Below are 56,757 nucleotides of genomic sequence, written 5' to 3' on the forward strand. Positions count from 1 at the left end.
GTCGGGCAGCCGCCCGGCCAGCCGGAGCAGCAGCTCGTGCGTGGACTGCTCGATGTCCGGGTCCATCACTGCACCTCCACGATCAATTCGACCTCCACCGGCGAGCCGATGGGCAGCTCCGCGACGCCGACCGCCGAGCGGGCGTGGATGCCCGCGTCGCCGAAGACCTCGCCGAGCAGCTCGGACGCGCCGTTGACGACCGCGGGCTGGCCGGTGAAGCCCTCCGCGGAAGCCACGAAGCCGACAACCTTGACGATCCGCGTGACGTTGTCAATGCCCACCAGCGAGTGCACGGCCGCGAGCGCGTTGAGCGCCGACGTGCGGGCGTGGCCCTTCGCCTCTTCGGGGCTGATCTCCGCGCCGACCTTGCCGGTCGCGGCGAGCACGCCGTCGACGAAGGGCAGCTGGCCGGAGGTGTAGACGTGGTGGCCGCTCTGGACGGCGGGCACGTAGGCGGCCAGCGGAGCGGCCACGCCGGGCAGCTCGATGCCGAGTTCCTTCAGCCGTTCGCTCCAGCTCACCGGGTCAGCCCTTCGGACGCTTGAGGTAGGCGACGTGCTGCTCGCCGCTCGGGTTCGGCAGCACGGTGACCAGCTCCCAGCCGTCCTCGCCCCACTGGTCGAGGATCTGCTTCGTCGCGTGGATCAGGAGGGGGACGGTCGCGTACTCCCACTTGGTGGCGCTCATGAACCGGGAGCGTAACCAAGCGGGCAAGGGCGGCGGGGGCCACCGCCGGGAAACGGGCCACGACGCGCCGGGGTGTGGTCCATCTCACGCCGGCCCGGTGCGCTTCGCGGCGGCACGGCGGGTGGTGCCCGGCTTGGGAAGCCGCGAATGACTCATTCGCGGCGCCGGAGGTCCCGAATGAGTCATTCGCGACACCGGAGGTCCCGAATGAGTCATTCGCGACACCGGAGGTCCCGAATGAGTCATTCGCGACACCGGCCGGGCGCTAGCGTGGGTGCCGTGGAGACGTGGCGCGTGATCGCGACGGCGCTGCTCGCGGCGGCCGGGCTGCCCCTGGTGCTCGTCGTGATGGCGAAGGTGCGGGACCGGACGCAGAGTTCCGGCCAGGTCGCCCTGGGCGGCGTGATCACCTTCACGCTGCTGGTCGTGCTCGGTGTGCTCACCCTCACGGTGCTGCCCGGGCTGGTCGCCTGGGTGCTGGTCGCGGCGGTCGCCGCTGCGGTCAGCGTCATGCTGCTGGCCAGCTGAGCGCTGATTTAGGGTGAAGAAGTGACCATTCCCCATGCCGGCTGGACCGACGAGCTTGCCCGCGCCCGGCTGCACTTCGTCACCGGCAAGGGCGGCACCGGCAAGACGACGCTCGCCGCCGCGCTCGGCCTCGCGCTCGCCCGCGAAGGCCGTCGCGTGCTGCTCATCGAGGTCGAGGGCCGCCAGGGCATCGCCCAGCTCTTCGACACCGAGCCGCTGCCGTACGCCGAGCAGCGCATCGCGTCCGTCCCCGGCGGGGGCGAGCTGCGCGCGCTGCACATCGACGTCGAAGCCGCGCTGCTCGAGTACTTCGAGATGTTCTACAACCTCGGCTTCGCCGGCCGGACGCTGCGGCGGATGGGCGCGATCGAGTTCGCCACCACGCTCGCGCCGGGCCTGCGGGACGTCCTGCTCACCGGGAAGATCAAGGAGTGCGTCGGCCGCACCGAGTCCGACGGGCGGCACACCTACGACGCCGTCGTCGTCGACTCGCCGCCGACCGGCCGGGTCGTCAAGTTCCTCGACGTCACCAAGGCGCTGACCGACCTGGCGAAGACCGGCCCGATCCGCGGCCAGGCCGAAGGCGTCGTGCGGCTGCTGCACTCCGGCGAGACCGCCGTGCACCTGGCGACGCTGCTGGAGGAGATGCCGGTCCGCGAGACCGTCGAGGCCGTGGCCGAGCTCGACGGCGCCGACCTGCGCCCGGGCGCGGTGCTGGTCAACCGGGTCCGGCCGCCGCGGCTGCCGGCCCGCTCGGTGACCGCCGCCGCGGACGGGCGCGTCGACGCCTCCCGCGTCCGCGACGGGCTGGCGTCGGCCGGGCTGAAGCTGCCGGAGGACACCCTGGAAGCGCTGGTCGAGGAGACCGTCGAGCACGCCGTGCGGGTCGCCGCCGAGCAGCGGGCGCGGGAACAGCTCGCCGAGGCCGACCTGCCGACCCTGGAGCTGCCGGACCTGACCGAGGGCGTCGACGTCGCGGCCCTCTACGACCTGGCGGAAGCCCTGACCGACCAGGGGGTGCGGTTGTGACCACCATCGACATCGACGCGCTGCTCGACGACCCGGAAAGCCGGGTGATCGTCTGCTGCGGCTCCGGCGGCGTCGGCAAGACGACGACGGCCGCGGCACTGGCCCTGCGCGCGGCCGAGCGCGGGCGGCAGACCGTGGTGCTGACGATCGACCCCGCCCGGCGGCTGGCGCAGGCGCTCGGCCTGCGCGAACTCGGCAACCACCCGCGGCAGGTGCAGGTCGACGGCTTCGAGCCCAAGGGCGAGCTGTGGGCGATGATGCTGGACATGCGCCGCACGTTCGACGACATGGTGCGCGTGCACGCCGGGCCCGAACGCGCCGAGCAGCTGCTGCAGAACCCTTTCTACCAAACGATTTCCACGTCGTTCTCCGGCACGCAGGAGTACATGGCGATGGAGAAGCTCGGCCAGCTCGCGGCCACCGGCGAGTGGGACCTGATCATCGTCGACACCCCGCCGAGCCGGTCCGCATTGGACTTCCTGGACGCGCCGACGCGGCTGTCGTCCGCTTTGGACGGCCGGATGATCCGGCTGCTGACGGCACCGGCGAAGGCCGGCGGCTGGGGCCTGCGCAAGGTGGTCAACGCCGGGTTCTCGATGTTCGCCAAGGCGGTGTCGACGATCATCGGCGGCCAGTTGCTGACCGACGCGTCGGCGTTCATGCAGGCGTTCGACAGCATGTTCGGCGGCTTCCGCGAGCGCGCCCGCAAGACGGCGGAGCTGCTGCGCTCGTCGGGGACGTCGTTCCTGGTGGTGGCGGCCCCGGAGCCGGACGCGCTGCGGGAGGCGTCCTACTTCGTCGAGCGCCTGTCGGCCGAGTCGATGCCGCTGGCCGGGCTGATCGCGAACCGGACGCACCCGGTGCTGGCCTCGCTGTCGGGCGCCGAAGCGCTGGCCGCCGCCGAGGCGCTGCAGAACGCGCCGCTGGCCGAGGCGGTGCTGCGGCTGCACGCGGACCGCGTCGAGCTGGCGGCCCGCGAGGAGCGGCTGCTGGCGCGGTTCACGCGGGCCCACCCGGAGGTGGCGCTGGCGAAGGTGCCCGCGCTGGCCGGCGACGTCCACGACCTCGACGGCCTGCGCAGCATCGGCGTGAAGCTCGCCGGCTGAGCGCCGCAGCCCGATGTCGCGAATGACTCATTCGGGACGTCGGAGGCCGCGAATGAGTCATTCGCGGCCTCGGGGGCCTGCGGCCGTGGGCTGAGGGGCGCGGGCGGCGCGGCAGCAGGTCCGCGCCGCCCGCGGCCGCTCAGCCCACCTTGACCCGCTCCAGCGCGTTGCGCTTGGCCGCTTCCAGCAGGTCGGCCCAGCTCTCCACGTCGGGGCGGCGGCGCAGCAGGGCCCGCCGCTCACGTTCGGTCATGCCACCCCAGACGCCGAAGTTGATCCGGCCGTCGAGCGCTTCGGCGAGGCATTCGGTGCGGACCGGGCAGCCCATGCAGACCGCTTTGGCCCGGTTCTGCTCCGCACCCCGGACGAACAGGCCGTCCGGATCGGCGTCCCGGCAGGACGCGTTGATTCGCCAGCTCGACTGGTTGGTTTCCATACCCCCAGCTCCCTACCCTGGTGATCGACGCACCAGCGGGGGAAAGGCACTGCGCGCCCTGCCCCCGCGAGCGTGTCTCCCTCAGCTCACGTCGGTTACCCGGGCACCTCCCCGGTGCCGGTGCCGCCGTTCGGACCAGGCGAGCTCCCACCCGCGTTGATCCATCCGTCGGCTTTTCTTCGTGAGACGTTGACGGACTGTAGGGGCCTTCGGTTCCCCCCGCCAAGACCCAGAATGCCTTCCGTTACCAGTTGTCACCGAAGGGGGGCTGTTTTGTCACGGATTTCACCCCCTCGGAGACACGGCGTCACCGGCGCCCGACTCACTCCGGGTAGCCTGGCCCTCGTGCGAAAAGCGGATGGTTTGTTCAAGCTCATCGGCCTCTGTCTGCTCGCGGGGGTGCTCGTCGCCGGCATGCTCTTCCCCGTCGTGGGGGCCGCCGGTGTCATGTCCAACCAGGCCAGCGAGACGGTGGAGAAGACCTCCTCCGACCTCGCCGACATCCCGCCCCCGCTGGTGACGACGGTCACCGACAGCACCGGGAAGCCGATCGCGACCCTCTACAGCCAGTACCGGCTGCCGATCACCGAGAACCAGATCAACGAGGCCATGAAGTGGGCCCTCGTCTCGGTCGAGGACAAGCGGTTCTACGAGCACCACGGCGTCGACTGGCAGGGCACGCTGCGCGCGGCCGTCAGCAACAGCACCGGCGCCGACACCCAGGGCGCCTCGACGCTGACCCAGCAGCTCACCAAGAACTACCTGATCAACGTCGTCTACCGGAACGACCCGATCGGCCAGAAGAAGGCCCAGGAGCAGTCGATCTCGCGCAAGCTGAAGGAAGCGCGGATCGCGATCAACCTCGAGACGAAGCTGAGCAAGCAGCAGATCCTGGCCAACTACCTCAACATCGTCGAGTTCTCCCGGCAGATCTTCGGCATCGGCGCGGCCGCACACGCGTACTTCGACACGACGCCGGAGAAGCTCACGGTCCCGCAGGCCGCGCTGCTGGCCGGGCTGGTGAACAACCCGATCAACAACGACCCGTGGAACCACCCGGACAAGGCCACCGCCCGCCGCAACCTGGTGCTCGACCGGATGGTGGACAACAAGAAGCTGGCGAAGGCCGACGCGGACCGCTTCAAGGCCGAGCCGCTCGGCGTGGTCGCCGACGGCCCGGCCAAGCCGCCCGCCAACTGCATCGGCGCGGGCCCGGAGGCCGGGTTCTTCTGCCAGTACGTCGAGGACTACCTGCTCAAGAGCAGCGGGATGACCAAGGACCAGCTCTACTCCGGCGGCTACACGATCAAGAGCACGCTGGACGAGCGGGCCAACCACGAGGCGAAGGTCTCGGCGGAGAACCAGGTCAAGAAGACCCAGCCGTACATCGCGAACACGTTGTCCCTGATCAAGCCGGGCAAGGACCGCCACGAGGTGGTCGCCTTGGCCGCGAACCGGGACTACGGGCAGAACCAGGACGCGGGCCAGACGACGTACACGCTGCCCGCAGGCGTTTACAACACCGGTGGCGCGGGGTCGACGTTCAAGATCTTCACCACCGCGGCGGCGATGGACAAGGGGATTGCCGGGATCTACTCGCCGATCGACATCCCGGACAAGTACACCTCGCACGTCTTCACCACCGGGCCCGGCGGGTGCGGTGGCCCGACCGGAAAACCGAGAACGTTCTGGTACTGCGTCGGCAACGCCGGTGACTACAGCAGGCTCGCCAGTGGTGCGAACATCCAGACGGCGCTGGCGACTTCGCCGAACACCGCGTTCGTCGAACTCGAAGACCGGATCGGCAGCACCGGCCCCGCCGTGGACATGGCGCACCGCCTCGGCCTGCGCGACACGATGGCCAGCAGCGCGGCGGGGCGCACGCCTGACCCGAACGCGAACCGGGCCGAGCTGCGGGATCCCCAGTCCAAGTACTACGGGCCCCAGGGCAACAGCCCCGGCCTCGGCTCGTTCACCCTCGGCGTGAGCCCGGTCAGCGGCCTCGAAATGGGCAATGTGGCCGCCACCATCCTGTCCGGCGGCGTCTGGTGCCCGCCGACGCCGATCGCCGGGGTGACCGACCGCAACGGGAAGCCGGTCCCGATCAAGGAAGCCCCGTGTGAGCAGGCGGTGCCGGAAGGGCTCGCGAACACGCTCGCGGTCGGCATGAGCAAGGACGACCAGCCGGGCGGCGGGACGTCGTTCCAGGCGGCGTCCGCGGCGGGCTGGACGCGTCCGCTGATCGGCAAGACCGGAACCACGCAGTCGAACGTCTCGGCGGCGTTCGTGGGCGGCACCCCCCAGATCGCCGGCGCGGCCATGACGTTCAAGTTCGGCGGCGGCCAAGGCGGTATCTGCGACGCCGGACCGGGCCGGGTCAGCCTGTGCCCCGGCGGCCGCGACGGCAACATCTTCGGTGGGCACGCCCCGGCGAGGACGTGGTTCGGGGCGGTGTCGAACATCCTGGCCGGCCAGCCGGAAGCGCCGCTACCGCAGCCGGACCCGCAGTACATGGGCGGCCCCGGCCGGTAGTCCCGGGAGCCGAGCGGGCCACGGCGTGAATCGCCGTGGCCCGCTTTTTCGTTCCTGCTCAGCAGTGCCGGATCCCCGCTGCAGGGTCGTGGCCGGTCGACAGTTCCGGCTCAGTGCCAGCCGGTGAGAACCTGCTGGCCGTTGTGGTAGCCGCCAGCTCGGAACACCCAGCTGGTGGTCAGGTTCGTCAGCTGGGCCGCCGAGGTGATGCTGGTCTTGTTCTCGGGGTTGCCGAAGGGGCCGCGCTGGAGCCAGGTCCGGCCGCCGTCGCGTGACCAGATGTCGACGAAACCGGTGGCGCCGACGCCTTTCCGGAAATTATGCGCATCAAGACCCTCTATTCACCTCGATCACCGTGAACGAGAGTCGAGAATGAGCCGACGGCTCGATATCCGGCACCCAGCACAGGGTCACCAGCCCCTCCTCCCCGAACGGAGCATAGCTGCGCGCGGCGGCTTCCCCTCAAGCCACCGTTCGAGTGACGTCAGTAGATCACCAAGACAGCATCGAGCCGGTCGGGCCGTCACCCGGTCAGCCCTTGATCACCAGCACCCGCTCGGTGTTTACTGCGATGACCTGCAGCAACGTTCTGCGGGTTCGAGCGTGGCCGCCAACCCTGGGGAGGGGGTGAGCATGCGGCGCCGCCGTGCGCCGATTCGGCCGTCGAACGTCGAACACCGGAGCGATCGCTCCTTTCCGTCGTCGCGCCGCACCGCAATTCGGTTGTCAGCCGTCGCCCTTTGCCGATGTTTCGGGCCACGCTGCGGTTTTCTCCGGAAACGGCTCGCCCGTCCCCTTTTCCCTCGTTCCGAGGTAGGTATCCCCATGCTTTCTGCCCACAGACCTGCGCACCGAAGACTGCGCCGGCTACCCGTGGCCGCGGCCGCGGCCGTGGCCTGCGCGATGATCACCGCTCCGGCCGCCAAGGCCGCAGCACCACCACCGACCGGGCCGGTGACCGGCGGCGAAGCACCGGCGGCTTCGTCCGTTCCGGTGGCGCAACGGTCCGAAGTGCTCGGAACCGGCTGGGCCGGCTCCCTCGACCGGGCCGTGACCAGCAACGGCGACGCCTCGGGCTTCCACGTCCTGGTCGCCGACGCCAAGGACGGCTACGCCTGGCGCACCGCCGCCACCCTGACCGAAACGGGCACGGAAACCGACCGGTGGATCGGCCGGACCTGCGTCACCTCGTCGGGGAAGCGAGCCGTGGTCGTCTACGCGCCGCGTCAGCTCGTGAACGACGAGGACCGCTACCACCGCGGTGCGCTGGCCGCGGTCGTCGACCTGGACACCGGTGCGGTCACCAAACTGCCGGAACCCGTGTCCATCGCGTACTACAACCCGGGCTGCGGCTCCGGCGAGCAGGCGGTGCTCACGCAGAACTTCTTCCGCAAGGGCCAGTACATCTCCCGGCTGTTCAACGTGGACACTGCGGCCGGCCGCATCACGTCGACTGTGGACACCGTCGGCCAGGTGACCTCCGCTGTCCCCACCGGCAAGGGCGTCATCGCGGCCAAGGGCGACAACCTCGTGTCCGTCGGTGCCGACGGCGCGGTCAAGCCGGTGGCCTACGCATCCGGTGGCGCCTTCCGGCTGACCGTGGACGCTTCGGGCGGCGTCGGCTACCAGACCCAGACGGCCGCCGAGACGGCTGTTCACCGGTACGCCGACGGGGTCGACAAGGTCGTCGCCAAGGCACCGCAGGGCTCGGTCCAGTTGCACGGCTCCGCCGGCCGGGTGTTCCTGCAGGGGCCGGACGCCGTGCTGCCGTCCGCGCCCGCGGGCTGGCAGGCCGCGAAGGTGCCCGCCGACTCGGAACTCTCGACCACCGGCGCGTTCAGCGTCGAGTCCGCGCTGTCCGGCAACCCCGCCGCGCCGGGATCCGCACCGCAGCCCGCCGGCGTCACGCCGGTGCGGATCACGGCACGGGTCCTGTCGACCGGCGCCGAGCCGGAGTTCGAGGTCGAGCCCGGCGCGCTGCAACCGGACCAGGGCCGGGCCGACTCGCCCGCCGTGGCCAAGACCGCGGGTACCGGTGGCGCCCAGCCGTCCGGCACGGGCGACGACACCACGGACCCGAACCGCAAGTGCGCGATCCCGCGCAACGACCCGCGCATCCAGTCACTGCAGGAAACGCCGCAGATGGCCGAGTGGGCCGCGGACCTCGCCGTCAAGGGCGCGCTCACGGTGTCCCGCCCGGCCGGGTACAACGGTTCCGCGCTCCCCGCCTACACGCCGCAGGGGCTCTTCCCGATGCACGCACTTCGCGGCGGCGGCCTGGTGCCGGCGCAGGTGCTGCTCGGCATCATGGCGCAGGAATCCAACATGTGGCAGGCGAGCCCGCACGCCGTGGACGGCGAGAGCGGGAACTTCGAGCAGGGCGGCTTCTACGGCCGCAACGTCGGCGTCGACTCGGTGAACTTCGCCAAGGCCGACTGCGGCTACGGCGCCACCCAGGTCACCACCGGCATGACCGTCGGCGACGGAAGCACGGTGTACAGCCACGACCAGCAGGTGGCGCTCACCGTCGACTACGCCGCCAACATCGCCGCGGGGCTGAACATCCTCATCGACAAGTGGAACCAGATGAAGGACCTCGGGGTGGTCGCGAACAACGCCGACCCGCGGTACGTCGAGAACTGGTGGTTCGCGCTCTGGGCGTACAACAGCGGCTGGCACAAGCTGAACGACCCGACCGACCCCAACAGCCATCCGGACGTGTACGGGCTCGGCTGGTCCAACAACATGGCCAACCAGGACCTGATCCAGGACCGCAAGGGCTTCCTGGACAACCTGACCAGCTGCAAGAAGGAACAGCAGGACAGCAACGGCAACTGCAACGACGCCAAGCACCCCGGGGACTGGACCTATCCGGAACGCGTCATCGGCTTCGCGAAGAACTCGCTGGTCCGCTACAACTGGTCGACGGGCCAGTACGGCGCCACCTTCGTGAAGGCGGCTTTCCCCGGCGGGAAACCGAGTCTGCCGGCCCTGCTGACGTTCTGCGCACCCGCGCAGAACGGCTGCGACCCGGCCCAGACCCACGTGCCGGGGAACTTCCCGGGCACCGTCGCCAGCCACTGCCTCCGCGACGACCTCGCGTGCTTCTGGCACACGTCGTCGACGTGGCAGCCCAGTGCGGCCCTGCTCGGCACGGAAGCCGTGATCCACGCGCCGGGCGAAGCCGAACCGCAGCCGGGGCAGTTCTACCGAGCGGACTGCTCGACCCCGCCGGGTTCGAGCGGCTTCCTGATCGTCGACGACGTCGCCCCGGGCACGCGCACCCGGAACGGCTGCGGCGCGGGTGCGGTCAGCCACGGGTCGCTGACGTTCAGCTTCACCCCCGACAACGCGGGCAACTACCCGTCGAAGATCGACTTCCACCAGCTCGACACCGGCTACCGCGGGCACTTCTGGTTCGCCCACACCTGGAAGGACAGCCTGGTCAACGCCAAGCACAAGGTCACCGGGACCTGGACGCTCGACCAGGCGATCAACGGCTGGGCCCGGGTACTGGTGTACGTCCCCGACCACGGCGCGACCACGCCACAGGCCTGGTACCGCGTCAACGGCTCGGACAGCACCTCACCCCTGCGCTCGGTGGCGGAAGGGGGTTACCTCGACGAGAACCGGCAGCCGCAGGCGGGCAGCTGGCGTTCGCTCGGGGCGTTCAAATTTTCCGGCGTGCCCAGCGTTTCCCTGGACAACATGACGCACGCGAACTACATCGGCGACCTGCCCGACGGCGTCGACGACGTCTCCTGGGACGCCGTCGCCTTCCAGCCGCTGCCCGGCAAGCCCGCGAACCAGATCGTCGCGATGGGCGACTCGTACTCGTCCGGCGAAGGGGTCACGCCCGACGATTCCTGGGCCTACTACCGGGAAACCGACCACGACGGCAACAACAAGGCCCTGCGCAACGCGTGCCACCGATCCAGGGACGCGTGGTCACGCATCGGCAAGTTGAGCGACAACCCGGGGCAGAGCATCGGCAGCCGGTCGGACACGTTCGACCCGTCACTCGACTACCACATGACCGCCTGCCAAGGCGCGCGCGCCCACAACCTCTGGCGGGGCGACCCCGGCGAATACGGTGAACCCGCACAGCTCGACCAGGGTTATCTCGACCAGTACACGAACCTGGTCACGCTGTCGATCGGCGGAAACGACGCGCGGTTCACGGACATCCTCAACAACTGCGTGCTCTACTTCCCGGGGCACGTGGGCGGTTCGTGCGCCGACATGTCACTCGACAACGACGGCAAACCGGTTTCCCAGACCATTCCCGCGTTGCTGACCAGCAACGTGATCCCGGACATGGAAAGAACCATCAGAGACGTGATGGGCGCCGCGCCGAACGCCGCCCTGCTGTTCATGGGTTATCCGCAACCGGTCGAAAACGCCGCGCCGTGCACCACGCTCTTCGGCAGCAATTCGATCACGTGGTTCCGCGGCATCGCAGGCCAGCTCCACGACCTCCAGTCCCAGTCGGTGACGAGAATGCGGGACGGCGGACGCAACATCAGATTCGCCGATCCCGTCCCCGCCTTCGACGGCAAGGGCGCCTGCGGTACCGGCGAAGCCATTCACGCCGCCGTCACCCGGTTCTCGCAGGGAGATGCCAAACAGGCGGTGAGCCAGCAGTCGTTCCACCCCAACGAATACGGTTCCACCCTTTATGCCCAGGTTCTTGAACGAACATTGCACGACTGGTAATCTCGGAATGTGAAATGGCGCCTGGCCGCGGGAGCGGGCACAGCGGCGATCGTCCTGTTCGCCGTTCCCGCGGCCTGCCAGGCGTGGCAGAGTCACGTCCGGAGCGATGCCCGCGAGCACGCCATCGGCAACGTCCGCGGCCAGGCGGCCAAGGACCTGGCCGACATCGTGGCGGATCCGGCGACCCGGGGTGCCGACCCGCGTCAGGCCGCACAGCGGGTCGCGGCCTACCTCAGCCCGCCGAACCCCGCCGAAACGACGTTGCAGGGCAAGGGGTTCGAGGTGCGCACCCGCTTCGACGAGCCGTGGTCCGACCAAGGTCAGGAACACCGGGTCCGGCTGTGCGTCGCTTATGTCACCCGTGACGCCGGAACCGACCCGGTAACGCTGGCCGACCGGCCGTGCCCGGAGGATCCGACCTTCATCCCCGGTCTAGACGAGGTCGTCAAGACCGCCTGATTCAGGGGCAGCTCCGCAGTCGTTCGTACCGCACCGGTGTCCCCGGCGGCAGGACCGTGAACGCGTAACAGACGTGGTCCGGATCCGGCGACAGCAGCTCGGCGACCACCGTCATCCGCGAGACGTCCCGCGTGATCTCGTTCGCCACCGCGCCTTCGACCGCCGCCGCGCGGCGGACCGAGGTGTCGTCCGCTCGCTCCGCCGGGGTCAGCTTCTCCAGCCTGGCCGCGATCTCCGGGGCCTCCGAGCCGACCACGTGCGGCTCCGTGACCTTGTCCTGCACGCGGGCCGGGACGACGGTGAAGACCCACACCACTCCCGCCGCCGCGGCCAGGAACACGCCGAAGAGCAGCCAGAGGAGCAGGGGCCTGCCCCGCCGTCCCGGTTCCGTCATCAGGTCATCAGCTCGGGTAGTGGAGCTGGGTCAGGCGCGCTTCCATCACCTGAGCGTAGCCCGTCGTCCCCGCCGCGTTGGGGTGGAACATCTCGCGGCTCAAGCACGCTCCGCCCAGCACGTCCCAGAAGCAGAACTGGGTCGGGTTGTCCCCCTTGTGGAAGTCCCCCTCGCCGTTGGGGCCGAGGACGATCTTGTTGATCCACTCCGGGTCGTCGCAGCCGCCGTGGCCGACGAACGCGCCGATCGGGTCGGCCGCGTCCACCTTGATGCCTTCGCTGCGCAGCTGCGTGACGGCTTCGGCCTCCTTGTCGCGGACGTAGCCGGTCAGCTCGGCGATCGCGTGCACCTCGCTCAGGTCGAAGTACCAGGAGCCACCGCACTTCACCGTGCGGCTGAGCGGTTCCGGGTACGCCGTCAGCACGATCTGCGCGTTCGGCGCTTCGCCGCGGATGGCGCGGACGGTGTCGATGATCCGCGTCTTCGTGCGGTCGAAGACGGCCTTGTACTTCGGCAGGTACTCGTCGTCGGCGCAGTTGGTGATCGACGCGCAGTCCATCAGGGCGTTGACGAACGCGCCCTCGTCGTTGCCGCCGATCGTCAGGGTCACCAGCGTGGTTTCCGGCGTCAGCACCCCGGAGGCCACCTGGTTGATCTCGTGGAACTGACCCTCGCCCTTTTCGTACTGCTCCGGGTGGATCCACGACGTCGGGATCGAGCCCGCGCCGTTCCACCGCCCGGACACGTTCCACGTCATCGCGCCCGAACAGGCGACGAACCCGAGTTCGTTGTTCGTGTTCCACTGGTCGGACAGCGTACCCAGCGAGCCGCCCGACCCCGGGATCACCATCTTGCGCGGCCAGGCGTTGGCGCTGCGGCGGCAGGCGTTCCACTCGGCGGTGCCGTGGTTGAGGTCGGATTCGGTCGCGTAGTTCCCGGCGCCCTCACCCGAGGAGTAGGAGTCGCCCAGCGCCGCCACGATGTTCGTCGGTTTGGCCGGCAGCGGCTGGAACGCGATCGCGTCCCAGGCGACGTCGAGGTCGCCGGTGCCCTCCTCGGTCAGCGTGCTCATCGAGACGCTCGGCCGCCCGGCGAACGGGTACACCCCGATCGACACCCAGCCGTTGCGCTGGATCTGCTGGTTGAGGTACCGGTGCCGGCGCTGCCCGTCGCCCAGGTTGATGTCGTAGCGCGCCTGCTGCGTCTGGGCGCCGATGTCCGGCAGGTGCACCAGCACCCGCGCCCAGGCGTTGAGCGAGTTGTCCAGTGTCCACGTTCCGGTCGCCTTCAGCCGGCCGCCCTCGACCGACGACGTGCGCGTGTGGCCGAAGTAGAAGTGGCCGCCGAACCCGCCGCCGAGCTGGTGCGTGTCGACCTTGCCCGGGTAGTGCCCGGTGCCGTCGTCGTCGTAGCTGAGCTGGAAGCTGCCCGCGTTGGCCCACGTCTGCCCGCAGTTGTTGCGGACGGGCGGGGCGCCGTTCGCGTCGTCGACGATCAGCGCGTTCGACGGCAGGCCCCGGGTTTCGCAGTTCGGCGGGTAGCTGTTGGCGTCCTCCTGGTAGGCGTACCCCGGGTCGAACCGGAGCAGCTCGTAGCCGCACGAGGAGTCGCAGTCCGGCTTCCACGTGTTCGACTGGTGGTACCAGCACTTGAGGTCGAACTTCCCGCCCGTCTTGTGCGCGCACGGGCCGGCCGGTTCGCCGACGACGTTGGCGGGGTCGTCCGGGCCGGTGCCCGCGTAGTCCGGCACGTTCTTCTCACCGGGGTGGCATTCGTTGCTGTCGTCGCAGAACTGGTTCACCGGCGGCTTGACCGCGATCCGGTTGTCGACGGTGTTCCACCACGACGGCCGGAAGCCGGCGACCATGGTGCCCGGCGTCTCGATCAGGTTGACCGGGTGCCCGGCCCAGCCGAGCACCTTCTCCGGGTACGGCCAGTACTGCGGGTGCGCCGCGTCGGCGTAGGAGTACTCGAGGAACGGGAGCCGGCTGTCGAGGAAGCGCGGGTTCGCCGGGTTGTTGCCCCAGCCGAGCCCCCACGGCGCCGACCCCGAAGCGGGGTGGAACCCGGAGTTGTAGGCCCAGATCGCGAAGAACCAGTTCTCGATCCGGGAGACGTCACCGTTGTTGACGACCAGGCCCGCGGCCCGGACCTCGTTCCACTTGTTCGAGATGATCTGCAGACCCGCGGCCACGTTCGCGGCGAAGTCCAGCGCCACCGCGCGCTGTGTCTGCAGCGGCCACGCCTCGTCGCCAGGGCCCTTTTCCTTGCCCGCCAGCCGCATGTGGTCGGTGACCTGCGTGACGCCGTACCCGCAGTCGGCCTTCGCCCAGTCGATCGTCCAGTCGTCGGCCGCGTTGCCGTTGTAGTAGTTGATGCCGTAGTAGTTGCCGATCAGCGGGTTGCCGGTGGTGCCGGGCACCGAGGACCGCGCGGCCTGCCACATGTTCGACTCCTGCGCCGTGATGCCGAGCATCACCTGCGCGGGCACGAACCCGCCGCCGGCCAGGTCCACCTTGGGGAACAGGCCCTGCGGCGTGTACGCCGGCATGCCGAGGTTCTTCCAGTTCGACGGCCGCTGCACCGTCAGCGCGCCGCGGACGGCCTGGTCGACCGCCCATTCGACCTGCCGGGGCTTCGGCTGCATCGCCTGGTTGCGCGGGTCGGTGCGGGGCACGCTGCAGTAGCGGTCGGCCGAGTCGGACGGGTCGGTGGGGCTGCCGTTGGTGGTCGCGCCGGCCGAGGTGCCGGCCGGGGCCGGGCTCGTCACGCGCCCGGCCGCGGGTGCGGTGTCCGTTTCGGCGACGAGCGTGACCTGCTTGTGGTTGGGCAGGACCGTCGCGGTGATGTTGACGGCCTGGGCGCCCGCGGGCGCCTGCCGCGGGTCGGGTGCGCCCGGCTTGACCACCTCGGTGACGGCGAGCCGTCCCTCGGTGGACACCGTCGCGTCCTTCGGCACGTCGAGCAGGGAAACGGCGGCGGGCAGCGCCACGCCCGTGGCCTTCTTGACGCCGGTGACGGCGACCCGGCCACCGCGGCCCGAGGTCACGCCCAGCGCGGTCCGCGCGCCGGTGGCGAGGGTCTTGGTGGTGACCGACCCGGTGCCGTCGATCATCGCCCGGCGAACCTTGGCGTTCTGCGTCCCGTCGTGGTCGAGGTAGACGACGCCGCCGTCGGCGTCGGCGGCCAGCGCGTAGGGCACCCCGGACGCCGGGGCGACCCGCTGCAGGGCGCCGGTGTCGGTGACCCGGACGAGCGCGTCCTTCGTCGCGCCGATCAGGCCGTGCGCCGTCGGCACCGCCGACGTCAGCTGCCCGGCGACGTCGACGGGCGCGGCGAGCTTGCCGGAAGCCGCGTCGAGGCGCAGCAGCCTGGTCTTCCCGAGGTCTTCGTCGCCGGCTTGGGTGAGGACGGCGGAATCGCCGGTGCCACACGAGGGGTTGAAGTAGGCGAGGCTGGTCCGGACCGGCAGCTTCCGCACCGCGCCGGTGTCGAGGTCGACGACGGCGGTGAACGCGCCGCGGTCGAAGAGCTCGGTCTTGTTGGTGAAGGTGCGCGGGGCGTACGCGACGACCGCGCGGTGGGCCGACCCGGTCACGCAGACGTTGCCGATCCACGAGTCGGCGTCGAGCCCCGGCTCGGCCAGCGTGGCGATCGTGCGCCATTCGTAGGCTTTCGCCTCGTCGGCGACCAGGAGGTGGAAGCCGTCCGCGTCACCGCTGGTGGTCCAGGCCCGGTCGGCCGAGCGGTCCCAGCCGGGCGCGCGCTCCCCCGCGCCGACGCTGCGGGCGGTGGCCCGCGGCGGGGCGGCGGCTCTGGTGTCGGTCTCCGGGTTCGGGTTCTTGGGCGCGGCGGACGCCGGCGCGGAAACGGCGGCGCCGACCGAAAGCGCGACCGCGAACGCGGCCGCCAAGCGGAGCCGCGGACGACTGGATTTCACTGATCCCCCTCGATGCAGTGGGCGCGAAACCGCTCACACCGAAGCACCGCGCCGGCAACGGACGCGGTGCGAACCCCCGTGGATGCGGACCGGCGCGGATTGCCGGTTTTGCCCCCTCTCCAGAGGTATTCAGCCAGGTCAGGGCCCGTCGATCAATACGCTGCCCGGGTGATCAACCCTGCGCGGTCCGGGACAGGACCTGCTCGTTCCACCAGTAGTAGAGCTTGTCCAGCTCGTCGTTGCCGGTGACCCTCGTGGACAGCAGGACGCCGGCCAGCAGGCGCTGCCCGTCCGTCCACACGAGCTGGGCCGGGTCGCCGAGGAAGCACGTCAGGTAGTCGCCGGGCAGCGGGTTCGGCGTCTCCGCTCGGTAGTACGTGCCCCAGATCTTCGGCACCTTCTTCGGGCGGCACGCGCCTTGGGCGTCGTTGCGGGTCAGGCCCTGGGTCTTCACGACGTCCTGGAAGAACGCGTTCATCGCACCGGCGTCGGCGAAACGCAGGAACCGGGCGCCGGTCGGCTGCGGAAGGATGACGTTGCCGGAGTGGACGTCGCCGACCGTCGAGTCGGTGCACTCGACCGCGGCCACCGCGCCCGCGGACGGCGCCGCGTCGGTGCACGTCTCTCCCTTGTAGACGGCGGGAAGAGCGTCGCGCAGCTTGGTGTCGTGCGGCGGCTTCGATTCCGAAGTGGACGGTGGGTCCGACGTGGTTTCCGTGGGCGGCGGGGAACTCCCGGCTTCGGATGTGGTGGCCGGGTCCGGGGTCGACGGTCCCGGCCCGGCGGTCTGGGTCGTCCTGTCCCGCGTCACGACGTAGGTGATCACCAAGGCCACCACGACGATCCCCGCCAAGGCGGCGCACAGCGCGATCCACCGGTTCCGCCGCGGCTTCGCGGCCGGCGGGACGGCCGGCGGCGGCCCGGTGAACGGGCCCGGGCGCGGAGCGGTCGGGAGCGGCATCGGCCGGGGCGGGGTCATCGGCGCCGGAGCGGTGTGCGGCACCGGCCCGGGCAGAGTCTTCTGCCACGTCGGGAAGGGCGGCGCGGGCGCGGTCAGTGCCGCGCGGACGGCGTCGGCGAACGCGCTCGCCGTCGGGTACCGGTCGGCGGGGCGTTTCGCCATGCCGCGCGCCACCACGGCGTCCAGGCCCGGCGGCAGGCCCGGCCGCGCCTGGGAGAGCACCGGCGGCGGCGCGGTCAGGTGCGCGCCCATCTGCGCGGCCGCGCCCTCGGCCGGGAACGGGCGGCGCCCGGTGAGGCATTCGAAGAACACGCACGCGAGCGCGTAGACGTCGACGAGCCCGGTGACCGGGGCCTCGCCGAAGCGTTCCGGTGCCATGTAGTCGAGGGTGCCGATCACGTTGCCGGTGCCGGTGATCGACGTCCCTTCGGCGGTCATCGACCGCGCGATCCCGAAGTCCACGAGGTACACGAAGCCGGCGTCCGTGACGAGCACGTTCGACGGCTTGACGTCGCGGTGCACCAGGCCGTCGGCGTGGGCGGCGTCGAGCGCACCGGCGACCTGCGCCACGATCTCGGCAGCCCGCCCGGGCTCGAGCGGCCCGGCTTCGAGGAGTTCCTTGAGGTCGCGGCCTTCGACGAGCCGCATGTCGAGGTAGAGGCGGCCGTCGATCTCGCCGTAGGCGTGGATCGGGATCACGTGCGGTTCCCGCAGCCGCGCGACGATCTGCGACTCGCGGCGGAACCGCGCGCGGAAGGCTTCGTCGGCGACGAACGGATCGGACAGCAGCTTGAGCGCGACGACGCGGTCGTGCGCGGTGTCGTAGGCGCGGTGGACCTCGCCCATGCCACCGCGGCCGAGCAGGCCCTCGATCCGGTACGGCCCGAACTGCTCCATCGTTCTCCCCAAGCCCCCCGGCTTGAACACCCTGCTGCAACAACCGGGGCTTCGCCCCGGGCCGGGGGCTCCGCCACCCGGAACCCCCGAAAGATGGCCTGCTGGCCGACGCAAATGCTAAGCGGCAGGTTCCCCGGAACGGCGGCGAAGTCACCCAACCGTTGAGCACGTATCCTGGAGTTCGTGAGCACGCTCAGTAACACACGCACGTCGGGGGCGACGGCCGCGCGCCTCGCCGCGGGGACGGTGGCGCTCGGCGTCGCGACCCTCGGTTACGCCGTCGGCATCGAACGGCGCCGCTGGACCCTCCGCACCGCCGAACTGCCGGTGCTGGCGCCGGGGTCGCGGCCGTTCACCATCCTGCACGTCTCGGACCTGCACATGCTGCCCGGACACCACAGCAAGCAGCGCTGGGTCGCCGCGCTCGACGAACTGGACCCGGACCTCGTGGTCAACACCGGCGACAACCTGTCGCACCGGACGGCCGTGCCGGCGGTGCTGCGGGCGCTGGGCCCGCTGCTCGACCGGCCCGGGGTGTTCGTCTTCGGCAGCAACGACTACTACGCGCCCAAGCCGAAGAACCCGGCCCGCTACCTGATGCCGCAGGGCAAGAAGAAGCGCATCCACGGCATCCAGCTGCCGTGGCGCGACCTGCGCGCGGCGTTCGTCGAGCACGGCTGGACGGACCTGACGCACGTCCGCCGCACGATCGACGTCGGCGGGCAGCGGGTGTTCGCGGCCGGCGTCGACGACCCGCACCTGCGCCGCGACCGCTACGCCGACATCGCGGGCCCGGCCGACAGCGGCGCGGCCGTCCGCCTCGGCGTGACGCACTCGCCGGAGCCCCGGGTGCTGGACACGTTCGCCACGGACGGTTACGACCTGGTCCTGGCGGGCCACACCCACGGCGGCCAGCTCCGGCTCCCGGGCTACGGCGCGATCGTCACCAACTGTGACCTGGATCGCAGCCGGGCGCGGGGCGCGTCGAGGTGGGGGGCGCACATGTGGCTGCACGTCTCGGCGGGGTTGGGGACGTCACCGTGGGCGCCGGCCCGGTTCGCTTGCCCGCCCGAGGCGAGCCTGTTGACGCTGGTCCCGCGGGGGTCGGGGTCGAACGAGCCGCGAAAGGCAGCCCCCCGTAAAGCCCGCGACAGCATCCGCTAGACTTCTCGACGACCCGATAGCAAGACCTCGGGGTGTGGCGCAGCTTGGTAGCGTGCCTCGTTCGGGTCGAGGAGGTCGTGGGTTCGAATCCCGCCACCCCGACGAGTAAGAGCCGGTGTCTTCGGACACCGGCTCTTCTGGTTTCAGGGCCGGGTCGCCGTCACCTCCACCCAGCACTGACTGAAATCCCCGTCACCACCGCGGGTCCACATCCAGGCCGACCGGGCCGCACTCGCCAGCTGGTCGCGGTCGCGGGCGTACGCCGGGTCCGCGATCGCCGCGTCGAGGCGGGACTCCACGTACTTCGCCAGGTCGCGGTAACTCATGTCCTCGCGGTACTTCGCGCGCGAGGCCACCTCCGTGAACCCCGCCCGGACGCACTCCTCCGCGATGTTCCGCCCGGCGAACGGGTTGCCGCCCGCGCGGCGGCGCAGGAGGTAGTGCCCCCTCAGTGCCGCGTCGACGTTCGCCGTCTTCGGGCGCAGCCTGGCCTTGCTCCAGTCCGATGTGGACAACGCCAGCTTCCCGCCGGGGCGGAGCACCCGGCGCAACTCCGCCAGCGCGTCCGCCGGTGCCGAAAGGTGCTCGAACAACGCGTGCGAGAACGCCACGTCCACGCTGCCGTCCGCGAACGGCAGGTCGTACGCCGAGCCGACCACGAAGTCCACTGTGGACCTTCCGGCGCGGCGGGCCGCCTCGCGGGCGAGCACCACCTGGCCCGCGTCGCGGTCGACGCCCGTCACCCGGGATTCCGCGGCCAGGCCCAGCGTGATCGAGCCCGGGCCGCAGCCGAGGTCGACCACCCACGTGCCCGGCCGGAACAGGGGCTGGGCGAACGTCGCGCGCTCGGCAGCCGTGCGCGCGGACATCATCGTGACCGCGTCTGCACCGTAGCCCGGCGCGTAACCCTCCAGCACCCCGCACACAGTACGGCCAGAAGGTGGCAGGATCGAGGGGTGAGCACGCAGTCAGCCAACCAATATCCGCCCGCGGTGGTCCCGGACCGGCTGTTCGACGACGCCGAAGCCGAAGCCCGCTGGCGCGCCCGCTTCCACGCCCCGCGCATCACCGTGCCCGAGTGGGCCCGCGACGCCCCGGAAGCCAACGTCTACGCCTCCAACGCCAGCGGTGTCTGGGAGGTCTACGCCTGGAACCGCGCGACGGACGAGCACCGCCGCGTCACCGACCGGCCCAACGGCACCCTCCACGCCACGCCGTCACCCGACGGCGAGTGGATCTGGTGGTTCGACGACACCGACGGCGACGAGTTCGGCTCCTGGGTCCGCGAGCCGTTCGCCGCGACCGAGGGCAGCAAGCCGGAGAAGGCCGTCCCCGACGTCCACGACGGCTACCAGGCCGGGCTCGAGATCGGCGCGAAGATCGTCGCGGTCGGCGTCTCGACCGACGACGGCAGCGAGCTCTTCGCCCGGATCGGTGGCGAGACGCGCCGCTTCTACAGCCACCCGGACGACGCCGGCATCGCGGCCCTGTCCCGCGACGAAAGCCTGATCGCGATCTCGCACTCCGAGCACGGCGACTCGCGCCACCCCGCGCTGCGGGTGCTCACGGCCGACGGGTTCGAAGCCGTCGCCGAGAAGTGGGACGGCGAGGGCAAGGGCCTGTCCGCGCTCGAGTTCTCGCCGCTGCCCGGCGACCAGCGCCTGCTGGTGCTGCACGAACGGCGGGGCCGCGAGGAGCTGCTCGTCTGGGACGTCCGGGCGGACAGCGAGACCGAAATCGAACTGGACCTGCCCGGCGAGGTCGTCGCCGGCTGGTACCCGGACGCGCGCGCCCTGCTCGTCGTCCACTTCCACGAGGGCCGCAGTTCGTTGCACCGCTACGACATCGACTCGGCCGAATTGTCCCCATTGGACACTCCGGCCGGCCGGATCGGCGGCGCGGGCGTCCGCCCGGACGGCACGGTCGAGTACTCGTGGTCCAGCGCCGCCGAGCCGGCCGCGGTCCGGGCGCGGACCACCGACGGCACCGACGCGATCCTGCTCGAGCCGCCGGGCGAGCGGGCACCGGGCTCGGAGCCGGTGACCGACGCGTTCGTCGAAGGCGTCGGCGGGCGGATCCACGCGCTGGTCTCGCGGCCTTCGGGCGCGCCGGAGGGTCCGCTCCCGACGGTGTTCTCCCTGCACGGCGGCCCGCACGCGGCGGACGAGGACCGCTTCTCGGCTTATCGGGCGACCTGGCTCGACGCCGGGTTCGCGGTGGTCGAGGTCAACTACCGCGGTTCGACCGGCTACGGCTCGGCCTGGCGCGACGCCATCGAGGGCCGGCCCGGCCTGACCGAGCTGGAGGACGTCGCCGCGGTCCACGACTGGGCCGTCCAAACCGGACTCAGCGACCCGGCGAAGTGCGTCGTGAACGGCGCGTCGTGGGGCGGCTACCTGTCCCTGCTCGCGCTCGGCACCCAGCCGGCGCGGTGGGCGGCGGGGGTCGCCGGGGTGCCGGTGGCGGACTACGTCGCCGCGTACGAGGACGAAATGGAGCAGCTGCGCTCGTTCGACCGCGGGATCTTCGGCGGCTCGCCGGAGGACGTGCCCGCGGTGTACCGGGAGTGCTCGCCGATCACGTACGTCGACGCCGTGACGGCGCCGGTGCTCGTGCTGGCCGGCGACAACGACCCGCGCTGCCCGATCCGCCAGATCGAGAACTACCTCGACCGGCTCGGCGGCCGCGACCTGCACCACGAGTTCTACCGCTACGACGCGGGCCACGGTTCGCTGGTGATCGCCGAGACGATCAAGCAGACCGCGATCGAGGTCCACTTCGCGCTGCGGGCCCTCGGCCTGCGCTGACGCTGCGCCGGGAGGCCGGTCCGGCCTCCCGGCGGGTCAGCGTTCGGAGTACAGGACGCCGCCGCTGGCCCAGTGGTCGGCGCCGACCTCGACCAGCGTCACCTGGACGCCCTCGGGCTTCCCGCCGCAGGTGCGGACGAACGCGTCGGTCAGCTCGCGGACCAAGGCGCTCTTCTGGGCCGGGGTACGGCCGGGGAACATGGCAACGCTGATCATCGGCATGGGCGCAGCCTAGAGCCCCCGGTTCACCGCCTGCAGCCGCCCGACGGCGGCCGCGTCCCCCTCGAAGTCCAGGTGAACGGCGTCCCGGCCGAAGACGAACAGCAGCAGGTCCACCGGCTCCCCGACGATCGTCACCGGATCGGGCCCGGTCTTGACGGCGGCCTCCCGGCCGTCCTTGGTGCGCAGCGTCACGCCGACGGGCGACTTGCGGAGGTTCAGCTTCGCCGCCTGCGTCGCCGACCGCCAGGCGGCGGCGTCCCGGGTGGGGTCCGCGGGCCGCGGCGCCCACCCGTCCTGCGCGCGCCGCACGTCCTCGTGGTGGACGAGGAACTCGGCGGTGTTGGTGAGTTCGTCGAGCGGGCCGATGGCGGTGGGCCAGAACTTCGACGGCCCCCGCCGCACCTGCGCGACCAGCTCCGCCCAGGGTTTCGCGGCGTAGCGGTCCTGGACTTTCTGCGTGTACCCGGCGAGCGCGGGCACGACGATCCCCGGAGCGGCGTCCGCCCGGTGCTCCCGCACGACGAGGTGGGCGGCGAGATCCCGCGTGGTCCAGCCCTCGCACAACGTCGGCGCATCGGGCCCGAGTTCTTCGAAGAGCGCACTCAGCGCCCGGCGTTCGTCAGCAGCGACACCCATGTGAGCGAGGTTACCCGCCGGTAGACGCCCTTGGCGACGGGAAGAGACGCCCGGCACGTCTCGCCTTCCTGCCGCCGGACGCGGCCCGGGCGTGGCACGTTACGCCACTCAGGTGATCACAAGACCACCTTTGCAGCAGATCAGCCTGCCGGGTACCTGTGGTCCGCCAGAGGCGTCACAATACGGCGATGCGCACCTGGTGGGTGAAACTGCGAGCCGCCCGGCAGACGCCTTGGTGGATCTGGTTATTCATTGCCGTCCTACTTCTGGTTTCCGGTGAGATATTTCGCCGACAGGACCTGAACGACCAACAGGTCGCCAGACTGATACAGCTAGCCGGCCTGCTGGTTGCCTCAGGTACCGCGCTCACCAAGATCGTCGCCTGGACCAAGGCCCGCTTACGGGGTACGCCAACACCGAAAAGCGCTCTCGAATCACTTGCCGCCGAGATATTCCGCAGAGAAGAACTGAGCCGCTACGCTTTGCTGGCCGACACCACATCCGCCAACCTAACCTATTCCGACGGCACGCCGACCACCGTCAGCCGTCCGTCGCTCGTTCGCCGACTGATGAGCGGAATTGTTCGCTACCAGGACACCGGAGGTGGAACACGAGGAGACCTGGCCGATATCGGGGAATTCTTCACGAGCCTCCCGGCCGGACGACTGATAGTGTTGGGTGACCCCGGCTCCGGAAAAACGATGATGAGTATCGAGCTCACCTTGCAGTTGCTGAAGTCGAGCGATCCGAGTGCGCCCGTACCGATCCGACTGAGCCTGGCCGGCTGGGATATCCAGCAAAGTCTTGAAGAATGGCTAGCCGACAGACTAGTCGTCGACTACGACATCAGAAGCGCGAGCGCAAAAGAATTGGCGAATGCGCGCCCCCGAAGGCTACTACCGATACTTGACGGCCTCGACGAGATGGACCGGGCTGACGCCGACGAACCCCGCCGAGCCTTGCAAGCCATTCGAATCCTGAACGAGTACATTGACGGACCAGCCCGAGGAAGAGTGGTGCTGACCTGCCGGTCGGAGCGTTATACACAAATGGAAGCCGGCGGCGCAGCCCTGCGCGACTCAACCAAGGTGCAGATCTTGCCGTTGCAGCATGCCCAAATCGTGAACTACATCGAGAACAGGTTCGAAGCGGCACCACACCATCGTCAACGATGGATCAGGACACTCAACGACCACGCGGGAGTGCTGGATGAGGTGTTGTCGACACCCTGGCGCCTTCACCTTGCCACCACGTTGTTCGATTCAACACGCGATCCCGAAGAAATGTTTTCTCTCCGCGATAACTCATCAATAAACCAGTCGGCCAGAATTGAAGAATTTCTGCTAGATTCTTACGTTTTCGCAGCCACACGGAAGGAAAACCAACGCAGATCACCGAAGTACACTCCAGAGAAAGTAGAGACCTGGCTCGAAAGCCTCGCAGCACACCTGGCATGGCAGGGAACGATCGGCTCGCGAGACCCCCGCGCACCAGCAGGACTTTCCGGAATCGATCTCACGCCACATCTACTCTGGCCCATTGCCGGCCAGCAGGCTGTGCGATACACCCATATGGCCGTCAGCGTATTGATGTACTATTCGTTCTTTTTGGTAGTGTTCGGTACTCAAATGAAGGACAAATTACAGTTATTCGTCAATGGACTCGATCTTGAGGTCCCGTGGGTGAAGGTTCTGATCACCATCGTCCTGTTCACGGTGGTTCTCGTAATTCTTCCCGGCGTAGCTTTGAATGGAGCACGCCAGCCATGGCCAACACCCTGGGTCCGCAACCGAGTCAGGATACCACCCAGAGATCGACTTCGCACCGGTACAAAGATAGGCGGCAGAACGGCGGTGCGCGCCACTGGGTTCGGCGTGATCACCGGCGCGACAATGCTGGCAGTAGCCGGCGGTAGCAGACAGGTAATTTGGTCAGAAAACCTGCCCGAGAACATTGTAACTGCGGTTCTATTCGTCCTTTTTATTGCATTGGCCGTCGGAATAGTATTTGGGATTCTTTCCCTTATTTTCAACACGCTGTCGGCGCGCATCACCGAGTGGGATCACAGAATCGAAGTCAACACACCTCAGTCAACCTTGAGATTTGAACCTTTTTTCTTCGCCGTACTCGCCCCCCTGATCGGCGCACTGACGATCGCCACACTCGACTGGATAGCCGACGGGCGCACACCCATCAGAATCAGCGTCGTTTTCGACTTTCTCGCAATATCTTTTCTACTGACCTGCGCAGTGATTCCAGCTTGGACCAGGTACGTCGTGGGAATAGCCTACGCGGCGGCGAAGGGAGTTCTACCACTGCGACTTTCCAGATTCCTGATGTGGGCGTGCGAGGCGGGATTGCTCAGGAGGTCCGGGGTGAGCTACCAATTCCGACACCTCGAGCTTCAGCATCACTTGATCAGGACTCGGGCAGCCCGAAACCGACCTCGGCTGCCCGAGCCCTCGCCGACCTAGTGGTGGAACGCGGTCGCCTTCGCCGGGTCCTTCGGGTGGCCGCCCTCCTTTGCCAGGTCCGGCAGGATCCGGGCCAGGTCGGCCAGCAGCAGGTCCGCCAGGTCGTGCGTGAAGCCGTTGCGGACCACGATCCGCAGGACCGCCAGGTCCGTCCGGTTCTCCGGGAACGTGTACGCCGGCACCAGCCAGCCGCGCTCGCGCAGCCGGCGTGAGACGTCGAACACGTCGAAGCCCGCGTCCGGGCGGGTCGTGAACGCGAACACCGGCAGCTGGTCGCCGCGGGTCAGGAGCGAGAACGGGCCCAGCGACTCGATGCCGGATGACAGGTGCATCGCCACGTCCCGGGAAGCCTGCTGCACCGCCTGGAACCCGGAGCGCCCCAGCCGGACGAACGTGTAGTACTGGGCCGCGACCTCCGCTCCCGGGCGGGAGAAGTTCAACGCGAACGTCGGCATGTCGCCGCCCAGGTAGTTCACGTTGAACACCAGCTCGGACGGCAGTGCCGCCTTGTCTCGCCAGACAACCCAGCCCACGCCGGGGTACACCAGGCCGTACTTGTGGCCCGACGTGTTGATCGACGCCACGCGCGGCAGGCGGAAGTCCCACTCCAGGTCCGGGTCCAGGAACGGGGCGATCATCGCGCCCGAAGCGCCGTCGACGTGCACCGGGATGTCCCAGCCCGTGCGCTCGGCGAGCTCGTCCAGCGCGGCCGTGATCTCCGCGACCGGCTCGTAGCTGCCGTCGAACGTCGAACCCAGGATCGCCACCACGCCGATCGTGTTCTCGTCGCAGCGGGCCACGGCTTCGGCCGCCGTCAGGTGGAACCGGTCGCCGTCCATCGGGACCAGGCGGGGCTCGACCTCCCAGTACTCGCAGAACTTCTCCCAGCACACCTGGACGTTCGCGCCCATCACCAGGTTCGGCCTGCCGCCGCGGCCAAGGCGGGTCCAGCGCCGCTTCAGCGCCATCCCGGCGAGCATGCACGCTTCCGACGACCCCGTCGTCGAGCAGCCCATGATGCTCGCGGGGTCGGGTGCGTGCCACAGGTCGGCGAGGATGTTCACGCAGCGCCGCTCGAGCTCGGCCGTCTGCGGGTACTCGTCCTTGTCGATCATGTTCTTGTCGACGCACTCGGCCATCAGCTCCCGCGCCTGCGGCTCCATCCACGTCGTGACGAAAGTGGCGAGGTTGAGCCGCGCGTTGCCGTCGAGCATCAGCTCGTCGCGCACCAGCTGCAGCGCAGTGTCCGGCGGCAGCGAGTCCTCCCGCAGCTTGTCGTGCGGCATGACGAAGTGCGCCGCGAGCGCCGGGTTCGCGCCGGCGTAGAGCGGGTTCGTCCCGGCCGTGCGGTCCGGGCGGTCGGCTTTCCCCTGATGCAACACCATGCCACCGAACGTACTGAGCCCGGCAACGCGAAAGGGGCCGTCCCGTCCGGAACGACCCCTTTCGCGCGAAAAATCAAGCCTGCTGGGCCTGCCACATCCAGTGCGCCTCTTCCAGCGCGCGGGTGATCTCGATCAGCAGGTCCTGCGTGACGAGGTCGCTCTTGTCGGTCTCATCGATGCGGGCCCGCAGCCGCTCGATCAGCTTCGCGAGGATGTCGACGATCGCCGCGACCGTGGACTCCACCGACTGCCAGTTGTCGGGGTACTCGGGCGCGCCCGAGCTCTCGACGACGGTCTTGGCCTTGCCGTTCGGCGAGATGCCGATGGCGTTGGCGCGCTCGGCCACCTCGTCGACGTACTGGCGCGCGGTGTCCACGAGCTCGTCGAGCTGCAGGTGCGCGCTGCGGAAGTTCGAACCGACGACGTTCCAGTGCGCCTGCTTCGCGATGAGGGACAGGTCGACCAGGTCGACCAGCGTCGCCTGCAGGGCGTTGCCGGTGATCTCCTTGTCGGCCTCGGAAAGCGGGCTCTTGATCGGAGACTTGCTCATCTCTGGTGATCCTTTCCTCGGACTCGTGCGGACCTGGTTGGGGGTCAGACGGTGGCGGAGAGCGCGACCTCGATGTTGCCGCGGGTCGCGTTGGAGTAGGGGCACACCTGGTGGGCCTGCTCGACCAGCTGGTCGGCCTGGGCCTGGTCGAGGCCCGGCAGCGAGACGTTCAGCGCGACGCCGAGGCCGAACCCGACCTCCTGCTTGAGCACGCTGACCTCCGCGGTCACCGTCGAGCCGTCGAGCGGCACCTTCGCCTGGCGCGCGACCAGCTGCAGCGCGCTGTGGAAGCAGGCCGAGTAACCGGCGGCGAACAGCTGCTCGGGGTTGGTCTTGTCCCCACCGGGGCCACCCATCTCCTTCGGGATGGCCAGCGACTCGTCGATGACGCCGTCGGACGACGTCACCTCGCCGTTGCGCCCGTCGCCGCGCGCCGTCGCCACCGCCGTGTAGATCGCCTGACCCATGCTCAGCCTGCCTTCTGTCGCGGACGCTCCACAGCGAGCGTCTTCACTGGGCACAACATCCCGCACCCGCGGAACAGTGCCCCCACATGGCAGGCGTCACGTGAACTGTTCTACCCGGCAGCCGCCGGGCAAAACGTCATGCGGCGCGCGTCACGGCGAATTCGGCGACCTGCCGCCCGATCAGGCGAAGCGTGCGGACGCTCTTCTCGTCGGAGGCGCCGCCGCCTTCGTCGAACTTGGTCTCGGCCGAGTTGATCGAGCCGCCCAGCGGGGTGGCCCAGCCGCGCAGGGCGTGCGTGATCGTGCGGAGCTGCTCGAGCGTGGTCACCGCGGCCTGCCAGCCGTACGCGACGGCGGCGAGGCCGACCGCGCGGCCGTCGAGGTAGGGACGGCGGTCTTCGCGCAGGTCCTCGACGTAGTCCAGGGCGTTCTTGACGAGGCCGGACAAGGCGCCGTGGTAGCCGGGTGAGACGACGATCAGCCCGTCGGCTTCCCGGATGGCCTCGATCAGCCGGGTGGCGCGCTCGTCGCGCTCGGGGACGCCGGCGTCGTAGAAGGGCAGCACGAGTTCCGGGCCGGTGATCAGCCTGGTCCGGACGCCCGCTTCCGCGGCGCCGTCGAGCGCGATCTGCAGGGCGCGTTCGGACTGGGAGCCCTCACGCAGAGAGCCGCCGATCCCGAGCACGTTGACCGTCCTGGCTGAAGTCACGTTTTCCAGGCTAACCCCTCCACTTAACTGGAGGACCAGACTCTGGGACCGAGGTCCTGGTCACAGCTGGACCTGCTACCTACTGACAAGTAACCTCGCCTGCAGCCCCGACGCTGATGGAGGAACCATGGCGATCCCGCTCCCGGTCCGTGCCCAGGCGGCCGCGTCACAGCTCGCGTTCTGGCTGCCGACGCCGGTGCGGCGGGCGGTCGCCGGCCGCCCGGTGCGCATCGACGGCCAGGACCTCGCCCTCGACGCCCAGCTGCTGCTCCGGCTGCAGAAGATCGCCCGCGCCGAGCTGGTGCGCGGCTCGGTGGAGCAGTCGCGCGCGCTGCTCGACGCCGGACGGCACCTGGTCAGCGGCCGTCCGATCGAGCCGGTCTCGGTGCGGGAAATCGCCGTGCCCACCCCGGACGGCGACCTGCCGGCCACGCTCTACACGCCGGTCGGGCTGCCCGAGAAGTCGCCGCTGCTGGTGTTCTTCCACGGGGGCGGCTGGGTGATCGGGACGCGTTCGAGCCACGACAACGCCGTCCGGTTCCTGGCCAAGCACGCCGGGGTGCGGGTGCTGTCGATCGAGTACCGGCTGGCCCCGGAGTTCCCGTTCCCGGCGGCGACGGAGGACGCGCTGGCGGCGTTCGAATACGCGGTGGCGAAGGCGGGCGACCTGGGCGCGGACCCGGCGCGCATCGCGGTCGGCGGCGACAGCGCGGGCGGCAACCTCGCCGCCGTGACGGCCCAGCAGGCCGTGCGCCGCGGCGGCCCGGCCCCGGCCTTCCAGCTGCTGATCTACCCGGCGACGGACTTCGCGCAGCGTTACCGGTCGCAGGACCTGTTCGCCGAGGACCTGTTCCTGACCGACGTGCACATGAAGTGGTTCGAAGGCCACTACGTGCCCGAGGGCACCGACCTGACCGATCCGCGGCTCTCGCCGCTGCGGGCGGACGACCTGAGCGGCCTGCCGCCGGCCCTGGTCGTCACGGCGGGCTTCGACCCGTTGCGCGACGAAGGCGAGGCGTACGCGGAGAAGCTGCGCGAAGCCGGGGTCGACGTGGCTTTGCGGCGTCACGACGACCTGATCCACGGGTTCATCAACTTCACCGGCGTCGGCACGCGGTTCCGCGAGGCACTGGCGGAGACGGCGGGCGCGCTGCGCCAGGGACTGTCCAAAGTGCACTGAAGCCGCGGAGCCCGGCGCGGAGGAATGTCCGCGGCCGGGCTCCGGGCCCCCTGTTTTCCTGCGGTGGCTACGAGCCGGGCACCGGCAGCGGCGGCAGCGGCAGTGGCGGCACGGGCAGGCCGCCGAGCAGGCCGCCCAGGATGCCGGTCACCGCCGCCAGCAGCGCCTTGACCAGGTCGCTGACGATCTTCAGCGGCCCCGGCAGGTCGGGCAGCGAGGGGATCGGCAGCGGCAGCGGCGGCAGCTGGCGCGCCTTCGCCGTGGGGTCGTTCAGCAGCCGGACGGTTTCGTCGGCCCGGCCCTTGGCGAGGCCGGCCAGCTGCTGCGTGTCGGTCTGGACGGTGTAGCGCTTTCCGGCCGCGATTTCCGCGAGCACCGGGCTCAGCTGACCGAGATCCGCCCGCGTGGCGCCGACGTTGGCCGCGTACGCCGCCTTGGTGAGGTCGTCACGCGTCTGGAGCACCTGCGCGGCGAGGGCCTGGGTGCTGGAGGAACCCTTGCCCCCGGCTGGGCCGGCCGACGCGATGCCCGCCGTCGCCACCGCGAGCAGACTGCCGGCGGCCACCAGCGCGATGGAACGCCCGAACTTGCCTTTCATCCTTACCTCCTGCCTCGGGAGACCTGACGGGATAAATCGATACCCCCCGTGTCGGAGATAAGCCACCCGATCACCGGTTCGGGATGTTTAACACCCTTACGTGCCGGATCGGATGAAGGAGAACTGGACCGCATTTGATTAACGTCGAAACCTTGTCCGTCCCCCTGAAGATCATCATGACCGATTCCGAGCATCACCCCTGGTAGCGTGTGTCCACCATGGAACGGTTTGGTCACTCACACGAGTGTAAACGGTGATCGTTTAGCCTGATCACTCCGTCGGACCGCGTGTCGCGACTGCTCCAGATGGGGCGTCCCCCACGCTCACCCCGCCACCCACACGATTTCCCCCGAGGTGGGCGGGAAATGCGAAATCGGTTCCGGAATTCGCGCTCGATCACAGCGGGAGGCCCGCCTCCAGGTGGGCGACAGCCTGGTCGACGACCACCAGCGGGTCGGCCTCGGGATCCGCCGCCGCGCCCACGAACGCGGCCATCACCACGCCGACCACCGCGCCGGCCCAGTTGCGGGCCGCGAAGTCGTCCGCGGGCCGGCCGGTGCGCTGGGCGGCGTACCCGGCCAGCAGGTCGATGCCCTCGGCGAACTTGTCCAGCACCGCGCTGCGCAGCTCCGGCTCGCGGAACACCAGCAGCTGCCGCTGCCGCTCGCCCTCCCACTCCTCGGCGGGGATCTGCTCGCGGATGAAGTCCATGGTCGCCCGCAGCGCGTCGATCGGGCTCAGCTCGGGCGGCTGGGCGAGCGCCGCCTCGATGAGCACCGGGTCGAACGGGTCGTAGAGCACCGTGGCTTCCTTCGTCGGGAAGTACCGGAAGAAGGTGCTGGGCGAGATCTCCGCCGCGGCCGCGATCTGGTCCACCGTCGTGGCGCTGTAGCCCTGCTCGTGGAACAGCCGCAACGCGTGCCGCTGGATCGCGGCGCGCGTCCTGGCCTTCTTGCGTTCCCGCAACCCCGTGGGCTCACCCGGCGACGACGTCATGCTCCGATTCTCGCGGCAGCGCCCCCGCGCCCGCCCGGCCGGGCAGGAACACCAGCGCGAGCAGCGCCCCCACGGCACCCAGGCCGGCGCACACCCACAGCGTCGCCGCCATGCCGGCGGTGAACGCGGCCCGCGCGGAGGCGGCCAGCGCGGGCAGGTGGAGCTGCCCGGCCACGGCGACGGCGCCGGAGGCACTGCCGCGCGCCGCGTCGGCGACCGGGGCGGGCAGGCCGCGGACGTCGACGCCGTCGCGGTAACCGCTGTTCAGCACCGTGCCCAGCACCGCGACGCCGATCGTGCCGCCGACCTGCCGCAACGCCTGGATCAGCGCCGACCCGGCACCCGAGCGGCCCTCGGTGAGCGCGCCCATCGCCATCGTCATCAGCGGCGGCAGGGTCGAGCCGGTGCCGAGCCCGATCACGACCTCCCAGCCCACCGTGGCGCCGTAGCCGTCCGCCGGTGACGTCGTCGAGCCCCACGCCAGGCCCGCCGCGAGCAGCGCGAACCCGGCCGCGACGACCACGCGCACGCCCGTGACGGCGGCCAGCCGCTCGGCGAGCTTCGCCGCGACGAGCATCCCGCCGATCAGCGGCAGCAGCCGCACGCCGGTCTGCAGCGCGTCGGCCCCCTGCACCGCCTGGAACAGCTGCGGCAGCACGAACAGCAGGCCCATCAGCGCGAACGACGCCACCGTGGCCAGCACCGCACCCCAGACGAACCGCGGCTCCCGGAACAGCGCGAGGTCGGTGAGCGGCGCGGCGACCCGCGGCTGCGTCCAGCAGAACACCGCCACGAGCGCGGCGCCGAGCGCGATCAGGCCGAACGTCACCGGGTCGGCCCAGCCGTGTTCGCCGGCGTGGACGAAGCCGTAGGTGAGCGCGACCAGGCCGGCCGTCGAGAGCGCGATGCCGGCGAAGTCGATCCCGCCACTCCCAGCACCCCGCGTGAGCGGCAGCAGGAACAGCACCGCGACCACGCCGACCGCGGTCAGCGGGACGTTGATGAGGAACACCGAGCCCCACGCGAAGTGGTCGAGCAGCCAGCCGCCGAGCAGCGGCCCGAGCGGGATGCCCACGAACATCGCCATCACCCACGTCGTCAGCGCCTTCGCCCGCTCCTCCGGCGGGAACAGGATGTTCAGCAGCGAGAGCGAGAGCGGGATGAGGAACGCGGCGCCGACGCCGAGCAGGACCCGGGCGGCGATCAGCTCGCCCGGCGAACCGGCGTAGGCGCACCACAGCGAGGCCAGCCCGAACACCACGAGCGCGCCGAGCAGCAGTTTCTTCGGGCCGAAGCGGTCGCCGAACAGGCCGGCCGGCAGCAGCAACGCGGCCAGCGCGAGCGTGTAGGCGTTGCCGAACCACTGCAGCTGCGTGGTCGTGGCGCCGAGGTCGACGGCCAGTGTCGGCATGGCCACGTTGAGCACGGTCAGGTCGAGCCCGATGGTCAGCAGGCTCACCGCGAGCGCGCCGAGCGCCCACCACCTGCGCGGATAGGGCTGTGTCATAGCGACCCCCAATTGATAGTGACTACCAAGTGAGAGTAACTCTCATAATTCTCCAACGCCAGGGCGCGGCCGCGGAAATATGTTGCACGCGCGTACCACCCTGGGTTCTCATCGAAGACGTGCCACTGCAGCCCTATCGCCGGGTGCTCTCCGTTCCCCGCGTCCCCTCGACGATGGCCCTGATGTTCCTGGCGCGGCTCCCGATGACCATGAACGGCGTGCTCATGACGCTGTACATCGTCACCGGGCTCGGCCGCGGCTACGGGGCCGCCGGCCTGGTCGGCGGCGGCGTCACGCTCGGGATGGCGCTCGGCGCGCCGCTGCTGGGCCGCTGCTTCGACCGGTACGGGCTGCGCCCGGTCGTCGCGGTCTGCGGGATCGGCACGACGGTGTTCTGGATCGCCGCGCCGCACCTGCCGTTCGTGGCGCTCGCCGTCGTCGCGCTCCCGGCCGGGATGCTTTCGGTGCCGGCGGGCTCACTGGCCCGGCAGGTCCTGGCCACGCTCGTGCCGCCCGAGGAGCGCCGCGCGGCCTACTCGCTGGACACGATCTCGATCGAAGCGACCTTCATGATCGGCCCGGCGGCGGGCATCGCGGCCATCACGGCCTTCCCCCCGGTGTGGACGCTCACCGCGCTCGGCCTGCTGTTCGGCGGCACGGCGTTCCTGATCTGGCTGGTCGACCCGCCGATCCGCGAGGGGGGCGCCGAGCGGGCGGCGCCGGTCGCGCGGCCGCCGCTGCGGAGCTGGCTGACCGGCAGGCTCGTGGCGACGCTGCTGATCGCGGGCGGCACGCTGTTCGTGCTCGTCGGCACCGAGCTGGCGACGCTGGCGGCCCTGCGCGCGCACGGCGACCTCGGCGTGACGGGCCTGGTCATCGCGGTGATGTGCGCGGCGTCGATCCTGGGCGGCGTCGTGCACGGCGCAGTGAAGCGCTCGCTGCCGCAGGGCGTGCTGATGCTGCTGCTCGCGCTGCTGGTGATCCCGGTCGGCCTGGCGGACCACCCGTGGTGGCTGCTGATGCTGGCGCTGATCCCGACGAACCTGCTCTGCGCGCCGACGCTGGCGGCGACGACCGAGACGGTCAGCCGGATCGCCCCACCACGGGTCCGCGGCGAGGCGATGGGCCTGCAGGACGCGTTCACCCGCCTCGGCCTGGCGGCGGGCAGCCCGGTGGTCGGCTTCGCGATCGACCACTCGACCCCGGCGTGGGGCTTCGCGGCGGCAGGCCTCGGCGGCCTGCTGATCGCCTCGTCCGGCCTCCTCCTCCGCCGCTCCCCCGCGCCCACCCCGGAACCAGCAATGGCGGAAAGCCGCAGCTAGCGCCCCTACCGCACCGGTCGTGAGTGGTAAGGCGCGTTCTAACGCGCCTTACCACTCACGACCGGCTGCGGCAGGGCGATCAGGCGCAGGCGGCGCGGAGGGCGTCGAGCTTCTTGATGTTGCGCTGCACCCAGCCGGCCACCACGCCGGCGTCCTCGATGCGTTCCTTCTGCACCTCGACGTACGAGCCCGCCATGCCGAGCAGCGCGTTCTTGACGTCCTGGTCCTGGACGTTCCCGGCCAGCTCGCGCAGCCGCCGCTCCTTGTCGGCGGCTCGCTCCTTGAGCTTCGCCGGGTCGACCAGCGGGTTCAGGTCCGCGAGCCCGAGCGCCTCGGTGCACGCGCTCACCTTGTCCGCCGTCCGGCTCCCCTGGTCGACCGCGTTGCCGACCTCCGCGCACCCGCTCAGCAGCAGTGCGGCCGAGGCCAGCAGCGCAGCCGTCATTCCACCCCTCGTCATGGCGCCAAAGGTACCGTCAGCCCTTGACGCAGACCACCTGCTTGAGGTGCGCCACCACCTCGACCAGGTCCGTCTGCGCGCGGATCACCGTTTCGATGTCCTTGTACGCCGCCGGGATCTCGTCGACCACGCCGGAGTCCTTGCGGCATTCGACGCCGGCCGTCTGGGCCGCGAGGTCGTCGGCGGTGAACAGCTTCTTCGCCTTGTTGCGCGACATCCGGCGGCCCGCGCCGTGCGAAGCCGACTGGAACGACGAGTCGTTGCCCAGCCCGCGGACGATGTACGAACCGGTCCCCATGCTGCCCGGGATGATCCCGAGGTCACCCGATCCGGCGCGGATCGCGCCCTTCCGGGTGACGAGCAGCTCGACGCCGTCGTAGGTCTCCTCGGCGACGTAGTTGTGGTGGCAGGAGATCGCGTCGTCGAAGCTCACCTGCGGCAGCTCGTCGCGGACCGCCTGCTTCACCAGCGCGACCATCGTGGCGCGGTTGCGCGCCGCGTAGTCCTGCGCCCAGAACAGGTCGCGCCGGTACGCCTGCATCTCCGGCGTCCCGGCGACGAACACCGCGAGGTCGGGGTCGGGCAGGTCGGCGTTGTGCGGGAGCTTGCGCGCGACGGCCATGTGCCGCTCGGCCAGCTCCTTGCCGATGTTGCGGGAACCCGAGTGCAGCATCAGCCAGACGCGGCCGCCGTCGTCGAGGCAGACCTCGATGAAGTGGTTGCCGCCGCCGAGGCTGCCGATCTGCCGCGCGGCCCGGTCGTGCAGCTCCTGGACGCCGGTGTGCAGCTCGGCGAACTGCTTCCAGAACGCGTCCCAGCCGCCGACGCCGTGCACCTTGGCCGGGTTCACCGGCGTCTTGTGCAGCCCGAAGCCGACCGGCACGGCGCTCTCGATGCGCCGGCGCAGCTTCCCGAGGTCGTCGGGCAGGTCGGCGGCGGTGAGCGACGTCCGGACCGCGCTCATCCCGCAGCCGATGTCCACGCCGACCGCGGCCGGCGAGACGGCGTCGCGCATCGCGATGACGCTGCCCACGGTCGCGCCCTTGCCGTAGTGCACGTCGGGCATCACGGCGACGCCGTGCACCCACGGCAGGTTCGCGACGTTGTGCAGCTGCCGCATGGCCTGGTCTTCGACCGACGCGGGATCCGCCCACATCCGGATCGGGACGCGGGCGCCGTCGACAGCGGTGTACATGGTTCCTCCCCTTGACTCGCTTGCGGTGCACAGGTTCCCCCAGCCGCGACCGGAACACCAACGCCATTTCTTCGTGAGCAAAAAGAAATCCGCCGCGGCGATCTTCCGGGGCAGAATGGGCCGACCGTCCGGGGAGGGACGGCACGGGGAGGATCGATCCATTGTGAAGACATCGTGGCGCGCGCTCGTCGCGGTCGCCCTGCTGGCCGGGTTCCCGGCCCTGGTGTTCCTGGTCGTCGGTGGCCTGGCCGTGACCGAGTACTTCTTCTTCCGGCACCACTCCGGCATCCTGGCGATCAAGCTCGCCGTCGTCGCGCTGCCGGTGTCGTACGCCCTGCTCAGGGCCTTGTTCGCGATCGAGCGGACCCGCGGGGACGCGCTGCCCGGCGTGCCGGTGACGCGGGCGGCAGAGCCGGCGCTGTGGGCCCTGGTCGAGGAGCTGGCCGTCGCGGTCGGCACCCGGCCGCCGGACACGATCACGCTGGTCAGCGAGGTCAACGCCGGGGTGCTCGAACGCACCGGCTGGCTCGGCCTGCGGGTGCGGCGGCGCGAGATGTTCATCGGCGCGCAGCTGCTCGCCGGGCTGCGGCACGACCAGCTGTGCGCCCTGCTCGGCCACGAGCTCGGGCACTACAGCAACCGCGACACCCGGCTGGCCGGGCTGACCTACCGCGGCCGCCGGTCGATCGAGCGCGCCCTGGCCGGCCTGAGCGGCGACGGCTGGTTCGAAGGCCTGGTCCGCAAGCTGTTCGTCCTCTACGCGAAGCTCTACTTCGCCGTGTCCGCCGCGGTCTGCCGCCGTCAGGAGCTCGCCGCCGACGCCGCCGCGGCCCGGGTGGCCGGCACCGCGGCGATGACCGGCGTGCTGCGCGAGGTCGAAGTCCTCGACGTCGCCTGGGACTTCTACGCCGACCGCTACCTCTCGATCGGCTGGGACGCCGGCTACCTGCCCGACCGGCTGGCCGGCGGCTTCGCGGCGCTGCTCGCCGACGAAACCCGCGCCGAGGGGTTCGACCAGGTCCGGCGGAACCCGCCGGTCAAGGAGGAGTCCCGCTACGCCACCCACCCGCCGACACCGGAGCGGATCGCGGCGCTCGAAGCGCTGCCGGAGGTCCCGGGCCGGTCCGGCGGCGACCACCCGGCGAGCGAAATCCTCCGCGACCCCGGCCCGACGCTGGAGGCGGCGCTGGCCGCCGACCTGTCCGACAAGGCGAAGCGCAAGCAGCGCACGGACTGGAACCGGCTGGTCGACGTGGGTGTCCGGCACACCGTCACACGCGAAGCCGCCAGGATCCTGGGCCCGGACGGGACGATCGCGCAAGCCCTCGACCGCATCGACGCCGGCCGCGCCGCCGAGCTCGCCGACCCGGAGCGCAAGCCGCCGTCGTCCGCCGGGCCGCGGGCCCAGCGGGAGTTCGCCGCCCCCTCCGTCCGGGAGCGACTGTCCATTGTGGTCCAGGCGTACCTCGCGGAAGCCGAGGTGGCGCACTGGAAGCTGTCGTGGTCCGGGCCGCCCGAATTCGTCGTCGACGAGCCGCACGGCGGCGAGCTGACCGCCGCCCTCGACGCCGCGGCGGCGGCCGACCACGACACCGCGCCGCTGCGCCGCCTGCTGGCCGCCACCGGCGTGCTGCCCATCCGTTCCTGAGGAGGAACCGTGCTGTCGTTGTTCAATTCGAAGCGCCGCAAGGCCGCCGTCGCCCTCGTCAAGGCGGCCAGGGCCCGCGGGATGACCGTCGAGGAGTACGCGAAGACGCTCTCCCCGGCCGAGCTCGCGCGGTTCGTGCCCCAGGACGAAAAGCCGAAGTCCGAACTGCTGGACGTGACCCGGTGGGGGTTGCCGGCGGGCAAGGAGGTGTCGGCGGCGCCGTTCATCGCCGACGCCCGCGTCGCCGAAGCCGTCGCGGCCTACCGCGACGGCGACTGGCAGCCGGGCGCTACGCTCCTGGCCGGCCTGGGCACCGACTGGGACCGCCGGGCCTTCGCCGTGCAGCAGCTCGGTGACGCCGCCGCGGACGACGACGCTCCGCTGAAGGAGTGGCTGGCGTCCGGGAGCGCGGACGCCGCCGTCGTCAACGCACAGGGTTTGGTCGCGCTGGCCTGGCAGATCCGCACGAAGCAAACCCCCGAACACGTCTCGCAGGAGCAGTGGGCGGGGTTCTTCCGGGTGCTCGAAGACGCCGAAGCAGCGACCCGCGCCGCGACCGAAGCCGTGCCGGAGGACCCCACGCCGTGGTGCACCATGCTCATGGTCGCCCGCGGACGGCAGTACGACAACGAAGACTTCCGCACGGTCTGGGCGGAACTCGTGGCGCGCGACCCGCTCCACCGGTTCGCCCACGACCAGGCGCTGCAGTACTGGTGCGCCAAGTGGTTCGGCTCGCACGAGCAGATGTTCGCGTTCGCCGACGAGGCCGCGGCGAAGGCACCGAAGCTCGCGGGCCTGACCGTGCAGGCCGCGCACGAAGCCGAGGTCAAGGGCGTCGAGGCGTGGAAGAGCGAACGGACGCAGCGCGCGCTGGACGTCGTCGTGCCCTGGCTGGCCGGCGAGGGCCGGGACCACCCGGCGAGCCACCGCGACCGCGCGTACGCCGCCAAGGCCCTGGTGGAGAACGGGCGGTGCGACGAAGCCGTCGAGCAGTTCAAGGCGCTCGGCACGCACGCGGACGCGCTCCTCTGGGCCTACAGCGCCAGCCCGGAACGCGAGTTCGTGAAGACGCGCTACCTCGCCTGCCACGGCGCGACCCGGCCGTGAGACGCGCGAAGGCCCCGCACCACAAGCGGTGCGGGGCCTTTGGCGTGGTCGTCAGAGCTGCTGGGCCACCAGCTCGGCGATCTGCACGGCGTTGAGCGCCGCGCCCTTGCGCAGGTTGTCGTTCGAGATGAACAGCGCCAGCCCGCGGCCGCCCTCGACGCCCTGGTCGACGCGGATGCGGCCGACGTAGCTCGGGTCGTTGCCCGCCGCCTGCAGCGGGGTCGGGACCTCCGACAGTTCGACGCCCGGCGCGTGCGTCAGCAGCTCCGTGGCGCGCCCGACGTCCAGCGGCCGCTCGAACTCCGCGTTCACCGAGATCGAGTGCCCCGAGAACACCGGCACGCGCACGCAGGTGCACGAGACGCCGAGGCCCGGGATGCTCAGGATCTTGCGGCTCTCGTTGCGGAACTTCTTCTCCTCGTCCGTCTCGAACTCGCCGTCGTCCACAATGGACCCAGCCATCGGGAGGACGTTGAACGCGATCGGCCGGACGTACTTCTCCGGCTTCGGGAACTCGATCGCCGCGCCGTCGTGGGTGAGCAGCGACGCGTGCTCGGCGGCCGCCTTCACCTGGCCGGCCAGCTCGTCGACGCCGGCCAGCCCGCTGCCGGACACCGCCTGGTAGGTCGACGCGACCAGCCGGACCAACCCGGCTTCGTCGTGCAGCGGCTTCAGCACCGGCATCGCGGCCATCGTGGTGCAGTTGGGGTTCGCGATGATCCCCTTCCGCGCCTCCTTGATGGCTTCGGGGTTGACCTCGCTGACGACCAGCGGCACGTCCGGGTCCATCCGGAACGCCGAGGAGTTGTCGATCACCGTGACACCCGCGGCGGCGAACCGCGGCGCCTGCGCCTTCGACGTCGAGCCGCCCGCGGAGAACAGCGCGATGTCCAACCCGGACGGGTCCGCTGTGGACGCGTCTTCGATGGTGATTTCGGTGTCACGCCAGGGAAGCTTCGACCCCGCCGAGCGTGCCGACGCGAAGTACCGGAGCTCGGCGATCGGGAACTCCCGTTCCGCCAGCAGCTTGCGCATCACCGCGCCGACCTGGCCGGTCGCGCCGACCACCCCGACCCGCAGCCCGTCCGCCATCAGCGACCACTCCCCGCGTAGACGACGGCTTCTTCGTCGCCGCCGAGTTCGAACGCCTCGTGGATCGCGCGCACGGCCTCGTCGAGCTGCGCGTCCCGGATCAGCACCGAGATGCGGATCTCCGAGGTGTTGATGATTTCGATGTTGACGCCGGCCTGGGCCAGCGCTTCGCAGAACGTCGCCGTGACACCCGGGTGCGAGCGCATCCCGGCGCCGACCAGCGACACCTTGCCGACGTGGTCGTCGTAGAGGACCGACTCGAAGCCGATCTCCGCCTTGACCTTCTCCAGCTCCTTGACGGCCTTGGCGCCGTTGGCCTTCGACAGCGTGAACGTGATGTCCGTGCGGCCGGAGACGGTGCTGGACACGTTCTGCAGCACCATGTCGATGTCGATCTCGGCGTCGGCGATCACCCGGAAGATCCGGGCCGCGGCACCGGTGTGGTCCGGTACCCCGGTCACCGTGATCTTGGCTTCGGAGCGGTCGTGCGCCACACCGGTGATCAGGGCTTGTTCCACGGGGATCTCCTCGATAGAACCGGTCACCGTGGTGCCCGGCTTGTCACTGTAGGAAGAACGGACTCGGATCGGGACGCCGTAGCGGCGGGCGTACTCGACCGAACGCAGGTGCAGGATCTTCGACCCGCTCGCGGCGAGCTCGAGCATTTCCTCGTACGTGACGGTGTCGAGCTTGCGCGCGTCCGGCACCACCCGCGGGTCGGCCGTGTACACACCGTCCACATCGGAGTAGATCTCGCAGACGTCGGCGTTCAGCGCGGCGGCGAGCGCGACGGCGGTGGTGTCCGAACCGCCGCGGCCCAGCGTGGTGATGTCCTTGGTGTCCTGCGCGACGCCCTGGAAGCCGGCGACGAGCGCGATGTACCCCTGGTCGAGGGCCTCGGTGACCCGGCTCGGGGTGACGTCGATGATCCGCGCGTTGCCGTGCACGGACGTCGTCACGACCCCCGCCTGCGAGCCGGTGAACGACCACGCCTCGGCGCCCAGCGCCGCGATGGCCATCGCGACCAGCGAGTTCGAGATCCGCTCACCCGCGGTGAGCAGCATGTCCATCTCCCGCTCCGGCGGCGCCGGGTTGACCTGCTGCGCCAGGTCGAGCAGCTCGTCGGTGGTGTCACCCATCGCCGAGCAGACGACGACGACGTCGTTGCCCGCCTTCTTCGTCGCGACGATCCGCTCCGCCACGCGCTTGATCCGGTCGGCACTTTCCAGCGACGATCCGCCGTACTTCTGGACCACGAGGGCCACGCCCGAACCTCCTCGCGGGCCGGGCGGCTCCCTGGTGGGCACCGGAGAGCCCCCGCGTCCCATGATTTGAACTGGAGCCTACCGGGGCCAGGGCGGCCCGCCACCCTCTTGACGTGGGGCGCACCCGCTCCGGGGGTGACTTCGTAGTAAATCTTCCGCAACACCAACGAAATGCGCGGAGCCCTTCCGCCCGAGTGATGCACAGCACTCGTGGCTATCCTCGTCGACGTGCGGAAACCAGCAGTGACGAGCGTCCCGATCGCAACCCTGATGGCGGAACGGTGGAGCCCCCGAGCGTACGACGCAGCCGCGTCGGTCACCCCGGAGCAGGTGCGGGCGCTGCTGGAGGCGGCCCGCTGGGCGCCGTCGTTCGGCAACACCCAGCCGGCCCGCTACCTGGTGGGCGTCCGCGGCACCCCGGCGTTCGACGCGATCCTTTCGACGCTCAATTCGGGCAACCAGGCCTGGGCGCACCGGGCGAGCCTGCTGCTGATCGGCGTGATGGTGACGACGAACGAGAAGGGTGCGGTGCCGTACGCCGAGTACGGGCTCGGGCTGGCGTCGGAGAACCTGGTGCTGCAGGCGGTGGAGCTGGGGTTGATCGCCCACCAGATGGCGGGCTTCTCGCCGGACGCGGTGCGCGAGGCGTTCGCGCTGCCGTCCGACGCGGTGCCGAAGGTGGCGATCGCGGTGGGGTCGCCGGCGCCGGCGGAGGTGCTGGAGGAGGACTGGCGGATCGAGCGCGAGAAGGCGGAGCGGGTGCGACTGCCGCTGGCGGAGTTCGCGTTCACCGACGAGTGGGGCAAGCCCGCCTTGGGGAGGTAGCGGCCGGGGTTTCAAAGGATCGACCCAATGCCTTGCATTCGAGACGGGGGACTGCAAGAACCCTTAGAACCCGAGGGGAGAGCTAACGCTTCTTGCGGTAACCTTTAAAAGTGCAGGTCGAAGCGTTCAACCAGTCACCAGTCGGCCGCCTGGTGCCGATCAGCGGCACCGACGGCCGCACCAAGCAGCCCTACAACCACTTCTCTTTCGTACCCGCTCCGCTCCCGAGCGTAGTCGAACTCACCTCCGGCACGTACAAGATCATCAGCGAAGCCGACCGCGCGCTTGGCTCACTGGACGCCCTCACCGACCGGCTCCCCAACCCCGACCTGCTGGTGCGACCGTCGTTGACCCAGGAGGCCGTCAGCACCTCGGCGCTCGAAGGGACGTACGCGCCCTACGCCGACGTGCTGGAGGCCCAGTACGTCGGCGGCCACCAGCCGACGGCGGAAGTGCAGGAGGTGCGCAACTACGTTCAGGCAGCTTTCGCCGGTCTCGACCTCATCAAGAAGCTGCCGATCTGCCTGCAGGTGGTGTCCGGACTCCAGCAGATCCTGGTGAGCGGAACACGCGGCGACGCATACGACGCAGGCAGGCTCCGTGAAAGACTCGTCTGCATCGGAGATCGCGGTAGGGGAATCGAACAGTCCAGGTTCGTCCCGCCACCCAACGGAGATCTGCTCCGCGAGGGCGTGAGCGACTGGGAAAAATGGATCAACGCCGATCAGGATATGCCGGTGCTCGTCAAAGTGGCCCTCGGCCACTACCAGTTCGAAACACTGCATCCGTTCAGCGACGGGAACGGCCGGATCGGCCGCCTGATCATCACCTTGCAGCTCATCGAAGAGCACGTGCTCAAGCACCCGGTGCTCAACCTGTCTCCCTGGCTGGAGCCCCGCCGCGAAGACTACATCGACCACCTGCTCACCGTGAGCAGAACGGGCGAATTCGACCCGTGGGTACGGTTTTTCGCCGAAGCGGTGAGAGCACGGGCGATGGCCGCTTCGGAAACGATCCGAAGCCTGATGGCGTTCTCCCAAGAAGTCATCGAGACGATGAAGAGCATGGGCGCCCGTGGCACCGTTCACGAACTGGCCGTGAAGATCATCGGCTACCCGATGATGACCATTCCCAAGGTGCAGGCGGACCTGGGCGTGTCATACCCGACCGCAGCAGGCGCGATCAAGAAGCTGGCGGACGCCGGGTTCCTCCGCGAGATCACCGGAGGAAGTTACGGACGCCGGTACATCTGCGATCGGGTGTACGACGAACTCGCCGTAAGCTGAGTCGGCGCTATGACGTCCCGCCCACGCGGCGGATGACCTTCGCCAGGATCCCCGACACCACAAGCCAGAAGATCGCCGCGATGCCGTAGTTCACCAGGACGCGCAGCTTCCCGTCACTCGGCGTGAACAGGTCGCTGAAGCCCAGCGCCAGGCTGTCCGCCCAGGACTTCACGAACGAGACGATGCCGTTGTCCGGGTTGGCCGAGCCGACCGTGAAGATCACGTGGATCACCAGGAACGCGGCGAAGACCAGACCCACCCAGCGGACGATCGACGCCACCAGCGAGGCCACGCGGCCCCCGGTCTGGCGCCAGTCGACGGCCGCGCGCCGGGAGACGCGCGTCTCCTCCGACGACGACTCTGCGTGCTCACCCATGCCCGCAGTTTCGCACGGCAACCAGCCGAATGCTACCCACAAGTAACCATCCGGGTAACGAATCCATCGCGGCCCGGCTTCCCTCCGCGCGCGTTCCCTGGTTATGGTGGGCCCGTGGCGCGTGCTCTCCTGCTTCGCTGCCGCGACGGGGCCTGACCGGACCGGCTCCCCGTCGCGGGGCTTCGTGGTGCCGGTCGCACCCGTCTAGCTGGAGACACCCCAAATCCCATGAGCAAGATCCGCAAGCCCTCCCGTCCCGCGCCCGCCGGCCAGCCCGCCTGGAACACCCAGCGCGGCACGTCCATGCCGGTGCACCGCTACCGCCCCTGGTACGACCTGGTCGAGAACATCGACCTGCCCGACCGCACCTGGCCCGAGAAGCGCATCGAGCGCGCGCCGCTGTGGTGCGCCGTCGACCTGCGTGACGGCAACCAGGCCCTGATCGACCCGATGTCGCCCGCGCGCAAGCGCAAGTTCTTCGACCTGCTGGTCCGCATGGGCTACAAGGAGATCGAGGTCGGCTTCCCGGCCGCGTCGCAGACCGACTTCGACTTCGTCCGCGAGATCATCGACGAAGGCGCCATCCCCGACGACGTCAGCATCCAGGTGCTGACGCAGTGCCGCCCGGAGCTGATCGAGCGGACCTTCGAGGCCCTGGACGGCGCGCCGCGCGCGATCGTCCACATCTACAACTCGACGTCGATCCTGCAGCGCCGCGTCGTCTTCCGCGAGGAGCGCGAAGGCATCAAGAAGATCGCGACGCAGGGCGCCGAAATGGTCGTCGACCTGGCGGCGAAGCACCCCGACACCGACTTCCGGTTCCAGTACTCGCCGGAGTCCTACACCGGCACCGAGCTGTCCTACGCGCTCGAGGTCTGCAACGCCGTCACCGAAATCTGGCAGCCAACGCCGGAGAAGCCGGTCATCCTGAACCTGCCGGCGACCGTCGAGATGGCGACGCCGAACGTCTACGCCGACTCGATCGAGTGGATGAGCCGGAACCTGGCCCGCCGCGACTCGGTGATCCTGTCGCTGCACCCGCACAACGACCGCGGCACCGGCATCGCCGCCGCCGAGCTGGGCTTCCAGGCCGGCGCCGACCGGATCGAAGGCTGCCTGTTCGGCAACGGCGAGCGCACCGGCAACGTCGACCTGGTCGCGCTGGGCATGAACCTCTACAGCCAGGGCATCGACCCGCAGATCGACTTCTCCGACATGGACGAGATCAAGCGGACCGTCGAGTACTGCAACCAGCTGCCGGTACCCGAGCGCTCGCCGTGGGGCGGCGACCTGGTGTTCACCGCGTTCTCCGGCAGCCACCAGGACGCGATCAACAAGGGCCTCGACGCGCTGAAGGACGCCGCCGACAAGGCCGGCGTCCCCGTCGACGAGCACCCGTGGGAGGTCCCGTACCTGCCGATCGACCCGAAGGACGTCGGCCGCACGTACGAGGCCGTGATCCGGGTCAACTCGCAGTCCGGCAAGGGCGGCGTCGCCTACATCATGAAGGCCGAGCACCAGCTCGACCTGCCGCGGCGGCTGCAGATCGAGTTCTCGAAGGTCATCCAGCGCTACACCGACTCCGAGGGCGGCGAGGTCGACCCGACCACGATGTACAACGCCTTCGCGGCCGAGTACCTGGAGCTGAAGACGCCGCTGGAGCTGGTCCGCCAGCACGTCCGCGACAACGGCGACGGCGAGTACGACATCACCGCGACGGTCCGCGTGGAGGGTGACGAGCACGAGGTCACCGGCCGCGGCAACGGCCCGATCGCGGCGTTCTTCGACGCGCTGTCGACGGTGGGCTTCGACCTGCGCCTGCTGGACTACAGCGAGCACACGCTCTCCCCGGGCGACGACTCGCGCGCGGCGTCCTACATCGAGTGCGCGATCTCGGACCGGGTGTTCTGGGGCATCGGCATCGACCCGTCGATCGTCACGGCGTCGCTGCGCGCGGTCGTCTCGGCGGTGAACCGCGCCAACCGGTGAAAGCGGAGCGGTTGGTCGCGCTGTTGTTCGCGCTGCAACGGCGCCGCAGCGCGACCGCCGCTGAGCTCGCGACCGAGCTCGGCGTCTCCGAACGCACGATGCACCGCGACCTGGCGGCGCTGCGCGACGCGGGCGTTCCCCTGTGGACGGAGCAGGGCCGCCACGGCGGCTTCCGCCTGGTCGACGGCTGGCGCGCCGGGCTCGACGGCCTCACCGCGCGGGAGGCCGTCGCGCTGTTCGCGCTCGGGGTGCCGTCCGCGCTCGCCGGGCTCGGCCTCGACACCGCGGGCAGCGCGGCGCGGGCGAAGGTGTCCGCCGGGATGCCCGCCGAGCTGCGGGAACACGCCGCTCTGGTGGCCGGGCGGTTCCACCTGGACGCCCCGGGCTGGTTCGGCTCGCCCGACGAACCGCCGTCGCTGGCGGCGGTGGCGCAGGCGGTGTGGTCGCAGCGGCGGGTCTCGGTGACGTACCGGCGCCGGGACAAGGTGGCGTCGCGGGAGCTGGAGCCGCTGGGGCTCGTGCTGAAAGCGGGCGTCTGGTACCTGGTGGCCCGGGTGGTGCCGGACGACGCGCTGCGGACCTACCGCGTCTCGCGGATCCTCTCGGTGGCCCAGCTCGACACCGCGTTCGAGCGGCCGTCGTCGTTCGGCCTCGCCGAGTGGTGGCACTCGTCGTCCGCGGCGTTCGAGCAGGTGGCGCGGCCGGTGCGGGTGCGCGCAAGGCTGCACCGGATCGCCGTGCGGGAGCTGCGGCGGGTGTTCGGCGGGGAGCACCTCGCGGACACCGTCGTGTCGCTCGGGCCGCCGGATGCCGACGGCTGGGCCGAGGCCGAACTCGCCCTGGAAGGCGACGAGATCGGCCTCGGCCAGCTGGTCGCGCTGAGCCCGGGGGTGGAGGTGCTGGAGCCGGCCGGGCTGCGGGCGGAACTGGCCGCGATCGGCGCGGAACTCGCCGCCCGCAACGCTCAGCGGTAGCCGGTGGTGTCCGCCGGCTTGCCCGCGTCCGCCACCTCCGTGATGTACCGCCAGGCGTCCGGCCTGCTCCCGTCGACGTCGTCCACGCCGTACTCCTTCGCCAGCTGCCCGCTGCTCACGGTCCGGCCGGACCACCGGTGCCGGTCGGGGTCGGCGGCCAGCGCGGCCACCGTCCGGCCGCAGAACGTCGGCGTCTCCGAGATTTCGAAGTGCGGCACGCGCTCGCAGGCGTCGCGCCAGTTCTCCTCGGTCACGCCGTAGATCTCCAGCATCATCTCCGACCGCAGGTAGCCCGGGGTGAACGCCACGGCCGTGCACGAATGCGCGGCCAGCTCCGCCGCCTCGCCGATCGCCAGCAGGTGCGCCGACGCCTTCGCCAGGTAGAAGGGCAGCGACGTGCCTTCGCGGTACTTCGCGTTGTACTCGGCTGTGCCGTCGGTCAGCTCGACGACCAGGCCACCCGGGCGGTCGATCAGCAGCGGGAGCAGGAAGTGGCTGGTGATCAGGTGCGCGTCGATGCCGAGGCGGATCATCCGCAGGCCCGCGTCCAGGTCGTGCTCCCACACCGGCTTGCCCCAGCCCAGGTGCTTGTCACCGCCCCAGAGGCCGTCGACCAGGATGTCGAGCGGGCCGACCTGCTTGGCCAGCGCCTCGACCTCGGCCGGCACCAGGTGGTCGACGCGGATCGCCGCCGCCCGGCCGCCCGCCCGCTCGACCAGCTCGGCCGTCTCCTCGATCGTCTCCGGACGGTCCACTTCGGACCGTCCGGCGCGGGTCGTCCGGCCGGTCACGTACACGAAGGCACCCGCCCGGCCCAGCTCGACGGCGATCGCCCGGCTCGCGCCTCGGGTGCCGCCCGCCACCAGTGCGGTTTTTCCGGAAAGTGTGTTCATGTGCCCAGCCTCACGGCGAACCATGACAACTCCTGGCATGGTTTCGCGAATCTGTGGACCAGCTGTCGGGTTGCTGTGAGTCCCCGGTGTTCGGGAGTGCTTCGCCGCGAGCGGGCGGTTAATGGAGGTGTGGACGGATCGACGGCGGGACTGCTGGTGCTGTTCGTCGTCTCGCTCGTGCCGCTGCTGCCCACCGAGGTGACCATCCTCGGCATGGGCATCGAAGCGGCGCAGGGCGGGACGTCGCTGGCGCTGGTGATCGCCGTGGCGAGTGCCGGGTGCCTGGCGTCCGACCAGGCGCTCTACGCCCTCGGCCGGTTCGGCGGCCGGGCGGCGCTGGACCGGCTGGGCCGGCGGAAGAAGATCGCCGCCGGCCTCGGCTGGCTCGACGGGCGGCTGCAGCGCCACCCCCGGCCGGTGCTGGTGGTCGCCCGCTGGCTGCCGTCGGGCGGGACGATCGGCGCCCTCCTCGCCGGATCGCTCCGGTGGCCGATGGCAGAGTTCGTCACCGCATCGGCCGTCGGCGTCACACTCTGGACGTCGTACGTGGCCTTCCTCGGCTACGCCGGCGGCCGGATCGTCACCGAACCCGGGATCAGCCTGCTGCTCTCCCTGGCCGTGGCCCTGGTCCTGGGTTCGGTGCTCACCTACAGCGTGAAACGGTCCGCTAGAGCGCTTTGAGGATGTCCGCCGGCTCGGTGCGCGTGACGAAGTCCGGGTGGACGTCGATGTACCGGATCACTCGGTCCTGGCCGACCACCACCACGGCCGGGTGGACCAGCTCCCAGCTGCCGTTGACCTCCTCGAGGTCCGTACCCAGCGTCTTCATCGCCTCGCGCACGACGTCGGAAACCGGATAGCTCAACCCGAGGCTCCGCCCCACGGTGCTGCCGACGTCCGAAAGCACCGGGAACGCCAGGTCCGGCGCCGGGCCGTCCGGCTTCTGCGGGCTGATCGCCGCCAGGGTCGCGCCACGCTTCGCCAGCTCGGGCAGCAGTTCCTGCTGGTAGGTGCGCAGCGTCAGGTTGCAGTACGGGCACCACTGGCCGCGGTAGAACACGAGCACCGACGGCCCCTCGGCCACGAGCTCGGCCAAGGCGGTCGGCGTGCCGTCGGCGCCCGGCAGCGTGAAGTCCTCGATCTTGTCGCCCACCTCGGCGAAGCCCGCCGCGGCGCGGCGCCGGTCCGCTTCGAGGACGGCGAAGATCTCCGGCGGCAAACCCGCCCGGGCCTGCGCGTTGACGTCGGACAGGGCGTTGTTGAGCGTCATGGATCCCCCTAGCAAGTTGTACTGATCGGTACAGTGAGCCGAACTGTACTATCCAGTACATGGAGACGCAAGCGGCTTCGACCCCGCGCGGCAAACGGACGCGTGACGCGATCGTCGACGCGGCGGCCGCGCTGATGTACGTCGACGGCGTCGCGGGCACGAGCGTCGACAAGGTGCTCGCCGCCAGCGGGGCCGGGAAATCGCAGATGTACCACTACTTCAAGAACAAGGAACAGCTGGTCGAAGCCGTGATCGACCGGTACCTCGAGCAAATCCTCGGCAACCAGCCGGCGATCTTCACGCTGGCTTCCTGGGCCGATCTCGAGACGTGGACCGAGCAGCTACTGGACGTCCACCGCCGCGCGGGCGGGCCGATCGCCTGCCCGCTGGGCAACCTCGCCGGCGAAGTGGGCGACAACCCGAAGCTCGCGCCGCTGGTCGACCAGGCGTACCGGAAGTGGGAGTCCCACCTGGAGCGCGGCCTGACCACGTTGCGCGACAAGGGAGAACTCGACCCGGCCGCCGACCCGGCGCGGCTGGCGCAGGCGGCGATGACGTCCGTCCAAGGTGGACTGCTGCTGGCGCACATCCGCCACGACCTCACGGCACTGGAAGACGCCCTCGGCATCGCGCTCACCTACCTGCGCTCCCACCGGCTCGTGAGTGGTAAGGCGAGTTAGAACTCGCCTTACCACTCACGAGGCGGTGAGCTGGGCGACCTCCGCGAGTAGTTCCTCGATCACCTGGGCCACCGCCGGGCGCTGGCGGGCGCCGGTCCGGCAGACCGCTTCCACCAGCCGCGCCGCGCGGATGCCGGCGAGAGGTCGTCCGACCAGGCCGCTGCCGCGGCGGATGTCCATCGTGTAGCGGGGCAGCAGCGCGATGCCGTGCCCGGCCGCGACCAGCCGCTCGGTGATCCGGAAGTCGTTGATCCGCTGCACCACCAGCGGGCGCACGCCGGTGCGGACGGTCAGCGAGCGCAGCACGTCGTCCACCGGGAAGCCGTGGTCGACGCTGATCCAGCGCTCGTCCGCCAGCTCGGACAGCTCGACGCGGCGCCGGTTCGCCAGCCGGTGCCCGACCGGCAGCGCGACGTCGAGCGGCTCCCGCAGCAGCGGCACGACGTCCAGGCGGCCGGTGTCGAACTCCGGCGCGTGCTCGTCGCGGTGCGCCACGACGACGTCGTAGTCCGCCACCAGGCCCGGCACCTCCGGCGGCGTCATGTCGACGTCCCGGACGTCGACCTCCAGGCCGTCGTACCCGGCGACGCGGGTCAGCAGCCCCGGCAGCAGCATCAGCCCGGCCGACTGGAAGATCGCGAGCCGCACCCGCCCGCGCGGCGCGCTGCGGTAGGTGTCCAGTTCGGACTCGGCCCGCTCCAGCGCGGCGAGCACCTCGTCGGCCCGGGCGACCAGCGCGCGGCCCGCGTCCGTCAGCCGCAAGCCCCGGCCGGCCGGCTCGGTGAGCGGCAGGCCGACCTCGCCCTGCAGCGCGCGCAGCTGCTGCGAGACCGCCGACGGCGTGCAGTGCAGCGCCCGCGCGGCCGCCGTCACGCTGCCGCGGTCGGCGAACTCGCGCAGGGTGCGCAACCGGCCAAGATCCACGCGGCCACTGTACTTGAAGCACAGCTACAAGGTTCCTGCAGATATTCTCGCTGGTCCTTCACGGTCGCCCTTGACACAGTGGAGGCATGCCCGCCCGTGATCGCCTGCTCGCCGTGCTCGTCGCCGTCCTCTGGGGCCTCAACTTCCTGGCCATCCACGCCACGCTCGGCCAGTTCCCGCCGGTGTTCGCGGGTGCGCTGCGGTTCGCCGTGATCGCCGTCCCGACGATCCTGTTCGTGCCGTGGCCGAAGGTGAAGGTGCGGTACCTGCTCGGCTACGGGCTTGGCTTCGGCACCGGCCAGTTCGCGTTCCTGTTCATCGCGATGGACACCGGGATGCCGACCGGGCTGGCGTCGCTGGTGCTGCAGGCGTCGGCGCCGTTCACGGTGCTGCTCGGCGCCGTCTTCCTCGGCGAACGCGTCACCCGCCACCAGTTGGGCGGGATCGCGCTGGCGGTGGCCGGGATGGCCGCGATCGCGTGGCAGCAGTCCGGGCACGCCGCCCTGCTGCCGATGCTCCTGACCCTGCTGGCCGCGCTGAGCTGGGCGTTCGGAAACCTGAGCACGCGCCGGGCCGAGCCGGACAACCCGCTGCACTTCACGCTGTGGATGTCGGTGGTGCCGCCGCTGCCGATGTTCGCGCTGTCGCTGGTCATGGAGGGCCCGGCCGCGCAGTGGCGGTCCCTGACGACGCTCGGCACCCCGGCCGGGCTGACCGCGCTCGCCGGCCTGGCGTACGTCGTGCTGATCGGCACGGTCGTCGGCTCGGGCCTGTGGACGACGCTGATGCGGCGCAACCCGGCCGGCGTCGTGTCGCCGTTTTCGCTGCTGGTGCCGGTGGTCGGGCTGACGGCGTCGTTCCTGCTGCTGGGCGAGCGGCCGACCTGGCTGGAGGTCGGCGCGGCCGTCGTCGTGATCGCCGGGGTGCTGATCGGGTCGCTGCGAACCGCGCCCAAGCGGGAGCTCGTCGCCGTTTAGGCGGCGGTCTCCTCCTTGGTTTCCACTTCCTCGGGGTGCTTGCGGCCGAGGCGCTTCTTCATGACGACGAAGACGATCGCCCCGATCACGACGGCGGCCACCAGGCCGTACTTGGAGAAGTCGCCGAGCCACTTCTCGGCGGCCTCGCCCACGTAGTAGATGAGGGCGGTCGTGCCGCCCGCCCAGGCGATGCCGCCGAGCGCGTTGGCGATCAGGAACTTCGGGTAGTGCATGCGCAGCGACCCGGCCAGCGGGCCGGCGAGGATCCGCAGGAACGCGATGAACCGGCCGAAGAACACGGCCCACATGCCGCGTTTGTTGAAGATCCGTTCGGCGTTGGCGATGTGCGTCGGCCCGAAATGCTTCGGGAATTTCCGCCCCGCCCAGGCGAACAGCCGTTGCCCGCCGGTTTTCCCGATCAGGTAGCCGATGCTGTCGCCGATGATGGCACCGGCGCTGGCCACGACACCGACCCACAACGGGCTCAGGTTGGGGTGCGTCAGGGTGAGCAAAGCGGCGCTGACCAGCACCACCTCGCCGGGCAGGGGGATACCGAGGCTTTCGATCATGATCACCGCACCGACGATCAGGTACACCGAGATCGGCGGGATCGACTCCAGCCACTGGTTGATGTGCACTGCCCGTACCCCCTGGTACTCATCGTCTCTGCTTTCCGAAGGGTACCGGGGGCGGTGCACCGGGGGCGGCATCCTCAGGTATTGCCCGGGGTACTACTTCGGTCGGGGGTCCACCGAGTTGTCCACAGGGTTCACCCCCATGTGGACAACTTCGGTGGACAGCTGTTCGATCAGGGCTTCAGGTCGACCGCCGCCCGCAGGGTCGCGTCCATGTAGAACGGCACCGAGTCGTGCACGTGGGTGATCCGCCACTCGCCGTCCTCCCGCCGGAAGCACACCGTCGACCGGAACCACAGCTCGAACCCCGCCGGTGCCCCCTTCGGCGTCGTCGCCATCCGGTTCAGCGCGTGGCTGTAGGCGATGTCTCCCCCGATCGTGATCTCCAGGTCCCGGATCTCGTACTCGATCGGCCCCTCGAACGTCTCGAACCACGCCTTCCGCGCCGCGACGTCGATGACCTCCGCGCCGCGGTGCACCAGCGGCGGGGCCAGCGTGAACGCCACCACGTCCGGCGCGTAGTGGGAGCCCAGTGTCGAAGCGTCGCGGGCCGTCATCGCGACCTCACGCGCCGCCATCAGTGCCCGGATCTGCTGCTCGCTCATGCCATTCTCCTCAGGGTCGGTGCTTGCACGGGAGACGTAGGCGCCGCCGGACGGATTTCGACAGGAGACCCCAGTGAAATACGTGGTCCTGATCTACGGCAACCCGGCGTCGCGCCGAGCGTGGGAAGGCATGAGCCCGGAACAGCAGGCCGCCGGGCTCGCCCACTACCAGCAGCTCAACGACGAGCTCGACGCTTCCGGCGAGCGGATCGTCTCCGAACGGCTCGCCTTCCCCGAGCTGACCAGGCAGGCCGGCATCACCACCGACGGGCCGTTCGCCGAGGCCAAGGAGTTCCTCGCCGGCTTCTACCTGCTCGACTGCGAGAGCGAAGACCGCGCCCTCGAGATCGCCGGGAAGGTGCCGGAAGCGTCCTTCGGCAAGGTCGAGGTGCGGCCGGTGATGGGGCTGCACGGGCCCGACCTGTGACCGAACGCCTGCTCCGGGAGCTCGCGCCGCAGGTCCTCGCCGCGCTCGTCCGGCGGTACGGCGACTTCGACGCCTGTGAGGACGCCGTCCAAGAGGCGCTGCTGGCCGCGTCGCAGCAGTGGCCGCGCGAGGGGATCCCGGATCACCCGAAGGGGTGGCTGATCACCACCGCGTCCCGGCGGCGGATCGAGCAGTGGCGCAGCGAGACCGCGCGACGGCGGCGCGAGGAGACCGTCGCGCACCACGAGCCGCCCGATCCGGAGCCGGTCAGCGGGGTCGACGACACGCTGACCCTGCTGCTGCTCTGCTGCCACCCCGCCCTGAAGCCGCCGTCGCAGGTCGCGCTCACCCTGCGGGCGGTCGGCGGGCTGACGACCGCCGAGATCGCCCGGGCCTCCCTCGTCCCCGAGGCCACCATCGGGCAGCGGATCAGCCGCGCGAAACAGAAGCTGAAGGGCGAACGGCTGACGAAGGACGACAGTCCCGGACGGCTGGCCGCCGTGCTGCAGGTGCTCTACCTGATCTTCACCGAGGGCCACACCGCCAGCTCGGGTGCCGCCCTCAGCCGCGTCGACCTGACGACCGAGGCCATCCGCCTGACCCGGCAGCTGCGCGCGGACCTGCCGGACGACGGCGAGGTCACCGGCCTGCTGGCCCTGATGCTCCTCACCGAGGCCCGGCGCCCGGCCCGCGCCGACGCGTCCGGGGCGCTCGTCCCGCTCGCCGAACAGGACCGGAGCCGCTGGAACCGGGCGTTCGTCGAGGAGGGCGTCTCGCTGATCACGAAGGCCCTCGCGACGGCGCCGGTGGGCCCGTACCAGCTGCAGGCGGCGATCGCCGCCGTCCACGACGAGGCCGCCGACGCCGAGGCGACCGATTGGGCCGAGATCCTCACGCTCTACGACCTGCTGCGGGTCGTCGCACCCGGTCCGATGGTGACGCTGAACCGGGTGGTGGCGTTCGCGCAGGTCAACGGCCCGGAAGCCGGGCTGGCGGAGCTGGCGGAAGCGGCGAAGGACGCCGCGCTGGCGACGCACCACCGGGTCGACGCCATCCGCGCGCACCTGCTCGAACGCATCGGGGACACGGCCGGTGCCCGGCAGGCGTACCTGGCCGCCGCCCGGCGGACACTGAGCCTGCCCGAGCAGGCGTACCTGCAGACGCGGGCCAAGCACCTCGAACCATGAGAACGGCCGGCCGGGACGAGGCCCGGCCGGCCGCTGCTCACAGGATTTCGGCTGCGGTGCCGACGTCCGGCGGGCCCAGGTCGGGGTTGAGCGCCCCGGTGAGCTCCACCAGCTCCGGCTTCACCTCGTGCGGCTGGATGCGCCCGTCGCGGATGTCCTCCGCGTAGTGGCACGCCACCCGGTGCCCGCCGCCGACTTCGCGCAGCTGCGGGCGGTCGGTGTCGCACAGGCTCGCCTGCCGCCACGGGCAGCGCGTGTGGAACCGGCAGCCCGACGGCGGGTTCGCCGGCGAGGGCAGGTCACCGGCGAGCAGGATCTGCTCGCGGGTGTCCTCGACCTGCGGGTCCGGCACCGGGATGGCCGACAGCAGCGCCCGCGTGTACGGGTGCAGCGGCTCCCGGTACAGCGAGTCCGCGTCGGTCTCCTCGACCAGCGCACCCAGGTACATCACGCCGATGCGGTCGGAGATGTGCCGCACCACCGCGAGGTCGTGGGCGATCACCACGTACGTCAGGCCGAGCTGGTCCTGCAGGTCCTCCAGCAGGTTCACCACCTGGGCCTGCACCGAAACGTCCAATGCGGACACCGGCTCGTCGGCGACGATCAGGTCCGGCTCCACCGCCAGCGCCCGCGCGATGCCGATGCGCTGGCGCTGCCCGCCCGAGAACTCGTGCGGGTACTTGCGCAGCGACGTCTCCGGCAGGCCGACCGCGGCCAGCAGCTGCCGCAGCCGCCGCTGGGTGGCTTCCTTGTCCTTGTCGAGGCCGTGCGCGTGCATGCCCTCGAGCAGGATGGACTCGACCGACTGGCGCGGGTCCAAACTGGACATCGGGTCCTGGAAGATCATCTGCATCCGGCGCCGGGCCTTCCGCAGCTCCTCGCCCTTGAGCTGGGCAACGTCGGTGCCGTCGAACTTCACGGAACCGGCGGTCGGTTCGTTGAGCCGCAGGATCGCCCGGCCCAAAGTGGACTTTCCGCAGCCGGATTCGCCCACCAGGCCGTAGGTTTCGCCACGGCGGATGGCCAGGTCGACACCGTCGACCGCGAAGACGTGACCGATCGTCCGGTCGATCACGACACCGCGCTTGATCGGGAAGTGCACCTTGAGGTCGGTGACCTCGAGCAGCACGTCACCAGCAGGACGCGTCATCGGGTTCCTCCTCCCGCGGCGACCGCGGGCCGCACGGGGTTGTGACAGCGCAGCAGCCCGCCCTGGTCGGGCACCAGCTTCGGCTGGACCTCGCGGCAGACCGGCAGCGCGTTGGGGCACCGCGGCGCGAACGCGCAGCCGTGGTCCCACGGGATGTTGTCGGCCACCGAACCGCGGATGGGGATCAGCTTTTCGCCGCGGCCCGCGTCCAGACGCGGGATCGAGGCGAGCAGGCCGTGCGTGTACGGGTGCCGCGGCTCGGCGAACAGCTGGTGCCGCTGCGCCCGCTCCACGATCTTGCCGCCGTAGAGCACGTTGACCTCGTCGCACAGCCCGGCGACGACGCCGAGGTCGTGCGTGATCATGATCAGCGCGGTGCCGGTGTCCTGCACCAGTTCCCGCAGCAGCGCGAGGATCTGCGCCTGGATGGTGACGTCGAGCGCGGTCGTCGGCTCGTCGGCGATGAGCAGCCGCGGACGGCACGCCAGCGCGATCGCGATCAGCGCACGCTGCCGCATCCCGCCGGAAAGCTGGTGCGGGTACTCGGAAAGCCGGCGCGACGGGTCGGGGATGCCGACCTTGTCCAGCAGGTCCACCGCTTCGACGGACGCCGCCTTGCGCGACATCCCGCGGTGGCGCTCCAGCACCTCGGTGATCTGCAGCCCGATCGGGATGACCGGGTTCAGCGAGGACAGCGGGTCCTGGAAGACCATGCCGAGGTCGCGGCCGCGGCGGTCGCTCATGTCCTTTGTGGACAACTTGAGCAGGTCGGTGCCTTCGAAGCGCACCGAACCGGTGACCTTGTTGCCGCGCTTGGCCAGCAGCCGCATGATCGCCAGCGACGTCACGGACTTGCCGCAGCCGGACTCGCCGACCAGGCCGACCGTCTGGCCCGGCTCGACGTCGAAGCTGACCCCGTCCACCGCGGTGAACGGCTGCTCGCCGCGCCGCTGGAACACGACCGAAAGGTCGCGGACTTCAAGGAGTGCCATGGGTTCTCACCGCCTGTTCTTCGGGTCGAGGGCTTCGCGGAGGGACTCGCCGAGCAGCGTGAACCCGAGCGCGACGATGATGATCGCGATCGCCGGGTAGTACGCGAGCTCGGGCCGGACGTCGAGGAACTGCCGGGCACCCTTGCTCAGCATGATGCCCCACTCCGCCCGGTTCGGGTCCGGGTCGCCCAGACCGAGGAACGACAGCGCCGCGGCCTCCAGGATGGCGGTCGCCAGGGTGAGCGTGGCCTGCACGATGACCGGGCCGAGCGAGTTCGGCAGCATGTGCCGGAACACGATCGTGCCACGCTTCACGCCCAGCGACGTCGCCGCGAGGACGTGGTCGCTGCCCCGCTGCACCAGCATCGAGCCGCGCAGCAGCCGCGCGAAGATCGGCACGCCGATCAGCGAGACGGCGAGGATCACCGTCCACTGGCTCGGCTTGGCGAACAGCGCCGCGACCGAGATCGCCAGCAGCAGCGACGGCACCGACAGCATGACGTCGACCAGTCGCATGAGGACGGTGTCGACCCAGCCGCCGAACGCACCGGCGAGCCCGCCGATGATGATGCCGAGCAGCACGCCGATCACCGTGGCCAGCACGCCGACGAGCAGGGTGTTCTGCGCGCCGACGATCAGCCGCGACAGTTCGTCGCGGCCGAAGTCGTCCACGCCGAGCGGAAACCCGGGCTGGCTGCCCGGGATGATCCCCTGGCCGAGGGCGACCTTGTCCTGCAGGTAGCGCTCGAACGGGTCCTTGGGCGCGATCAGCGGCGCGAACACCGCCAGCAGCACGAACAGGCCGGTGATCACGCCACCGGTGATGGCGACCGGGCTGCGCAGCATCCGCCGCAGTGCTTCGCGGCCGAGGCTGTTGCCGCTGGCCGCGGCCAGCTTGTCGATCGGCTCTTTCTTCTTGTTCAGCAGAGTGTTCATCGCACACGCACCCTCGGGTCGATGATCCCGTACGAGACGTCGACCAGCATGTTCACCAGCACGTACACCAGCGCGCCGAAGAGCAGCAGCGCCTGGAGCCGAGGGTAGTCACGCCGTTCGATGCCTTCGGCCAGCAGGAAGCCGAGGCCGCGGAAGTTGAAC

At 70.3% G+C, this 56,757-nt stretch carries 53 protein-coding genes and 1 tRNA gene (2 of these 54 only partly in view); 23 read left to right on the top strand and 31 right to left on the bottom strand.

Annotated features, from left to right (window positions below; all coding sequences use genetic code 11):
- The 3 genes in view from OO60_RS17455 to sp36 are tightly spaced (at most 4 nt apart) and all read right to left on the bottom strand, a layout consistent with a single transcriptional unit that may run on beyond the window.
- Positions 1–66, bottom strand: partial view of a hypothetical protein gene (locus OO60_RS17455; protein ID WP_003068077.1) — the 5' portion only. Its footprint begins 561 nt before the window's first position; 66 of the gene's 627 nt are visible here — the first part of the coding sequence; the start codon lies at positions 64–66; its stop codon lies off the left edge, out of view.
- Complete coding sequence (locus OO60_RS17460; RefSeq protein ID WP_003068075.1) at positions 66–521, bottom strand: RidA family protein; 456 nt, start codon at positions 519–521, stop codon at positions 66–68. Before OO60_RS17460 ends, OO60_RS17455 begins: the two co-directional genes overlap by 1 nt.
- A 4-nt stretch (positions 522–525) precedes the next feature.
- Positions 526–687 carry a Sp36 family protein gene (gene sp36, locus OO60_RS45440; RefSeq protein ID WP_003068074.1) on the bottom strand — a complete coding sequence of 54 codons (162 nt, stop codon included), beginning with the start codon at positions 685–687 and terminating at the stop codon, positions 526–528.
- A gap of 279 nt (positions 688–966) precedes the next feature.
- On the opposite strand from sp36, the gene OO60_RS17465 reads away from it, so the two are divergent.
- Genes OO60_RS17465 through bagB form a run of 3 tightly spaced genes read left to right on the top strand, consistent with a single transcriptional unit; the run spans position 967 to position 3,350 of the window.
- Positions 967–1,215: a hypothetical protein gene (locus tag OO60_RS17465; protein WP_033261749.1), complete on the top strand. Its 249-nt coding sequence runs from the start codon at positions 967–969 to the stop codon at positions 1,213–1,215.
- 21 nt (positions 1,216–1,236) lie between these two features.
- Complete coding sequence (gene bagA / locus OO60_RS17470; RefSeq protein WP_033261655.1) at positions 1,237–2,244, top strand: ATPase BagA; 1,008 nt, start codon at positions 1,237–1,239, stop codon at positions 2,242–2,244.
- Complete coding sequence (gene bagB, locus OO60_RS17475; RefSeq protein WP_033261656.1) at positions 2,241–3,350, top strand: ATPase BagB; 1,110 nt, start codon at positions 2,241–2,243, stop codon at positions 3,348–3,350. The genes bagA and bagB overlap by 4 nt, the downstream gene beginning before the upstream one ends.
- A 139-nt stretch (positions 3,351–3,489) precedes the next feature.
- Here the strand turns inward: bagB and OO60_RS17480 are convergent, their stop codons facing one another.
- Positions 3,490–3,786 (bottom strand): WhiB family transcriptional regulator, encoded by a 297-nt coding sequence (locus tag OO60_RS17480; RefSeq protein ID WP_003096950.1) that lies wholly within the window; start codon positions 3,784–3,786, stop codon positions 3,490–3,492.
- A 345-nt stretch (positions 3,787–4,131) separates the two neighbouring features.
- On the opposite strand from OO60_RS17480, the gene OO60_RS17485 reads away from it, so the two are divergent.
- From OO60_RS17485 to OO60_RS17495, 3 genes are all read left to right on the top strand, one after another.
- On the top strand, positions 4,132–6,318 hold the full coding sequence (locus tag OO60_RS17485) for a transglycosylase domain-containing protein (RefSeq protein ID WP_240490754.1): 2,187 nt from the start codon (positions 4,132–4,134) through the stop codon (positions 6,316–6,318).
- Between the two features lie 873 nt (positions 6,319–7,191).
- Positions 7,192–11,034, top strand: a complete 3,843-nt coding sequence (locus OO60_RS17490; protein ID WP_003096948.1) for an SGNH/GDSL hydrolase family protein — start codon at positions 7,192–7,194, stop codon at positions 11,032–11,034.
- Positions 11,035–11,043: 9 nt separating this feature from the next.
- Positions 11,044–11,493 (top strand): hypothetical protein, encoded by a 450-nt coding sequence (locus OO60_RS17495; RefSeq protein ID WP_003096946.1) that lies wholly within the window; start codon positions 11,044–11,046, stop codon positions 11,491–11,493.
- Position 11,494: 1 nt separating this feature from the next.
- Here the strand turns inward: OO60_RS17495 and OO60_RS17500 are convergent, their stop codons facing one another.
- From OO60_RS17500 to OO60_RS17510, 3 genes are all read right to left on the bottom strand, one after another.
- Complete coding sequence (locus OO60_RS17500; RefSeq protein WP_003096943.1) at positions 11,495–11,887, bottom strand: hypothetical protein; 393 nt, start codon at positions 11,885–11,887, stop codon at positions 11,495–11,497.
- Positions 11,888–11,894: 7 nt separating this feature from the next.
- Entirely contained in the window at positions 11,895–15,827 is a 3,933-nt protein-coding gene (locus tag OO60_RS17505) for a golvesin C-terminal-like domain-containing protein (protein ID WP_205624222.1), read from the bottom strand.
- 172 nt (positions 15,828–15,999) lie between these two features.
- A complete protein-coding gene (locus OO60_RS17510) occupies positions 16,000–17,685 on the bottom strand; it encodes a serine/threonine-protein kinase (RefSeq protein ID WP_033261658.1) in 1,686 nt (561 codons plus the stop codon).
- Positions 17,686–17,868: 183 nt separating this feature from the next.
- Here OO60_RS17510 and OO60_RS17515 point away from each other — a divergent pair, with 183 nt between their 5' ends.
- Together OO60_RS17515 and OO60_RS17520 are read left to right on the top strand one after the other, a co-directional pair.
- Entirely contained in the window at positions 17,869–18,849 is a 981-nt protein-coding gene (locus OO60_RS17515) for a metallophosphoesterase (RefSeq protein WP_003072494.1), read from the top strand.
- 28 nt (positions 18,850–18,877) lie between these two features.
- Positions 18,878–18,951: transfer RNA gene (locus tag OO60_RS17520), tRNA-Pro, on the top strand.
- Positions 18,952–18,992: 41 nt separating this feature from the next.
- Here OO60_RS17520 and OO60_RS17525 read toward each other — a convergent pair.
- A complete protein-coding gene (locus tag OO60_RS17525) occupies positions 18,993–19,766 on the bottom strand; it encodes a methyltransferase domain-containing protein (RefSeq protein WP_003072498.1) in 774 nt (257 codons plus the stop codon).
- A 39-nt stretch (positions 19,767–19,805) separates the two neighbouring features.
- Between OO60_RS17525 and OO60_RS17530 the strand changes: the two genes are divergently transcribed.
- Positions 19,806–21,656 carry a S9 family peptidase gene (locus OO60_RS17530; protein WP_033261659.1) on the top strand — a complete coding sequence of 617 codons (1,851 nt, stop codon included), beginning with the start codon at positions 19,806–19,808 and terminating at the stop codon, positions 21,654–21,656.
- A gap of 36 nt (positions 21,657–21,692) precedes the next feature.
- Here OO60_RS17530 and OO60_RS17535 read toward each other — a convergent pair whose 3' ends face one another.
- Positions 21,693–21,878 carry a tautomerase family protein gene (locus OO60_RS17535; RefSeq protein ID WP_033261660.1) on the bottom strand — a complete coding sequence of 62 codons (186 nt, stop codon included), beginning with the start codon at positions 21,876–21,878 and terminating at the stop codon, positions 21,693–21,695.
- 9 nt (positions 21,879–21,887) lie between these two features.
- The gene (locus tag OO60_RS17540) at positions 21,888–22,514 is read right to left on the bottom strand and encodes a TIGR03085 family metal-binding protein (RefSeq protein WP_003072506.1); all 627 of its coding nucleotides are present in this window, start codon (positions 22,512–22,514) and stop codon (positions 21,888–21,890) included.
- A 188-nt stretch (positions 22,515–22,702) separates the two neighbouring features.
- Here OO60_RS17540 and OO60_RS45870 point away from each other — a divergent pair, with 188 nt between their 5' ends.
- On the top strand, positions 22,703–24,988 hold the full coding sequence (locus OO60_RS45870) for an NACHT domain-containing protein (RefSeq protein ID WP_081911222.1): 2,286 nt from the start codon (positions 22,703–22,705) through the stop codon (positions 24,986–24,988).
- Here OO60_RS45870 and gad read toward each other — a convergent pair.
- The 4 genes from gad to OO60_RS17560 all read right to left on the bottom strand — a co-directional run bounded on the left by gad (position 24,985) and on the right by OO60_RS17560 (position 28,099).
- Complete coding sequence (gene gad, locus OO60_RS17545) at positions 24,985–26,373, bottom strand: glutamate decarboxylase (RefSeq protein ID WP_003072512.1); 1,389 nt, start codon at positions 26,371–26,373, stop codon at positions 24,985–24,987. The two genes, OO60_RS45870 and gad, sit on opposite strands and share 4 nt — an antisense overlap.
- A gap of 73 nt (positions 26,374–26,446) precedes the next feature.
- Positions 26,447–26,923: a Dps family protein gene (locus tag OO60_RS17550; RefSeq protein WP_003072518.1), complete on the bottom strand. Its 477-nt coding sequence runs from the start codon at positions 26,921–26,923 to the stop codon at positions 26,447–26,449.
- 44 nt (positions 26,924–26,967) lie between these two features.
- Complete coding sequence (locus OO60_RS17555) at positions 26,968–27,390, bottom strand: organic hydroperoxide resistance protein (RefSeq protein ID WP_003072523.1); 423 nt, start codon at positions 27,388–27,390, stop codon at positions 26,968–26,970.
- 136 nt (positions 27,391–27,526) lie between these two features.
- A complete protein-coding gene (locus OO60_RS17560) occupies positions 27,527–28,099 on the bottom strand; it encodes an NADPH-dependent FMN reductase (protein ID WP_205624125.1) in 573 nt (190 codons plus the stop codon).
- A gap of 127 nt (positions 28,100–28,226) precedes the next feature.
- On the opposite strand from OO60_RS17560, the gene OO60_RS17565 reads away from it, so the two are divergent.
- Positions 28,227–29,279, top strand: coding sequence for an alpha/beta hydrolase (locus tag OO60_RS17565; RefSeq protein ID WP_003072529.1), 1,053 nt, complete (start codon positions 28,227–28,229; stop codon positions 29,277–29,279).
- 67 nt (positions 29,280–29,346) lie between these two features.
- Here OO60_RS17565 and OO60_RS17570 read toward each other — a convergent pair whose 3' ends face one another.
- The 3 genes from OO60_RS17570 to OO60_RS17580 all read right to left on the bottom strand — a co-directional run bounded on the left by OO60_RS17570 (position 29,347) and on the right by OO60_RS17580 (position 32,380).
- Positions 29,347–29,877 carry a hypothetical protein gene (locus tag OO60_RS17570; protein WP_003072530.1) on the bottom strand — a complete coding sequence of 177 codons (531 nt, stop codon included), beginning with the start codon at positions 29,875–29,877 and terminating at the stop codon, positions 29,347–29,349.
- A gap of 396 nt (positions 29,878–30,273) precedes the next feature.
- A complete protein-coding gene (locus OO60_RS17575; protein ID WP_003072533.1) occupies positions 30,274–30,873 on the bottom strand; it encodes an acyl-CoA-like ligand-binding transcription factor in 600 nt (199 codons plus the stop codon).
- Complete coding sequence (locus OO60_RS17580; RefSeq protein ID WP_244885528.1) at positions 30,854–32,380, bottom strand: DHA2 family efflux MFS transporter permease subunit; 1,527 nt, start codon at positions 32,378–32,380, stop codon at positions 30,854–30,856. Before OO60_RS17580 ends, OO60_RS17575 begins: the two co-directional genes overlap by 20 nt.
- Positions 32,381–32,562: 182 nt before the next feature.
- On the opposite strand from OO60_RS17580, the gene OO60_RS17585 reads away from it, so the two are divergent.
- Positions 32,563–33,702 (top strand): MFS transporter, encoded by a 1,140-nt coding sequence (locus OO60_RS17585; RefSeq protein WP_033261662.1) that lies wholly within the window; start codon positions 32,563–32,565, stop codon positions 33,700–33,702.
- Between the two features lie 79 nt (positions 33,703–33,781).
- Here the strand turns inward: OO60_RS17585 and OO60_RS17590 are convergent, their stop codons facing one another.
- A complete protein-coding gene (locus tag OO60_RS17590; protein WP_033261663.1) occupies positions 33,782–34,162 on the bottom strand; it encodes a hypothetical protein in 381 nt (126 codons plus the stop codon).
- A gap of 16 nt (positions 34,163–34,178) precedes the next feature.
- On the bottom strand, positions 34,179–35,357 hold the full coding sequence (locus OO60_RS17595) for an RtcB family protein (protein ID WP_003099711.1): 1,179 nt from the start codon (positions 35,355–35,357) through the stop codon (positions 34,179–34,181).
- Positions 35,358–35,520: 163 nt separating this feature from the next.
- Here OO60_RS17595 and OO60_RS17600 point away from each other — a divergent pair, with 163 nt between their 5' ends.
- Together OO60_RS17600 and OO60_RS17605 are read left to right on the top strand one after the other, a co-directional pair.
- Positions 35,521–37,005, top strand: a complete 1,485-nt coding sequence (locus OO60_RS17600) for a M48 family metalloprotease (protein ID WP_033261664.1) — start codon at positions 35,521–35,523, stop codon at positions 37,003–37,005.
- A gap of 9 nt (positions 37,006–37,014) precedes the next feature.
- Positions 37,015–38,112 (top strand): hypothetical protein, encoded by a 1,098-nt coding sequence (locus OO60_RS17605; RefSeq protein ID WP_004562652.1) that lies wholly within the window; start codon positions 37,015–37,017, stop codon positions 38,110–38,112.
- A 51-nt stretch (positions 38,113–38,163) separates the two neighbouring features.
- Here the strand turns inward: OO60_RS17605 and OO60_RS17610 are convergent, their stop codons facing one another.
- Both OO60_RS17610 and OO60_RS17615 read right to left on the bottom strand, forming a co-directional pair.
- Entirely contained in the window at positions 38,164–39,204 is a 1,041-nt protein-coding gene (locus OO60_RS17610; RefSeq protein ID WP_004562653.1) for an aspartate-semialdehyde dehydrogenase, read from the bottom strand.
- Positions 39,204–40,469, bottom strand: coding sequence for an aspartate kinase (locus OO60_RS17615; RefSeq protein ID WP_033261665.1), 1,266 nt, complete (start codon positions 40,467–40,469; stop codon positions 39,204–39,206). Before OO60_RS17615 ends, OO60_RS17610 begins: the two co-directional genes overlap by 1 nt.
- A gap of 228 nt (positions 40,470–40,697) precedes the next feature.
- Here OO60_RS17615 and OO60_RS17620 point away from each other — a divergent pair, with 228 nt between their 5' ends.
- Positions 40,698–41,294: a nitroreductase family protein gene (locus OO60_RS17620; protein WP_205624292.1), complete on the top strand. Its 597-nt coding sequence runs from the start codon at positions 40,698–40,700 to the stop codon at positions 41,292–41,294.
- Between the two features lie 110 nt (positions 41,295–41,404).
- Positions 41,405–42,580 carry a Fic family protein gene (locus tag OO60_RS17625; RefSeq protein ID WP_004562655.1) on the top strand — a complete coding sequence of 392 codons (1,176 nt, stop codon included), beginning with the start codon at positions 41,405–41,407 and terminating at the stop codon, positions 42,578–42,580.
- Between the two features lie 7 nt (positions 42,581–42,587).
- On the opposite strand, the gene OO60_RS17630 is transcribed toward OO60_RS17625, so the two are convergent.
- Positions 42,588–42,956, bottom strand: a complete 369-nt coding sequence (locus OO60_RS17630) for a hypothetical protein (RefSeq protein ID WP_004562656.1) — start codon at positions 42,954–42,956, stop codon at positions 42,588–42,590.
- Between the two features lie 228 nt (positions 42,957–43,184).
- On the opposite strand from OO60_RS17630, the gene leuA reads away from it, so the two are divergent.
- Positions 43,185–44,945 (top strand): 2-isopropylmalate synthase, encoded by a 1,761-nt coding sequence (gene leuA, locus OO60_RS17635; protein WP_004562657.1) that lies wholly within the window; start codon positions 43,185–43,187, stop codon positions 44,943–44,945.
- The gene (locus OO60_RS17640) at positions 44,942–45,919 is read left to right on the top strand and encodes a helix-turn-helix transcriptional regulator (protein WP_033261666.1); all 978 of its coding nucleotides are present in this window, start codon (positions 44,942–44,944) and stop codon (positions 45,917–45,919) included. Before leuA ends, OO60_RS17640 begins: the two co-directional genes overlap by 4 nt.
- Here OO60_RS17640 and OO60_RS17645 read toward each other — a convergent pair.
- Complete coding sequence (locus OO60_RS17645) at positions 45,910–46,812, bottom strand: SDR family oxidoreductase (RefSeq protein WP_033261667.1); 903 nt, start codon at positions 46,810–46,812, stop codon at positions 45,910–45,912. The genes OO60_RS17640 and OO60_RS17645 overlap by 10 nt on opposite strands.
- Positions 46,813–46,941: 129 nt before the next feature.
- Between OO60_RS17645 and OO60_RS17650 the strand changes: the two genes are divergently transcribed.
- Positions 46,942–47,493, top strand: a complete 552-nt coding sequence (locus OO60_RS17650) for a DedA family protein (protein WP_004559711.1) — start codon at positions 46,942–46,944, stop codon at positions 47,491–47,493.
- Here OO60_RS17650 and OO60_RS17655 read toward each other — a convergent pair.
- Positions 47,480–48,082 (bottom strand): peroxiredoxin-like family protein, encoded by a 603-nt coding sequence (locus OO60_RS17655; RefSeq protein ID WP_004559713.1) that lies wholly within the window; start codon positions 48,080–48,082, stop codon positions 47,480–47,482. The two genes, OO60_RS17650 and OO60_RS17655, sit on opposite strands and share 14 nt — an antisense overlap.
- Positions 48,083–48,141: 59 nt before the next feature.
- Here OO60_RS17655 and OO60_RS17660 point away from each other — a divergent pair, with 59 nt between their 5' ends.
- Positions 48,142–48,762 carry a TetR/AcrR family transcriptional regulator gene (locus tag OO60_RS17660; RefSeq protein WP_004559714.1) on the top strand — a complete coding sequence of 207 codons (621 nt, stop codon included), beginning with the start codon at positions 48,142–48,144 and terminating at the stop codon, positions 48,760–48,762.
- Between the two features lie 15 nt (positions 48,763–48,777).
- Here OO60_RS17660 and OO60_RS17665 read toward each other — a convergent pair whose 3' ends face one another.
- Complete coding sequence (locus OO60_RS17665) at positions 48,778–49,686, bottom strand: LysR family transcriptional regulator (protein ID WP_033261668.1); 909 nt, start codon at positions 49,684–49,686, stop codon at positions 48,778–48,780.
- An 86-nt stretch (positions 49,687–49,772) separates the two neighbouring features.
- On the opposite strand from OO60_RS17665, the gene OO60_RS17670 reads away from it, so the two are divergent.
- Complete coding sequence (locus OO60_RS17670) at positions 49,773–50,663, top strand: EamA family transporter (protein ID WP_004559718.1); 891 nt, start codon at positions 49,773–49,775, stop codon at positions 50,661–50,663.
- On the opposite strand, the gene OO60_RS17675 is transcribed toward OO60_RS17670, so the two are convergent.
- Positions 50,660–51,301 (bottom strand): DedA family protein, encoded by a 642-nt coding sequence (locus OO60_RS17675; RefSeq protein ID WP_004559720.1) that lies wholly within the window; start codon positions 51,299–51,301, stop codon positions 50,660–50,662. The two genes, OO60_RS17670 and OO60_RS17675, sit on opposite strands and share 4 nt — an antisense overlap.
- A gap of 170 nt (positions 51,302–51,471) precedes the next feature.
- A complete protein-coding gene (locus OO60_RS17680) occupies positions 51,472–51,903 on the bottom strand; it encodes a YybH family protein (RefSeq protein ID WP_004559721.1) in 432 nt (143 codons plus the stop codon).
- A gap of 73 nt (positions 51,904–51,976) precedes the next feature.
- Between OO60_RS17680 and OO60_RS17685 the strand changes: the two genes are divergently transcribed.
- The gene (locus OO60_RS17685; protein ID WP_004559723.1) at positions 51,977–52,330 is read left to right on the top strand and encodes a YciI family protein; all 354 of its coding nucleotides are present in this window, start codon (positions 51,977–51,979) and stop codon (positions 52,328–52,330) included.
- On the top strand, positions 52,327–53,517 hold the full coding sequence (locus OO60_RS17690) for an RNA polymerase sigma factor (RefSeq protein ID WP_004559725.1): 1,191 nt from the start codon (positions 52,327–52,329) through the stop codon (positions 53,515–53,517). The genes OO60_RS17685 and OO60_RS17690 overlap by 4 nt, the downstream gene beginning before the upstream one ends.
- Positions 53,518–53,554: 37 nt before the next feature.
- Here OO60_RS17690 and OO60_RS17695 read toward each other — a convergent pair whose 3' ends face one another.
- The 4 genes in view from OO60_RS17695 to OO60_RS17710 are tightly spaced (at most 6 nt apart) and all read right to left on the bottom strand, a layout consistent with a single transcriptional unit that may run on beyond the window.
- Positions 53,555–54,667, bottom strand: a complete 1,113-nt coding sequence (locus OO60_RS17695) for an ABC transporter ATP-binding protein (protein ID WP_033261669.1) — start codon at positions 54,665–54,667, stop codon at positions 53,555–53,557.
- Complete coding sequence (locus OO60_RS17700; protein WP_004559727.1) at positions 54,664–55,659, bottom strand: ABC transporter ATP-binding protein; 996 nt, start codon at positions 55,657–55,659, stop codon at positions 54,664–54,666. The genes OO60_RS17695 and OO60_RS17700 overlap by 4 nt, the downstream gene beginning before the upstream one ends.
- Positions 55,660–55,665: 6 nt before the next feature.
- The gene (locus tag OO60_RS17705) at positions 55,666–56,595 is read right to left on the bottom strand and encodes an ABC transporter permease (RefSeq protein ID WP_004559728.1); all 930 of its coding nucleotides are present in this window, start codon (positions 56,593–56,595) and stop codon (positions 55,666–55,668) included.
- Positions 56,592–56,757 carry the 3' end of an ABC transporter permease gene (locus OO60_RS17710; protein WP_033261670.1) on the bottom strand. It continues 836 nt past the right edge of the window, so only the last 166 of its 1,002 coding nucleotides appear in the window; the start codon falls outside the window, past its right edge; its stop codon occupies positions 56,592–56,594. The genes OO60_RS17705 and OO60_RS17710 overlap by 4 nt, the downstream gene beginning before the upstream one ends.

This window comes from Amycolatopsis vancoresmycina (assembly GCF_000716785.1).
GTDB classification, from domain to species: domain Bacteria; phylum Actinomycetota; class Actinomycetes; order Mycobacteriales; family Pseudonocardiaceae; genus Amycolatopsis; species Amycolatopsis vancoresmycina.

What these genes read in the sequence shown, in the direction of transcription:
- OO60_RS17705 (WP_004559728.1), bottom strand. Translation starts at nt 56,595, where the DNA reads ATGAACACTCTGCTGAACAAGAAGAAAGAGCCGATCGACAAGCTGGCC.
- OO60_RS17510 (WP_033261658.1), bottom strand. Translation starts at nt 17,685, where the DNA reads ATGGAGCAGTTCGGGCCGTACCGGATCGAGGGCCTGCTCGGCCGCGGT.
- OO60_RS17660 (WP_004559714.1), top strand. Translation starts at nt 48,142, where the DNA reads ATGGAGACGCAAGCGGCTTCGACCCCGCGCGGCAAACGGACGCGTGAC.
- OO60_RS17555 (WP_003072523.1), bottom strand. Translation starts at nt 27,390, where the DNA reads ATGGGTCAGGCGATCTACACGGCGGTGGCGACGGCGCGCGGCGACGGG.
- OO60_RS17500 (WP_003096943.1), bottom strand. Translation starts at nt 11,887, where the DNA reads ATGACGGAACCGGGACGGCGGGGCAGGCCCCTGCTCCTCTGGCTGCTC.
- OO60_RS17570 (WP_003072530.1), bottom strand. Translation starts at nt 29,877, where the DNA reads ATGAAAGGCAAGTTCGGGCGTTCCATCGCGCTGGTGGCCGCCGGCAGT.
- OO60_RS17680 (WP_004559721.1), bottom strand. Translation starts at nt 51,903, where the DNA reads ATGAGCGAGCAGCAGATCCGGGCACTGATGGCGGCGCGTGAGGTCGCG.
- OO60_RS17590 (WP_033261663.1), bottom strand. Translation starts at nt 34,162, where the DNA reads ATGACGAGGGGTGGAATGACGGCTGCGCTGCTGGCCTCGGCCGCACTG.
- sp36 (WP_003068074.1), bottom strand. Translation starts at nt 687, where the DNA reads ATGAGCGCCACCAAGTGGGAGTACGCGACCGTCCCCCTCCTGATCCAC.
- OO60_RS45870 (WP_081911222.1), top strand. Translation starts at nt 22,703, where the DNA reads ATGCGCACCTGGTGGGTGAAACTGCGAGCCGCCCGGCAGACGCCTTGG.
- OO60_RS17595 (WP_003099711.1), bottom strand. Translation starts at nt 35,357, where the DNA reads ATGTACACCGCTGTCGACGGCGCCCGCGTCCCGATCCGGATGTGGGCG.
- OO60_RS17580 (WP_244885528.1), bottom strand. Translation starts at nt 32,380, where the DNA reads ATGACACAGCCCTATCCGCGCAGGTGGTGGGCGCTCGGCGCGCTCGCG.
- OO60_RS17540 (WP_003072506.1), bottom strand. Translation starts at nt 22,514, where the DNA reads ATGGGTGTCGCTGCTGACGAACGCCGGGCGCTGAGTGCGCTCTTCGAA.
- OO60_RS17700 (WP_004559727.1), bottom strand. Translation starts at nt 55,659, where the DNA reads ATGGCACTCCTTGAAGTCCGCGACCTTTCGGTCGTGTTCCAGCGGCGC.
- leuA (WP_004562657.1), top strand. Translation starts at nt 43,185, where the DNA reads ATGAGCAAGATCCGCAAGCCCTCCCGTCCCGCGCCCGCCGGCCAGCCC.
- OO60_RS17480 (WP_003096950.1), bottom strand. Translation starts at nt 3,786, where the DNA reads ATGGAAACCAACCAGTCGAGCTGGCGAATCAACGCGTCCTGCCGGGAC.
- OO60_RS17645 (WP_033261667.1), bottom strand. Translation starts at nt 46,812, where the DNA reads ATGAACACACTTTCCGGAAAAACCGCACTGGTGGCGGGCGGCACCCGA.
- OO60_RS17550 (WP_003072518.1), bottom strand. Translation starts at nt 26,923, where the DNA reads ATGAGCAAGTCTCCGATCAAGAGCCCGCTTTCCGAGGCCGACAAGGAG.
- OO60_RS17575 (WP_003072533.1), bottom strand. Translation starts at nt 30,873, where the DNA reads ATGACGTCGTCGCCGGGTGAGCCCACGGGGTTGCGGGAACGCAAGAAG.
- OO60_RS17610 (WP_004562653.1), bottom strand. Translation starts at nt 39,204, where the DNA reads ATGGCGGACGGGCTGCGGGTCGGGGTGGTCGGCGCGACCGGCCAGGTC.
- gad (WP_003072512.1), bottom strand. Translation starts at nt 26,373, where the DNA reads ATGGTGTTGCATCAGGGGAAAGCCGACCGCCCGGACCGCACGGCCGGG.
- OO60_RS17670 (WP_004559718.1), top strand. Translation starts at nt 49,773, where the DNA reads ATGCCCGCCCGTGATCGCCTGCTCGCCGTGCTCGTCGCCGTCCTCTGG.
- OO60_RS17630 (WP_004562656.1), bottom strand. Translation starts at nt 42,956, where the DNA reads ATGGGTGAGCACGCAGAGTCGTCGTCGGAGGAGACGCGCGTCTCCCGG.
- OO60_RS17565 (WP_003072529.1), top strand. Translation starts at nt 28,227, where the DNA reads ATGGCGATCCCGCTCCCGGTCCGTGCCCAGGCGGCCGCGTCACAGCTC.
- OO60_RS17695 (WP_033261669.1), bottom strand. Translation starts at nt 54,667, where the DNA reads ATGACGCGTCCTGCTGGTGACGTGCTGCTCGAGGTCACCGACCTCAAG.
- OO60_RS17535 (WP_033261660.1), bottom strand. Translation starts at nt 21,878, where the DNA reads ATGCCGATGATCAGCGTTGCCATGTTCCCCGGCCGTACCCCGGCCCAG.
- OO60_RS17655 (WP_004559713.1), bottom strand. Translation starts at nt 48,082, where the DNA reads ATGACGCTCAACAACGCCCTGTCCGACGTCAACGCGCAGGCCCGGGCG.
- OO60_RS17585 (WP_033261662.1), top strand. Translation starts at nt 32,563, where the DNA reads ATGTTCCTGGCGCGGCTCCCGATGACCATGAACGGCGTGCTCATGACG.